Here is a 53828-nt window from a genome sequence, read left to right as displayed (position 1 = left end):
TTGCTTCCCATTTGCACGCATGGCTAACGGAGAGTCACCGCAACCGTCGCAGTCGCAGTCTGCTGATTCGGAATCGTCTTCGTTGTCTTCGTACTTCGGGAAGAAGCTGTCATCGCTGGCGGTGGCATCGCCCAGTTGTGCCGTCCCTCGTCGATGATCTCGTCGGCCTGCTCAACTCTTGGACATCCATTCTCTTTCCCATAGCTTCTTCCCAACTAACTCCTTACAAAAAGAGTGATGGAGTACCGCTACACCGGCAACGCTCACCACAGCTTAGTCGCTGCCTACGATGCCGACGAGCCTCCCTTTCCGGTCCACGAGCCACGGACCGCCCCTGAGACCTCGCACACGAGCAGCGAACTAACCCTCCTTCACCGCCTCCTATTCCCGAGCTGCTGGAACGCCTATGCAGACCACACCGACCCAAATGGCGTTCAAGAAACCCTCACTGAACTCGGTGAGCAGCTCATGCGAGGCTGTCAATTGTATGCTCCCCGCGCTCGCCCTCAGGACTGCATCAGTGCCGTCATCGACGACCTTCCCACTATCAGAGAGCGCCTCAAACGCGACGTCGAAGCCGCTTATAAGGGCGATCCTGCTGCGAAGTCCTACATCGAGGTTATCCGAGCGTATCCAGGATTCCACGCCATCGTCGCTCAGCGTGTCGCTCATGAACTGTACAAGGAGGGCAGGCAGGAGTACGCCCGTGAACTCACCGAAGCCGCAAAAAGCGACACAGGAATCGACATCCATCCTGGCGCCGAGATCGGAGACTACTTCTTCATCGACCACGGCACCGGCGTCGTCATCGGCGAGACCGCCACTATCGGTGACTGGTGCCGGCTCTACCAGAACGTCACCCTCGGCGCCCTCCACTTTGAAGAGGAGGAGGACACCGACCACGCCCTCAAAAAAGGATATAAGCGTCACCCCGACATTGGCGACCACGTCGTCATCGGTGCCGGGACGAACGTCCTCGGTGCCATCACTGTCGGCAATCACGTCAGTATCGGCGCAAATTCCTGGATTACCGAGGATATCCCTGCGAACACCACGGTGTACGTCTCTGACCATCCCGACCAGGAACGCAAACCGAATGGCCGCGAGACCGAAGACTGATCACCCTCGCTTTGCTGTGGTGGAGGGCACCCGCTTAATCGGTACTGCGCTCACGGTCGTCGTGCCGATTGACGTGTCCGCACTCTACTGACAGACGAGAGAGCGCGATACTCGCGCGCAATTTGCAGAGGAAACGACCGACGACGATATTCTGACGGCGATACGCGAGTCGGAATTTCCGGCGGTGGCCGCTCAGTGGATGGCAGATACGGTTGGGATGGGTGACTCTCCGCGCATCGACGGCATGAAAATACATCCGTTGGTGTTATCTACTGGTAACTCTGAGGGCAAGTGTGACCGCCCCGAAATCGTCTTTTGACGAGAATTCAGGATTAACAAGTAGTGGGTACCGAATTACTGTCGATAACGGCCGTGATTCGTTTTTTGCAATTTGTATCGAAGACCCTGATACTGAGACAGCGTGGATTATGTCGGATACCGTCCGTTCACTGGAAAAGATGCAGTGACTCACCGAGAAACGCCCAGATCAGTGATTACCTTGATGAAAAGTCCAGGTTTTCGGGCATCTGGTTCAGGTGGGCTGTGTTCGGCCCGTGATCGTGCAATTCATTCATGCGGCGAGTAGTCGGCGGACGAGGTGAATCGCGGAAATTCGACGGGCTAATCGGTCTCAGAGCAGGTCGCACGTTTCGATCCGGGTTTCGTCCGCGAACGCACTGCCTGCGAGTCGAAATCGCGGAACCCGAACCTCGTCATCCTGCAGAATATCGAGTCCCGGAACCGTGCTGAATACGGACTCGAACTCGCGTTTTACGCTCGGATTCGTCGCCGTGTCTGGAATCATGAGTTCGACGCGTTCGAAATGCGCCTCGTCCCACGACCCGAGATCTGCTTCGACGTCGTTACCGTCCGGATGGAGTTCGACTCGGAACCGCCACGGCGTCATGATGAACGTTCGTCGACCGTCACGGTCGCGTACCGACCAGCCCGCGTCGTCCGCGCGATCGCATATCGCGTCGAACTCGGTCGTGCAGAGGCCGAGGTGGTCGAAATGCGGTTTTCGGCCGGGCGCGAGCGTGATGTTCACGTACCCTCGCTGCGCGTTCTGCAGTCGCAGTCGAAAATTCTCTGGAACTGGGTCGTCCGCCTCGAGCACGCGAAACTCTCCATCGACGCGGCCGAATCGTCGGTACAGCGGTACGCCTTGGTCTGTGAGTCTCGTTTCTGCACCGCTCACGTCGGGCGTGTTGAAGTGCAGGTGAAAGAGTCGCGTCGGGAATTGCATACCCGAGAGGCGACTCCGGGTGAAATAACGGTTCGGTTTCGGACTATTCTTCGATTTCGTCCTCGTCGATGTCGGCGTCTTCGAGGGCAGCCTCGCCAGCACCGCCCATCATACCGCCCATGCAGCCGCCGATGACGCAATCATGCAGCCGCCGATGACGCAATTCAAGAAGACGGGTTACTACCACCCGCAGTCGTTCTAGACTGTTCCAGTGAGGATTCTGTCGCTAGAAGTCATTCGAAAGTGATCGACTCGATTTTGACGTTTGAGTTCACGATGGCGACGAGTGTCTCGTCGCCGAGGGCGAATCGGACGCGGGCACGCATCGGATCGTCGCTCGCGAGTTCGATGCTGATGTCGGTCCCGCCGGAGACATACTGCCAGCTGGGGTCGTTGACGACATCAATACCGTGGTCGGCAAAGTATTCGATTGCTTCAACCTGATATATGACCGGGAGGGAAGGATATGATTTGACGGTGTCTCCACACCGATCGCACATGTAGCGCGCCTGGACGGGCACCGAGTTCTCGGGGTTGTCGGTCAGCGCCAAGTTGCCATCGACGCGCCCCCCACAGGTCGAGCAGAAGCCGTACACGGCCTTCGAGAGCGTTGCACGCATCCAGCGATCAAATGCATACGGAAGCTCCTCGCGGGTGAAGTGCTCGAGGCTCGCCGGCGGGAACGAGAACTCGTTCGACCACATGTCGCAGTCGTCGCAGTACATTTTCGCGTGCTCGTTGGCGTACTCAGCAATCAGGTGCGGAGAACCACACATCGGGCATGAGCCGTCGAACTCGAAGGGTTCGAGCTTTGCCTCGGTCGTGTACGCCCCGGAGATGATTGTACCGTACATCTTGCGACCCGCGAGGGAGAGCCGATAGCCGTCGTCGTCGTGGACGACCAGATGCCCGACGAGTTTTTTCAGATGGTAGTTGAACTTTCCAGAGTCGCGTTCTTCGACGGCTCCGCGAAGTCGCGAGAATGGCAGGGGATTATCCGCCTCACTGAGAGCTTGGAGGATACGCACACGAAGGCTATTCGACAGGAGTTCGAATGTATCCTCTGGGGATTGGCGCTCCACGGTCACTCCATCCTTTGGTGACATGCTACCACTCGCGTGGTGCCAGACTATATTTATATCGTCTGAATCGACGGATTCTACTGCGATACGTTTGCTGTAGACATCCTCGTAGAGTAGGTCGAAGTCACTCTATTTCTCGCCCGTTACCGGCGTGTGATACCGTCGATACTACCATAGCGATATTCGTGACCATGTTGCTATGCCAGCGAATGGCCGGTAGACGGCCTAGCGACTACGTTCAACCAAAGACTTAAGTATTTGTCCGAGGTTCATTCAACCGGATGGTTGAACAACTGCCGGACGATCTCGATCTCGACGCGATCTTCCAGGCACTGGCACATCCGATCCGCCGGGACATCCTCGAACGGGTGGCCGACGGGCCGGAGAGCGTCAGCGAACTGGCCGAACCACATGACGTCTCACTCGCCGCCGTCTCGAAGCACCTGCACGTACTCGAGGACGCCGGCCTGATCGACATCGAGAAGGACGGTCGCATTCGCCGCGCTCACCTGAACGCTGCGCCGCTTTCCGCCGCGTTTGGTTGGCTTACCCGATACCGCGTCTTCTGGGAAGACCGGTTCGACGCGCTGGCCATCCACTTGGAGGAAGATCAAGAATGATTGATAATACCAACACCGTATCACCACAGCGAAACCTGATCGTCTCGGAGTTCCTGACGCTCGACGGCGTCATGGAGGCGCCGGAAGAGTGGTCGTTCGCGTTCTTCAGCGAGGAGCAGCAAGAGTACAAACACGACGAGCTGTTCGGGTCGGGAGCGCTCCTGCTGGGACGCGAGACCTACGAGTCGTTCGCGGCAGCCTGGCCTGATCGAGAGGACGAGACGGGCTTCGCCGACCGAATGAACAGCCTCTCGAAGTACGTCGTCTCGACAAGCTTAGAGGAGGCCGAGTGGAACAACTCGACGATCATCGACGGTGATATTGCCGAGGCAGTCGCCACGCTGAAGCAGGAGGACGGACAGGACATCCTCGTTAACGGCAGCGGCGAACTCGTGGACACGCTCGTGGAACACGACCTCGTCGACGAGTACCGCCTCATGATCCATCCCGTCGTCCAGGGGAGCGGCAAGCGGCTCTTCGAGGACGCGGGCGAGCCGACGACGATGAACCTCGTCGACACGGAGGCGTTCGACTCGGGCGTCGTCGTCCTCACCTACGAGCCAGCAGAGGAGGACGACGCCGAATGAGCGACTTCGATCCGACCGAGTACAATATGACGATCAAACGTACGTTCGACGCGCCACGCGACGGGGTATGGCAGGCGCTTACGGATCCCGACGAGGTACGACAATGGTGGGGACCAAAGGGCTTCACGGTTCCACGTTGTGAGATGGATCTACGACCCGGTGGCGTCCATCGCGTCGATATGCGTGCTTCCGATGGCGCCATCATCCCACACGAAGGCGTGATCGAGGAAGTCGACGAACCCGAGCGGCTCGTGATCTACAACCGCAACACCGAGAACGGCGAAGAGACCCAACAGCCCGAAGTTCGTAACACAATCACGCTCGTCGAACACGACGGTCGGACGGAACTCACGTTCGTCGCCGAGGTCACCGCAGCCACGCCCGACATAACCGACTCGCTAGAGGGGATGGAACCGGTTTGGAGTGAGAGTTTGGACTCGCTGTCCACTTACCTCGGGGAGGTCTAAACGATGCGGAAGATTGTCGCCACGGAGTCCGTGTCGCTAAACGGCGTTATGGAATCTCCGGAGGAGTGGTCTCCACCGTACTCGACCCAGGAGCTGGACGAGGCGAACACGGCGGGAATGGCGTCGTCGGACGCGTTACTGTTGGGACGAGTCACCTACGAAGAACTCGTCGCCTTCTGGCCCACACAACCTGACGACAATCCTATCGCGAAGTTCATCAACAACGTACCCAAGTACGTCGTCTCGACGACGCTAGAGGATGTCGAATGGAACAACTCGACCCTCATCGATGGGAACGTCGCCGAAGAAGTAGTCGAACTGAAGCAACAAGACGGTGAGGGAATCGGGATCGTCGGCAGCGGCACTCTCGTCCGGTCGTTACTCGATTACGAGCTGGTCGACGAACTCGTGCTCAATGTCCATCCTCTGGTACTCGGGGACGGGAAGCGTCTTTTCGAGGCAGGTAGCGAACGGACTACGCTGAATTTGGTTGATTCGGAGACGTTCGACACGGGCGTCGTCTCGTTGACCTACGAGCCGTTCGAGGAGGTGGACGACGAATGAGCGACGACGCCGAACCGACGACCCAGGAACGGAGCATCACGGTAAGTCGCGTGATCGAGGCACCGCCCGAGCGGGTGTACCAGGCGTTCCTCGATCCCGACGAACTCGCCCAGTGGCTCCCGCCGACCGGCTTCAGCGCGGAGGTTCACCACCTAGAACCCGAGGAGGGCGGGACATATCGGATCACGTTCACCGGCGAGACCGAGGCGTTCGCCGACTACGACCACTCTTTCGGCGGCACCTACCTGGAGCTGGTTCCCGGTGAACGCATCGTCTACACGGACGAATTCGAAACCGACGACCCCGAGATGGCCGGCGAGATGACGGTGACGGTCACCTTCGAGGAGGTTCCCGAGGGAACAGAGGTCACCGCCCACCAGGAGGGAATCCCCGAAGCCATCCCCCCGAGCGACGCCAACGAAGGGTGGAACGACTCGCTATCGAATCTCGCGAAGCTGGTGGAGGGGACATCGTGACGATTGGAACCGTCGACCCGGATACTGCTTTCCCGCCCGTAACTGACGCGTCACCGGCCACCAGCAGAGGATCGAAGTGATGCTGGAAGACAAGGTCGCCGTGATCTACGGCGCTGGCGGGTCGATCGGCGGCACCGTCGCCCGCGCCTTCGCTCGTGAAGGGGCTAGGGTCTTCCTCACCGGTCGCAACGAGGCTTCGCTCGAGGCGGTCGCCGAAGACATCCATTCGCACGGCGGCGAGGCGGACACCGCTATTGTCGATGCTCTTGACGAGCAGGCCGTCAACGATTTCGTTGACGCGGTGGTCGAGGAGACCGGCCGCCTCGACGTCTCGTTCAACCTCGTCACCTACGGGGACGTTCAGGAACCACTGATGGAGATCTCGGCCGATGACTTCACCCAACCGATCACGACTGCGACGCGTACACAGTTCCTGACGACGAGGGCGGCCGCACGGTACATGATCGAGCAAGGATCCGGCGTGATCCTCACGTTTGGCGGCGGGGGACCACAGACACCGCCCGGCCTCGGTGGCTTCAAAGTCTCGCTCGACGCCCTGGAGAGCCTTCGCCGGCAGTGGGCAGTCGAACTCGGCCCCTCCGGCATCCGCGTCGTCACCCTGAAGACAGGGGGCATCCCCGAGTCGATCCCAGAGGATATTCCCGGGCGCGAGGAGATCATTCGCAAGACCGAAGCGAACGCGCTGCTGGACCAAACCGCGACGCTATCTGACGTGGGCGAGGTCGCTGCCTTTGTCGCCTCGGATCGCGCTCGCACCATCACAGGCACACCGGTGAACATATCGTGTGGAGCGCTGGTGGACTAAAATGACCGGCACTACCTCCACACGAGAGCAACCGCAGCCACGAGTTGTCGTCGATCTGTCCGTGTCGCTGGACGGGTACATCGCAGGGGCGAACGACGGCCCCGAGAACCCACTGGGCGACGGAGGCGAGTTACTCCACGACTGGCTGTTCGATGGCACGAGTGCCAGCCGCCACAACGAATTCTTCACACCGGTAGCAGGAAGCGAGGACTTCGTCGACGAATGGTTCGAAACGACCGGGGCGCTCGTGACCGGACGTCGAACCTTCGACCTCGCAAACGGGTGGGGTGGTAACCACCCACTGGGTGTTCCGGTCTTCGTTCTTACGCACGACGCACCGGAACCAGGTTCGGAGGAATCCTCGATGGGTACCTTCGTCACCGATGGCATCGAGAGCGCCCTCGAGCAGGCGCGAGCCGCCGCCGGTAGCAAAAACGTGTCGGTGTGCGCAGCGAACCTCGCCCAGCAGTACCTTGAGGCCGGACTGATCGACGTGATCCAGCTACACGTCGTTCCCGTCCTGCTCGGCGACGGTGTCCGCCTGTTCGAGGACATCGGCGGTGAACACGTCGAACTGGAACGTACGAGAGTGATCGAGTCCACCGACGTCACGCACCTGCGATACGACGTCGTGAACAGATGTAGAGCAATCGCACACGAATACCACGGAAAACATTACAATGAATGACGATACCGACATCGAAACGAGCGAATCGAGCCTGACCATCCGGCGAACCTTCGACGCCTCGCGCGAACGTGTCTGGCGGGCGTTCACTGATCCCGACGAACTCGCCCAGTGGTTCGTGCCTGAAGGCATGACAGCGGAGGTTCACGCCCTCGACCCTGTGCCCGGCGGCGAGATGTCGGTGAGTTGGACAGGCGAGGAGCACCAGATGAACAACGAAGGCACGTTCGAGGAGGTCGTCGAGTACGAGCGGATCGTAACCCGTGAGGAAACCCCGCAGGGCGTGAACCGCGTGACATACGAGTTTCATGACGCGGACGGCGGGACGGAGGTCATCCTCACTCACGAACTCCCTGACGCCCAGATGGTCGACGGTGCTAGTGAGGGCTGGGCGGGCATCCTCGGCAACCTGGAGGGCGTTGTCGCCGACGCCTGATGGCCGTCGAAACCGGTGAATCGAACCGGACGGTCCGCCAGATCTTCGTCGCCGCGAGAAAGCGTTCGGGAGGTGTGGATGGATCGAGAGCAGGTCGGTGAGTGGTGAGCCCCGAAGGAGTCACCGTCACGACCCACGAGATCGATATGCGACCGGGTGGTACCTGGCGGTTCGTCACTCTGTCTCGCTGGTACCGGGCCGTGTTCGGTTGTGGGTAGCGATAAGCTGAGCATCAGCACTCACACCAACGAGAGTAGCCGAGAGAAGCGAACGCTGGTAGGGCAGGCCGAGGAAGTACAGTCCTGGTTCACCGTCCACTACTCCTCGGTAGTGGATGGGGGAGCCGTTCTCATTACGGCTCAGCCCTGAAACCTCGATCCAGCTGAAGTCCGGGCGGAACCCTGTCGCCCAGATCACGGTGTCCACGTCGAGGAGTCGCCCGTAGTCGAGATGCGGCTCGTATTCGAATCGGATGTCGAGCTTCCCGGTGAGGTCACGACCAACGACACAGACGCTAGTCCGGCCACAGACGAGGCTGCCGGAGTGTAGCGTGGCCGGGACGAAATCACCCCCGAGGGGGCAGCACCTCTCTCACGAACCCCTGCACGAACGCGGAATTGGACGCCCCGAATCGACGCAGTTCAGGGCGGACGTCGTACGGTTACTCAGTAATACGGCAGTTGTATCGGCGTTTATCGGCTAGAAGCCAGCGAGAGGGGGAGAGCGGATACCGACCACCGTGTCTGTGGTCGGATCTGCGTGGTCGAATCACTGGTCGCGAAGTCGATTGTCCAGGCCTGTATCTAATGCGCTCTGCTGCCGTAATTGGGTGGCAGTCTTTTTTACTTCGAACCGGCTACTCTGTTATGGACTCTCCATATCCCACGATCACAAGCGTCGTACACTCCTCACCATTATCGGCGCAACGCTCGCCGGTGCATCGCTGACTAGCTGCCTCTCAGCAGCAACTCCTGGTGGTGCAGATGACGAGACGACGACCGAGAGTGCCTCGAGCGAACCCAACGCTCTCGTCCGTGTCGGCCCGGAGGGCCGTTTCCTCTTCGAGCCAAATCGACTCGAAGTGCGACCCGGTGCTACCGTCCGATGGATCTGGGACTCCGACAACCACAACATCGTCGTGGCGAACCAACCGAAAGACGCCGACTGGAACGGGTCGCCCGGATCGGCTTCCGACGTGTACGATACCGGCTTCAGCTTCACGTACACCTTCGATGTCCTCGGGACGTACGAGTACTACTGTCAGGCACATCGATCCGTGGGAGTGACCGGGAAAATCGTGGTGGACGAATCACCAACAGGAACCTGATCGTCGCCCGCAAGCGATCATCGGTTTCAGGAGTCGCGCTGAATAGAGAGCGCGTATCGGTCACGTCGTTCGCTCTGATCTCTCTAATAGGAGTGCGATGGAGCGGCTCACGGGCGAGAATCGTTCGAATCCGTGCGGGCATCGGCGGGTGGTCGTAATGGAACGCTGCATACAGCGGGTGGGGGAACGGATTCGAGCGATTCGTGACCAACCCAGTGTGGAGGGATCGACCGATGTCACCGGCGGTGCTCCGGGGTCCCCCCGACCTCGAACTGACCCGGACCGTCGCTGATGAATGTGCCGTCGAGCCACTCCGGGAGCGTGCCTTCGACGTCGAGGGCCATCATGAACCTCCTCACGTTGTGTTCGAAACCCGGCGTGCCACGTGTTCTCCATACGTTTCCATTGCTGTGCATCCTTATCCGCCCACTGCCCGCTCTGCTAGCTGTCGGTTCGATACCTTCGCGTTCAGGGAGTGGTAGTAGAGGTATTACTGGTCAGCTTCCGTACACCAGGTTGGTGGAAAAACGCCCTGTAATATCGGTGCTATCGTCATCTACGTAGCGTTGGGCCTCGTGTTCGTTATTGCTGAGCTGCACCGATGAAATTTCTCCCTTGATCTAGTTGGCTTAATTTGATCGAGAACCAGCGGTATTCCTGTAGATTTCCGGATTCAGGGGTATAATCCGGTTGTAACCGAATTCATCGGCCAAAACTCCTATTCAAGTGACTTGAGATAGATCCTCTCGATGTCCGATAAAGTACTCCATGAAGAGAAAATTTCGCGAGAAGAGGTAGCTGATCGTTTGCAGGCAATCGCAGACGAACTTCGAGGAGATGGAGACGCCAATGTCGATGTTGGCAACAAGACGGTGACCCTCTCGCCACCAAACGCTGTTGGCTATGAAATCGGCACTCGCGAATCATCATCCATTCTTCGCGGGAGTCGCGAATCAGTGACGATTAAATTGGACTGGAAACCTAAATAGCAGGGCGAATGTGGATCGTCGGTAGGACCTTGAAATCTAATCGCGTTAACAGAGCATGTCCCCATCAGTTCAGGATACCATCACAGTCGCTCAATCGGTTCGAGCCGAGATACAGCAAAACGCGTAACGTTTCTCGCAGGGAGTATCGCGTCCACACATTCATCTCGCTTCTTCCGATCCTGCTCCTTGCGGTTCTACTGTTTGCAGCGATTGGTAGCAACAATCTTCTAACTCAAGTAGTCGGGTATGCAGGGTCACTTTCTCCAGCAATCGGGAATATCGCGGAGACAACTCTCGAAAGTGAATAGGGACAAGCAAGCGCTTCTGCCGTCGGGATTGTAACCCCACATGGGGTGCCCTGAAGCTATTCCGTGGATTGGACACGGCCTTCTCCGAGATTTATGCAGCCGACGACGTTCGCAGATTTCCACCACGGCACGATACTGTACCCAAATAGTCAGCCACGGTTCCGTTCCACGAACCATTCGATAGCTGTACGAAGATTCGATAGTTGGACGCGAATGGCTTAATGAGACTATCTCCACCCTCTACCTGCAATGGCACGAATTGGCGACCGACAGATCGAGGGTAGCGATTCTCAAGTGAGAGGTCGATAATCATGCGAGTACCAGTCCCCAATAACAAACTCGTCGCGTTCACGCTCGCTGGTGCCCTCCTCACGGCTATCGTGGCCGGTGCTCTCGCCACTCCGGATGGCGGACTCACCCAGTTTGGCGAACAAGCAGACCCAGCAGGAACGACCGCTTCGGACGCGTCACAGCAACTCGCTGCCGATGCTCCGACCCCCAATCAGGACTTCACGCCAGCAGTCCAGACACAGACCGGCTACGAAGATGAGGAACACGAGGACGAATACGAAGAGGAAGACGAACACGAGGAACACGAAGAGGAGGGGTGACTGAGACGATGGTATCGCTCGCATCGGTCTACGAACAGTTCGGGGACAGTTACCGCGAGTTCCGCTGCTGCGATACGACGTTTCTCGTTCGAGTAGCGGGTGTCCGGGCCGACGCTAAGGCGACTGCAGCTCGGGACACAGCAGAGTCACTCGAAGCTCAGCTGAATGCCTTCGATAGGACGAGCGCAGTCAGCCGCCTCAACCGCGAGGGAGAGATCACGAACGAACACATCGCCGTTATCGTCCGCCGTGGGATCGAATACTACGACCGGACCGATGGGGTGTTCGACATCCACCAGGGCCGTGTCGAACACAATCTTAAAGCGTTCCTGCGTGGTGACAGCGATACACTGCCGGCGGCATTCGACACAGGAACGGTCCGCGTCAACGGCCCCCATATCGCCACTGACGTCGAACTCGATCTCAACGGTCTCGCCAAGGGATACATCGTCGATCGAACCGCCGAACCGCTCGCGGGTTTCGGCCGACGCGGGTTCGTCAGCGGTGGCGGGGATATGTCCCCACCTACGGGACCGGTCGCCATCGAGAGCCCGTACGGCGACGACACGCCGTTGAAGGTGCTGGAGACGGACTGGCACGTCGCGACGTCCGGCGGGTACCGACGCTCGCGAGACGGCACGAACCACGTCTACGATCCGACCACCGAGTTGCTCGGTTCCCGGCATGAGTCCGTAACCGTCGTCGCACACCGGGATTGCATGGAAGCTGACGCCCTGGCGACGACGCTGGCTGCGCTCCCCCTCGCTGAGGCACGCGAACTGGCAGCGGAATGGGACAGTCTGGAGGCGCTCATCATTCACGATGGCGTCTTTCACACGACAGAGGGGTTCGACACACATGTCATGGACGCATAAACAGCGGATAACCGTCGTCGCGATCGTCGTTCTGGTCGTGGCCGCGCCAGTCCTCTGGCAAATCGGCGATGTCCGTGCCACCCAGGCGACCGAGCAGAAACAGAACGACCTCGTCAGTCAGACGGTTTCGACGAGACAGGCACCAGCGGATTACGACGGCGATGGCATCGACGACTCCGCCGACAGGTGTCCAACGCGACCAGAGACGACGAATGGCTTCCAGGATGCGGACGGCTGTCCCGATGTCGTGGCGAAGACGGGGGCCTCGTGATGTCAGCCATCGTCTGGTACCTCGACCGCGGTGCCGCGCTCGTCACGTACCCGTCACTGTACCTGGCGGTTCTCACGGGCGTCCTCTACAACACCGAGTCGTTCGGTGTGCTGCACGAGGCCGCCCGACGTGTCCATATCGAACTGTCCGTGTTCGCGATGATCGTCACGTTGTTACACGCGGGGCTCGGCCTACTCGATGCGTGGTTCGTCGTCACCGGTCAGGTCCCGGCACCAGCGTACTCGATGCCGTATTTCCTCGGCGGCGTTGCCGTTGGCGCGGGGGCGCTGCTCATGCTCGTCGTCGCGGTGCTGGGCTTTACCGACGCAAAACGCTTCCAGCGACCGTGGGGGCCACGAGTCGTCCACTCGTTCGCGTACGCAGGGTTCGCCTTCGGGACGATCCACGCCGCAGCGATCGGGACTGATCTGGCGGGACTCGTCCGTCCCCTGCTGGTCCCCTCGGTAGCGTTTCTCGTGTACGTGCTCCTGTTGCGCCTGCTGGTGCTTCGTGGGATACCGTCGAACGCGACGACGAGTTAGTAGCTGTCCCAGAGGCCCAGAATGCGGTCGACGACTTTATCCGTGAACGAGCGCCGGTGAATCGTGTAAAGGTACTTGACGCGGTCGGGATCACTGACATCGTAGACGACGCTCCGGCCCTCTCGCTCTTTCGTGACGAGGTCGGCCTCGGCGAGTTTCGAGAGGTGCCACGAGACGGTCGATTGAGCCTTGTCGAGGCGGTCACTCAGCTCGGTCGTTGAGAGCGGGCCGTCCGCAAGAAGGTGCGCGAGAATGCGGCGACTGTACTCTCGTCGCAACGCATTCATCACTGCCCGATCGGTTTCATCGAACTCGGCGGCTGGGTAGTACCGCGTATACTTGCCGTCGTCCGAAACCTCGACGATCCCCTCGTCGGCGAGCCACCGAAGGTGATACTGGAGCGTCCCCTGCGCGTACTCGAGTTCGCCGAGGAGCCCGCGAAAGTGAACGCCCGGGCTGTTGGCTATCCGCTGGTAGATTTCCCGCCGAGACGCCAGTTCGAGGTCCGGGTCCGACATTGCTCAGTCCCGCGTGAGAGCGAAGAAGAACGCCAGGAGTCCACCGAGGATCAGGATTGCACTCCCGTGTTCGAGCAATTCGAGCGTGGCGTACGGGATATACGGACGCAGCGGATACTCGAGAAACACGATGAGCCCGTAGACGGCGAACATCGCGTACCCGAGCGTGACGATTCGCATACGACGATCACGTTCCCTCCGCCACGCGAGGAAGCTGAGTCCACTCAGGCCTGTAGCGAGGACGAAGATACCGAGACTGACGTACTGTTCGAGGAGTTGAGCGAGTGGCATACGTTGTTATCTGTGTACACAGCCGGTGCGACGTGCTCGGCGATCGATACAACTCAATCGAAGGGGGTGTCCGGGAAAACGGTTGGCGTTCAACCGTCGAATCCAATCGAATGAATTTCTAGATTCTAAATTATTTATTTAAATTTATCCTCCATCGATCAGCTACACAGCACAGCAATGAACTCCCATACAACCACGAGCACATCGACCCAATACAGACCCACCAGCCCCCGGAACCAGGCCACCACACGGGACTGTTCGCCACGCCAAGCAACGACCTGTATCGGCTTATGTGCACTTACTATGAGGCGTACAACCACACCCAACACCGACTCGACCGCTGTAGAGCGGACCGAGCTGAGAAAGCGAAGTATTGCATGGCGACGTACTAATCGATCATATCTTCTCCATCACTATACGAGCGGACAATCTACTCCCCATAATACGCCACTATAATGAGTGGAAATTATAATCAGTCGTGTTGTGTGAGCTCACTCGTATCAAGTTCTTCCTCAAGAGACTGCTCACCACGCTCACCGAGTTGATAGAATCCATCATCAAGCCCACAGGTATCCAACACGCGATCACGATGACAAACTTCCCGACGGCTCAGCATAAACTTGAGCGAAACTCACCCCCTTCTAATCTCCGGAACTACTGCGTCCTAACACGACGAAATCGGCATCATCCCCACTCAGTCATCGGCGGCGACTGGGTCGTACCCGTCGAGACGTGCCGCGACCTCGAGGAACGGCGCAAACTCGTCGGTGCCATCGAACTCGATAGTGCCCGGATTCGACTCGTACGTGATGACGCCAGCATCGGCCAATCTCGGGAGGTGAATATGCTGGAGGGCTGTCTTCACCGTCTGGAGATTATCGTCTCCATCATCACTCGTGTCGTTCGCTTCCCAGTTGGCGATCCGTTCAGCGAGGTCGTCGGGGTCGACGCATTCGGATTCAGCCATGAGATGATAGAGGACGTATCGTCGGCGCGGATTACTTAGAAGCTCGAACGTTTCGTTCAGTTGTGGTCTGCCTTTTCTCCCCATCGATTGCTTGTTGGTCTCCACCGGAAAAACACTTTCTTTCCGTCTGTGTTCTCAGTTGAAAAAGTCAAGGGTGAGCGCGACAGTGCTTGATTTTCTCAAGACCACTCGGTAGTATTTCGGCCCTAATCGGCGACGACATTGGAGAAATTCAATTTGTGTTCCTTTCAGTGAAATGGTTATTCTTCCTCGGAATCGTCGGTCCCTGCCGACTCGTTCGCAAATCGACTGTCCTCGAGATGGAAGTGATTCCACGGCTGAACGGTTTCATGCGCCATGAGGTCGCTCCGGTGAATTGTCAGGCCGAGCTCGTCGAGGTGCTGCGCGATACGTTCGATTCTCTCGGTGGAGTCGGCGACAGCTTTGACGTGCAGATTCTGTTCACCACCCATCGTCTCCCGGATGTTAACGACACCCAGCACGTCACGAGCTTGGTCAGCGATATCTGACCGTTCGGCAAGTGGGGCTGTGCAGACGAAGAGTATGACGAGCGGATAGTCTGCCTGTTCGTAATCGATGTCGGGATGATAGCCACGAATGATACCCTGGTCTTCGAGCTTTTCGATCCGGTTCGCGACGGTTGTGCCGGTCACGTCCGTCTCGTCCCCGATTTCGGCATCGGTGGTGCCACGAGCATCGACCTGCAACAGGTGGAGGATACGCCGGTCGAGGTCATTGAGCGGTTCCCCAGCCATGCAATACTGTATCGCCGTCCAACAGTATGAATCGCTCGGCGGAGGTCAGGACACAGCCCGCTGGGTGACGGCTACTCTCGCTATCCGTCGTCGGACTCGGCAGCCGGCTGAATGGTGAGTTTGCCATCACTCTCGACCGTGACGGTGTACTCGTCGTAGGTGAATCGAACGTGACCGTTGACGTCACGGGCCACGCCGTCGAAGCGTGGCTGAAAGAGCGCGTCGAGCGCATCCGGATCTACTTAGTCGGCGAGGATGGCAAGCTCGTCGGGGTCGGCGTCGTCGAGGGTGGCGACAGCCGTGATGAGTTCCTCACTCACCGAATCCGAGACGGGGTCGAAGTCCGTCTTCGCAGACTATCTCCTCGAAACGCTGTTGCTCCGGGGCTATCTCTACGAAGTCGAAGATATCTTGCGCATCACGGAATAATTGTTTCTTGTGACGGTAACTACCCGGTTGTTGTTGTAGAGGATAGCCTGAGCGGAGAAAGAGTCTTGATAACACGAATGGAAGTACAGATGATGTTATCTAGGCGACAGGTACTCATCACCAGTACGAGCGGCTTTACCAGTGTGCTGGCTGGCTGTTCACGTCTATCCTTTGCTCCCCCACAGATTGAAGACCGACCATGCCCTCCCGGTGAGTTCGTCCACGCTCCCGTTTCGTGTTCTCACTCGGACACCGAACATGGTGTTGCGGTACACGTGTCTCCGAGTACCATCAGAAATCGATCGGAAATCGATGACTTCAGGATCGAAATCAGAAATAGGAGTCAAACGGAGCTGAGTCTCGATGCGTTTCGATGGCGAATCTGGACGAAAAGCGGCACGAACTGGGAGCGATTCGATAAGAACAGCGAGAGCAACCAACCAGAAGATAGGGTGACACTAGCACCAAATAGGCATGTGAGCTGGACGGGTCTCAAGACGGTCTTTGATGCGTTTGACGATCACTCTCCGACTGGACTCTATACCGCCGTCCTCCCCGTCCAAGTTCAAAACAAACGAGTAAACTGTGTCTGTCTATTCCGAATCTTGGGAGTAGAATAGCTGCGGAATTCTCATGCCATATTTTCCTATACAGTCGGTGGCTCTTTCGCGACCATTCCGGCCGGGGCGAGCCAACTGGATTTGAATCAGAGGAGTGGTTCTCGGGCCGCTCATCGACAGCCGTACCAGTCACTACATCAGAGGATAGTGCCTAAATTTGGCCATCGTCAGTGTGCTGTTAGTCACGATACTCAGCGTCCAACCGCTCTTGTCGGGCCTCACGACGGTCGTGAATCATTTTCATGGACGCGTTTTCTCCATCGTTCCCCAGTCTCTCACGCGAGAGTTCGTGATTGTACGTCAGTTGTACCGTAATGTAGCAGTGATCCGTCGTTTCGTGAAGCCATTCTGGAAGCTGATCGTCCGGAATACAATCGGTATACAGCGATAATTCTCCACGGGACGAGCCATGCGTGATTTCCCGCAACTCAAACACATGTGTCCGTGAATCCACGCGTCGTGTGAGCTTCAAACTCACTGGTTGACGAATCGGAGCTAATCTTTTCAGTGTTGCGACGTGACGATCTCGAGAGGGTAATCGAGACCTCGAACTTGGCCGACGGATACTGGCCATTTTCGGGCATCAACTGCTCCGAATAGGTTAGCTCTCCACCATTGATCCACTCTCCGTCACGATAGCCGACGTTCCAGTACAGCGGCAGTTGCTCTCGTATCTCGTCAGGAGACCACACTTGACCCGCTGGGATATCAGCATGGAAATCGAGTTCTGCGCCTATCATTCAGACTAGTTTATCGCGAACACTGTAACCGATAGCGGAACAGCGATAGTTCAGCAGAAATCATGGCTGGCCTTTACCACAGTGGTATCTGGCGCTGGACTTCTCTCCTGGGCCTGGAGAGATTATCTGTGTCAATTTCGACGATTCGGTACAACTTTTGTGGTTCCACTTATATTTTGTCGAATCAGACGTCTCGGAAATTGTTACAGTAGTTTCATATGGCTTTTCTTTAAATGTCCCCAAGCTACTCTCACCCTTGGATAATGGAAACGTTTCTTCGAAAATCACCTCCCCGTTTTCATCCTTGACCTCAATTTCGAGGTCATATTTGTTCTCAAACCTGCTTTCGATGATCAACAGATACGAGTCTACCTTATTATCCTGGTTACTACACCCAGCGCTCATCGCTAAGAACGTCGTCAACCCTGCTTCGACTAATCGTCGCCGTTTGATGGAGGGACACATATCATCTACGTTTGAGAGCACTGTCAAATAAATTGATACACGCTGTGCATGAACTGTTTCCTCGATGGGGAGCGGCTGATCGACGAACATGTAGCCGTCGATCAGGCCGGAATGAATCGCGGTCGTCGTAGAATCGATCATTACGATGCACAGGCAGATACATCCACAGTGTCTCGGTGACGATTCGCCGTGTTCGCACGAATCAGTTCGTGAACCGCCTTGGAGACACACCTCGAGGCACTCGCCCTGCACCCCCTGTAGATGGCGACAGCATGGAACTAACTGCATCGCGACACCGTCATCGTCCGCCGGTCAGAATTCGATTACAGGCTCGCAGACGTAAATCAAAGAGAGCAACGAGCGAGAAGTGAAAACTATTAGAGGAGCTCCAGGATCGTTCGCTGAAGATCGTCTGACGTGGTGGCAATATGATCGGTGTGGTCGGTCGCCTGCACAGTCGTTCCCTGACAAAACCGGATCACGGTACTCCCTGCTCGTGCTGCTGCTCGAACACCGTTGACAGAGTCTTCAATAACGAGGCAAGAGGAGGGAGAAACGTCGAGGTCGGCAGCTGCATGCTCATAGATGAAGGGTTCGGGCTTGCCCGGCAGGTCGATATCTTCCGCGCTCACCATGATATCGACTGGTGCTAACTCAAACCGCTCGATGACCATTTCGATCCACTCCGCTGGCGCTGATGACACGATTCCAACATCGATTCCTCGATCACGAAGTGTTTCAAAGAAGGCAGGCATTCCTGCTGTAATCGACACGTGCTCGCCATAGACTGTCTCAGCAGTCAGTTCGAACTGGCGTGCATAGCGCTCAGCTCCTCCCGGGAGACCATATGTCGTTGCAAGCTCGTCGAGACTCTCACGGAAATTGCGGCCAGTCACGTCCTCCAAACTTGGATCGCCGGTTTCTGCATGAGCGAATACGTGCTCCCGCCAGAACTGCTGCCAAAACGGTTCTGAATCAACAAGCACGCCATCCATATCGAACAGGACGGCCTGAAATTGGGCCATACACTAGCCCTTCGATTCTGAACGTATGCTTATTACGGCTGCAGAAACAACAGCCACGACTGCCCAGGACGAACGTCAGCAATGCGGCGATAACACACTCGCTGCTGGACGAATCAGTTACTTTCGATAAAATCCAGCATCGTACTCGGTCGAGTTTTTGCAAATTCCCGACATCTTCCCGTAAGTGAATTCGTCAATTGTCGATATATAGATTTATAATCGTCGAATAGACCATATTATGCGATGAAAGCTGTACAATTCGATACGCATGGAGACCGCGACGTTCTCGAATACGGCGAGTTTCCTGATCCCGAGATCGACCGTGGTGAGGTACTGGTCAACGTGAAAGCTGGCGCGCTCAATCATCTGGATATCTGGACGCGCCGGGGACTGCCGGGAATCAATCTCGATATGCCCCACATCCCGGGGAGTGACGCCGCAGGGGTCGTTGAAGAGGTTGGCGAGGGCGTGACGCGGTTCGAACCCGGCGACCGGGTCTGTGTGATCGCGGGAAAAAGCGGCGGGAACGACGAGTTCAGCCGAAAAGGCGATCCGACGCTCACACCGGACTTCCACATCATCGGTGAGCACGTTCGCGGCGTCCACAGCGAGTACGCTGCGCTGCCGGCGGCGAACCTCGCACCCGTTCCCGAGGGTATCGACTGGGAGACGGCCGCGGCCGCTCCGCTCGTGTTCCAGACCGCGTGGCGCATGCTCAGAGATCGTGGCGGACTGAAATCCGGTGAATCAGTCCTCGTCCTTGGTGCGTCGGGCGGTGTCGGCCACGCTGCCGTCCAGGTCGCAGCCCACGCTGGAGCAGAAGTGTTCGCGACGGCGAGCACCGACGAAAAATTGGCCTATGCGGAGGAAGTCGGCGCTGACCACACGATTAATTACGAGGAGGTTGACTTCGCCAGCGAGATCCGCGAGTTGACTGGTGGTCGCGGTGTCGACATGGTAGTTGACCACGTCGGCGCACAGACCTGGCAGTCTTCGCTCAAAAGCCTCGTGAAAGGTGGACGGGTCGTCACGTGCGGGGCGACCACGGGCGGGAACCCCGAAACTGACCTCAACCGCATCTTCTGGAACCAGCTTTCGGTCATCGGTTCGACGATGGCAACGCCCGGTCAGGCCGAGGAAGTGCTCGAACTCGTCTGGGACGGTACTTTCCAGCCGCGTATCCGCGAGACGCTCCCGATGAGCAAGATCAACCGTGCCCACGAGATGCTTGAGAACCGCGAGGGCTTCGGCAAGGTCGTTGTCGTCCCTGACTGCGAACTGTAGTCGCCGTCGTCCGAACAAATTTTTCGGCTCAAGTGTGTGACTGATTCTAGAATTATAACGAAATGCCACTGCCCTGTTAAGTTTCCCCCTCGACAGGCGTTCGTTCGTCGAGCGAGTGATGCGGTCTCTGATGACTATAGTAGTGGACGAACTGTTCACGCTACCGCTGGACGCTCGGCTGACTGCCTACTCATGAGTTGTGGAAGCGGTCGGTCCGTATTTTGAGCCTGTGAAACCCTTTTCGATCAGGTTTCTCACTTGAGTCAGAGGTCTTCGAGTGGAGGCGCACCCTGTCGGTGTGCGCTGACGTCAGGGACGCTGAAACTGAATGGCGAGTTCCACGCCTCCGTCGATTCGACGGTAGAAGGGGGAGTCCACTGACAAGCCCACGACTTCTGTCGTGGGTCACTGACTCATGCGGATTACTCATCTTCTCTGAACATGTCTTCGACCGTTTCCGGATCGATTCCCGCAGCGAGCTGCCGCACTTCCAGTAGGGTGACGTCCTTCGCCGTCCGCGCACCGTTGATATCGGGCGCAATAAACCGCGTCTCGTACGGCTGTTGCTCCACAATCAACGTTCCATCCTGGAAGAACGCGAGCAGACTGTCGAGCGCCGCGGTGATGTCGACACAGATGCGATACCCGTCGTCACTTTCGACTAGGAAATGCGTGATCTCGCCCGGGATGTCGGCGGCCGAGAGCAGGTCGAGTACGGGAATCCCTGACCACGTGGCGGTGTGTCTCATCCCCGATGCACAGCGGACTGTGACGGTTCGTGATTCGATAGGGAACGCCGAGAGTGCCTCGCCGGACAGCGACACACGTCGGTCGCCCGAGACGGTAATCGGCGCCGACAGCGGCGGAGTCTCTCGGGTGTGACAGTCTGGTGAATCCATCGATGTTCACTGACGGAACGTCATTCCGCGATGACGCTGTATGTAACCTCGAATAATTAATACATTTAAATGGGGGGTGACGGACACTGGTTTCGTTTCAGTCGGAGACCCGTCACGTGTCTACTTGAAGAGGCGGTGTGGCGAGCGGCGAACTCTCTCGTTTGAGCGTGTTCGCCGATGTGTCAGACTGACGTTGTTCATCACGGCACCTGCGAGCGTGTGAAACGCACGATCAGTCTCCGTCGTCTCGTCTAACACGACCGGACGCCAGCTTCGTTCATCCTTCTCTCCGGAGGTCACAGAGAGCCACCGCCGTGCCGTTGGAAGGCGCTGGACTGAGCGAGATCGTGGTCGGCTCCCAGAGATTAGTTCTGAATCTCTCTGTCATCTCATTGAGTCGGTCGAGGCTCTGTTGGTACGGGTCGGATTCGACGAACGTGGCCCAGTCGGCGAGCATTTCGAACTCGAAGCTGAGTCGAACGTCCGGACTCGTGTCCGTCACGCTCCGTTCGCTCCGGAAGCCGTCTAGATTCTCGGTCGTAATCCACTGTTCTGTTATTTTCGGAAGCCACGTCTCGTACTCCTCTCTGTACTGGTCAAGGATGTCGTATGTGACTTCGTACACGTATCGTTCGTGGGATTTCATGTCAAAAATTCTCCTGGGCTAGTGCGTTTATCCGCGACCAGCACTCCGGAGGCGGTCTACCGTAGTAGCACCTCGCGGGTCGTCCTCACCAGCGCGGCGTAGAACTTCTCGCGCGTCTCGGCCTTGACCTGCGTCAGAAACGCGTCGGTCCAGGCTCGGAGATGTTCGTCGAGGAACTGGTCGAGTTGTTCAGGTACCCCCTCATCGGCGAGGTAGGCAGCGAACTCCAGTTCGGTCGCGATGTGATCCGGCAGGTCAGAGTGGTCTGGTGCCGGGTGGACACCGAACTCCTGATACCACCGTCTGATAGCAACCGTCGCTGGCCCGTTGACCGGTCCGAACTCGTCGCCGTCCTCCCTGTCGCGGTAGACGCTCTCGTAGGGCGGACACGGTGGTCCCGCTGGCCCGATGAACAACCGGGTGTATTCGGTGCGGAGGTCGTGGACGTCCACAGTGTCGAGGGTGCCGACCACCGGTTCGAGTTCTCCCTCTTCGGCGACCTCGACCAATCGCTCGGACGGTTCTCGCCAACACGCGGCGAGGACTGCGTAGGTCGCTGCGACGTCCGACCGGGGAGCGTCAGTTTCGACGTCGATTTCGGCCGGCAGGCTGCGTTCCGTCGCAGTGTCAGTCTGGTCGCTCATGCGTTCTCCTGTTCGCCGCCGTCGGTCACGTACGATTGCTGTCCATTGAGCTGCTGAATCGGCAAGTATTTCAAGCCGAGTGTGACGATGAGGGCACCGAAGGCGACGATACCCAGCGTGACCACGATTTCGACTACCGTCGGCGCGTACGCTCCTGCCGTCGCCCAGATGTCGGTCGTGATGCCCGAGTACGTCCCACCGAGGGAGATACCCGGTGCGGCATCGATGTTGGCAACGTCGTAGCCCGTGAACACGAGCCGGATTCCCTCGAACATCGTACCGAAGACCGCCAGTGCACCGGCGGTGAAGATGACTGACACGCGCTTTCGCAACGAAGGGATCGCGAGCATGACGAGTGGGAGTGCCCCGCCGACGACCGTCCACAGCCAGAAGTACGTCGACTCACCGATGAGGAAGCTCTCCGTAATGGCCCAGAACTCGAAGTGGTCGGCCCACGCGTGTGGTAGTCGTTCAGCCGCGAGCAGGTAAACCACGTGGAACGCGAGGAAGATGCCGAGCACTTTGCCGAGGCTCACAAGCTCTTCACGATCCACCCGGAACCGAGTGAACCGGTCTGCGAGGACGGACACGACGAGCAACAAACCGAGTCCCGAGACAAGCGCTTTCGCGATGAACACAGGGGCGACGAGTGGACTGAACCAGTCGCCGCGTCCGATCTGCGTCGCGAAGATCCACCCTGTCACCGAGTGAAGCGCGACGGCAGTCGGCAGGGCGAGTGCCGCCGTCCAGAACATGAGCGTGCGGTCACGCTCACGGCCGGCTTCGGTGTCTTCAACGCCGAGCGCCAGCTTCGACCCCTTCGCGGCCAAGTCGCGTCGCGTCAAGAGCCACAGATACCAGAGGTTGAGCAGGCCATACAGCATGACGATACCGAAGTCCCACACCATCGGCGAGCGAAAGTCCGGCGTGGTGAAGAACTGGTACAGTCGCTCGGGCCGGCCGATGTCCGGCAGGATGAGCAGCCCTGCGACGGTGATACACGCGAGGCTCACCAGCACGCCGAGTCGGGCGAACCCCTCGTAGCGGTGCGAGTGGAAGAACTTCGGCGCGCTCGAAATGATGAGTCCACCCGCCGACAGCCCGACGAACAGGACGAACATCATGATGTACAGCCCCCACGAGAAGACGTTTCGCATCCCCGTGGCGATCAGTCCCGTCGTGAGTTGGTACCCCCACGCGGCCAGCCCAGCGACGATGAGCGTCCCGAGCAGGCCGAGCCAGAGTTTCCCCTTCGCGCTGAAGGTGGGGATCGCAATCCGCGATGACTCAGCTTTCGTTGTCATCAGTCGTCACCTCCCGATGTAACGGAAGGAACGTGTGGCATTGCACCGCCGTCAAGCGAGTGGCTCCCGCCGTCCGTCGTACCACCCGCATTGTTATTTGGATCAGACGGTACGTCGTCGGAGCCGTCCGAAAACGGCGAGACGTCGTCGAGTTCACTCTCCAGTTTGTCGCTGGTCTGGGGACGGCCCGGACTCATCTCACCACGGATGTAGTACGTCTTGGGCTTCGTCCCACGGTCTTCGAGCAACTGATTCGTCTGGTACTTGTTGATATACTTCGAGACGGTGCTTGTCTCCTCGTCGAGGTCGCCGAAGATACGCGCGTCGGCTGGGCAGTTCACCACGCAGGCGGGGTCGAGTCCTTCGTCGACGCGGTGGCTACAGAACGTACATTTCTCGACGACACCCTTCGGGCGGGCGGGAACGTCTCCCGTTCCCTCCGCAGGCATGTGTTCGGGCTCGTCCCAGTTGAACACGCGAGCGTTGTACGGGCAGGCGGCCATGCAGTATCGACAGCCGATACACTTGTCGTAGTCTATTTCGACGATTCCGTCGTCTCTGGTGTAGGTTGCGTTGACCGGACAGACCTTCACACAGGGTGCGTTCTCACAGTGTTGACACGCCGTCGGCTGGTACTTCATGCCCAGTGTGCCTTCTTGACCGTCCTCGGGATAGCCGCCGGCTGGGGTATCTATCTTGTCGCCACCCTCGGTGAGGACGCGGTTCCAGTACTGCCCCATGGGGACGTTGTTCTCCTGTTTACAGGAGACGGCACAGGCCTGACAGCCGATGCACCGTTCCTGATCGATTACTAAGCCGTAATTTGTCATGTTTAGCTACCTCCAGCGGGTGGAGCAGCGGCACCGAACCCCTTCGGGTTACCCTCCGTGTACTTGCTGACGTCGACGTCGTCCGGGGCGGGTTCGACCGCAACGCGCACGTCGTAGAACGCCATCGTCTGTCCGATCTCGCTGACCTCGTTGTGGGTGAGGTCGTTGTGGTGGCCTTTGACGTAGTCACGAGACCACCACCCCTGGTCGGTGTTGACCAGTCCGGGCTGGAACGCTTCGTTGTACTTCGCTTTCACGACCATCTCGCCGCGATCGTTGTACACCCGGACGTAATCGCCGTCGTCGATACCACGACGCTTTGCGTCCTTCGGGTGGATGTCCAGCTGTGGCTCGGGATTGATCTCGCGAGCCCAGTTCACCATCTCGTACTGCGAGTGGATGCGGAAGCGACTGTGCTTCTGCATGAACATCAGCGGATACTCCTCGGCCTTCTTGTGATCTTCTGCCGTCCGATCTTCCAGTGGACGCGGAACCTCGAACGAGACGCCCTTCTCGCTCGGCGCGTCGTCGTCGTACACTTCGATGCGTCCCGTCTCGGTGGGGAACTCGCCGGTGTATTTGACGACCGGGACAGTCTGTTTCCGTTGAGTTCCCTGCGTGAACAGCGTCTCAAAGTCGATGGCGTCGTCCCTGCTGGCGAGTTCTCGAAGCATCTCACGCTTCGTCTTCGGGAAGCGGTCGCCGAATCCGAGTCGCTCTGCGAGTCCGCGGATGGCGTAGTAGTCGTCTTGGGTCTCCCAGAGGGGTTCTTGGACCTTGTGTCGGTAGCCGAGGTGGGGGTGTGACCCCCATCCCGAGATGATGTCTTCCTGTTCGAACCAGTGCGGAACCGGGAAGATGATGTCGGCATGCTGGACGGTGTCCGTGTGGTGCATGTCCGCGACCACGTACATGTCGAGACTCTTGATCGCCTTCTGGAAGCGCTTCCGGTCGGGGAACTGGTTCCCCATCATGTTCGACTCGACGGAGTAGACGGCTCTGACTTCGTGCGGGTCGCCGTCGATTATCGCGTCGGGATACTCCGGGAAGTACATCGATGGACCGAGGTCGGCGTTCTCCGGAGCCGCCCAGTCGCCCGCGCTGAGCGTCGCACCGCCAGAGTGATGCGCGTGAATGTTGCCGTGGCGACCGTAGTCGCCCGTCATCGCCAGCATGATGGCGTAGGCCTGCCCGAAGATGTGGCCATGCGTGTAGCGCCCGATTGCGTAGCTGGGCGCGATGCCACCGGGTCCGCGGGTGGCGAGCCAGCGCGCTGCGGTTCGGATGTTCTCGGCCTCCACGCCGGTCTTTTTGGCCATCTTCGCTGGCGCGTACTCCGCGGCGTGTGCGCGGAGTTTCGTCAGCGCCGTCTCACACTCGATACCGTCGACGGTGACCTCGCCAAAGAGTGCGTACGCGCCCTCCGTCTCGGGTTCGAGTGCGACCGGTTCACCACTCACTTCGTCGATTGTGACGACCTGTCCCTCGCTTCCGTCTTCGAGGACTTCGGTCGCCCGGAGCAACTTGCCGGTATCTTTGCGAACCAGTGCGGGTGCGGTCGTCCGCTTCCGGAGGAAGTCGGCGTCGTACGTCTCTTCTTCGAAGACGGTGTGCATCATCGCGAGGATGAGATACACGTCTTTTCCGGGCTTGACGGGGAGCCACAGGTCGGCTTTCGACGCCGTCGTCGTGTACACCGGGTCGACGACGACGAGTTTCGCCCCGTTTTCGACCGCGTCGAGCACCTTCGAGGCGTCCATCTGGAACTGACTGGAGAAGATATCCGACCCCCAGACGATGATCGTATTGGCGTTCTCCCAGTCTTCAGCTTCGTTTGTCGTCGGAAGGAAAAAGCCATGGCCGGTGACGCGGTTGAACCCGCGGCCGACGTTGGCGTCGATTCCCCACGCCGATCTCGTCCCGCCGAACAGCGACGCCAGTCGCTTGAACGACTTGCCTGTCTGTCCGTAGTTCCCCGACCCCTCGTGAAAGAGCACGCTCTCTGCACCGTGCTTAGACTTCAGCGCCTGCATCTTGTTCGCGACGAGGTCGAGCGCCTTGTCCCACGAGACGCGCTCGAACTCAGCGTCGGAACCCCGGCCCTCGGGATTGGGGTCGTCCGGCGACCAGTCTGCGCGTTTCATCGGATACTTCAGCCGCGTCGGGTCGTAGACGCGCTGGGTGTGCGACAGTCCGAGCACGCAGGCTCGTTTGTACTGTTCGTCTTCCGGCGGATGTGGCTCAATCTTCTTTATCTGGCCGTCTCGAACGTGGACGTCGATCGGACACTTCCCACGGCAGTTCGGCGAACAGACCGTCTGAGTGACCTCGTTCTGTCCGACGAAACTCCTGAGACCTGTGTCACGCTTCGACGCCTGCTCGTCCCCGCCTTTGACGAGCGCCTCGAAGTACCCGCCGCCACCGAGACCGAGTGCGGCTGCAGCACCGCTGGCTTTCAATACGTCGCGTCGGTGGACTCCATCCGAGTCACTCATCGTCGAATCCCTCCGGTTTGGTCGGTCGGTTGTCCTCGCCGAACTCCGCCATCACGTCTTCGTGATACTTCTCGTGGAACTCTGTGTCAGTCATCTCGCCGTTCGAAACGCGAATCGCGTCACGAGCCATTCGCATTCCCAGATCAGCGTCGTACTCAACGCCATCCAGAATATCCGATGCCTCCGCTTCCCACTCGGGGAGTGGCGTCAATCTCGGCTGCTGTGGGTCGTTCATGGCTACAGTTACTAGGTGGGAACGGAACTCGGTAGTGCGTACGCTGAATAATGAAGCCATTTATAAGCGCCAGTGTGAAGATATCCTGTAAGTAACCGTTCTCGCGGATGAAGATTCAGCATAATCCTTTCACGAGCCTCGGCCAGATATCCCCAAACGATGGCCGAAAACCTCCGACAAGTGACCGACCCGACCAAGGCGATTCTCTCGGAGTCTGCGCTCAACGTTCACGACGTCTGTGACTACGTCATCAATGTGGCAACGGGATGCCGCCACGGCTGTCGTTTCTGCTACGGATCGAACACGGCCGTCGCTAACTTCGCTTCGACAGCACTCAACCGCTGTGAAAGTGCCGACTTCGAGATGCCGAGCGTCGCTGCGAGGTCGTCGAGGTTCGTCTGCCGAGGTGTCTGATAATATCCTTCGCTCACCGCGATCGTCGCTGCCTCCCGTTGTTTCGCGGTGAGATGTGAGAGGTCTACCGTGGTCGGAGTCGACTCGACGGCCGCATCTCGTCGTCTGGCAGTGAGTCGCCGTAGACTGACATGCTCGGCCACGGATTTGAGGCGGTCGATGAGCTCGCTGATGACCTCGCGGTCTGAAACGTACGTCTCGATGAGGACGGCGTCTCCGTCAGCGCTTTCGATACGTGGGACGCACCCGACTTCACTAAACGCGAGACAGAGACAGGACCGCTCGGTGTGGTTCGTCGTGTGAACCACGTGCGCGGCATCGTTGTCGTCACAGACCGTCACCTCTGCGTGACAAACTCCGTCATCGATTTGATTGTGAACATTTTCGACCTGCGACTCCGGATTCGAGAGTGGACAGGAACAGTCATCAGAAAGTTTGACCTCGAATAGTACCTGAAGGGTTCGCTCTTTGGAGGTACTCTCCGCCGAACCCTTGAGCCCGCTCTCAGACTGTTCCATGTTAACCAACCGTTTCGCGCACTCGTGTATATAAATTTCGTCGGATATATTGAAATCTACGGCAGGTTACAAATTCACCAATTAGTGTGACCGAATGGAGGACCTCCCAAAATCGCAGCTACTGCGGTTCGTCGAGCAGGCGTTTCACTGACTGCCTTGGTAGCTTACTACCTAGTCATATTAGAAGAATCGACTGTCTCTTGGACAACTGGTGGAGTGGCTACGTTATTCTGAAGGCTGTTCTTCGGGGGTCTGATTTGGTCGTACCTTCTCGATGATGAGACGTGCAATTCGAGCATTCTCGACGTCGTCTACCGCCAGGACGTACCCCTCTCGTTCGATCCGATCACCAACTTCGGGTACCCGCCCTAACTGGCTGAATACGTAGCCACCGATCGTCTCGACGTCCTCGCTCTCGAAATCGGTGTCCAATCTATCGTTCACCTCTTGGACGGGAACACCACCGTCGACAGCATACATCCCATCTGCGCGCTTCTCGATGGACTGCTCCTGCGATCGTGTGTCGAATTCGTCTCGAATATCGCCGACGATCTCCTCGAGGATGTCCTCGATCGTTACGATTCCCTCGAAGACGCCCCACTCGTCGACGACTACGGCCATGTGTCCCTCTTGTGTCTGGAATTCTGCCAGAATCTTGTCGATGCGTCGTGTTTCGGGGACGATGAGGACGTCACGTGCGAGGTCGCGCGCCGTGAGCGAGTCGTCATGATCGGTGTCCGATTCGCTTACCCTGAGCAAGTCTTTGACGTGGATGAATCCGACCGGCTGCTCGCCGTTCTCGTCGAGGACGAGATAGCGTGTGTAACTCCCGTCGGCGGCAAGCGTTCGGATTTCAGGGAGGGACATCGAGACAGGAACCGTTTTCACGTCCGGTCGTGGAACCATCACTTCACGAGCGTTCGTATCGCCGAGATCGAAGACGCTTTCGATCATCTCGACCTCGTCGATATCGACGTGTCCTTTCTCCTGTGACCGTGTAAGGATCATTCGAATCTCTTTTTCGGAGTGCGTTTCCTCACTCTCTGAGGCTGGTGGGACGCCGACCAGTCGGGCGATGTAGTTGGCTGTGCCGTTGAAGACGATGATACCTGGGATAAACAGGTAATAGAAGAATTTCATCGGCGGAGAGACGATGAGCGAGATACGTTCTGCTTCCTGGATGCCGAAGGTCTTGGGCACGAGTTCGCCGAACACCACGTGAAGGAAGGTGATGAACCCGAACCCGAGTGCGAACGAGATGAGATGAAGCGTTCCAGCGGGAATAACCGGTTCGAGAACGGGCTCTATGAGGTTCGCCACGGCGGGTTCGCCGATCCACCCGAGACCGAGCGAGGAAAGAGTGATCCCGAGTTGGCACACCGCAAGATAGTCATCCAGATTCTGAATTGCTTCCTGAACCAATTTTGCTCCTGACTTACCCTGTTCGACAAGCCCCTCGACCTGAGTCGGCCGAATTCTGACGTACGCGAACTCCGCGGCCACGAAGAGCCCGTTCATGAACACGAGGAAAAACGCGAGGATCAGGCCACCAACGGAGATGAGATTTACCATCGGTTCCCTTGGCGCTGCGTATGAGCGTTTAGTAGTCTATTCGCACTCCATCTGAAGCTATCGTTGGTCTCCCCGACGCCTTGCGATATCGGTTCGTTTCCCGGGTCGTGGATACCCGACACGTCTCCATGTGGAGTCGATCGGGAGCGACGGAAAGCCCATTCAGAACAGCGAAGCGGAATTCTGTTCTGAATGAGAAACTCGATCATACGTTTTGCTTATAGACCGTCTCACAAAACCGTGTCGAGTACGGACGAAGCGACGTTGCCGAATATCGACAGGCGGAGCAGGCCGAGTGCCTCGGAGTTTGACTCCGAGGCGGTTCACTGACGAGCGACCGTAATCACTGGAACGGGTGCAGTTCGCACGGTTTGTTCAGCAACGCTGCCGAGTAGGATTCGATCAACCCCACGGCGACCGGTCGTGCCCATGACGATAGCATGAGTCTCGTTTGGGGCGATGCTGGCGAGGATCTCCTCCGCAGGCTTACCGTGTTCGATGTGACTGATGACATCCGTAACCCCTCGTGATTTGGCGGCCGTCAGCACGTCATCGATGGAATCCGTTGCTACCTGTTCGAGTTTGTCTTTTGAGAGCGTCGAGCGGATGTCGGGGCCAAATGAAGTGTCGTCCACGACCGATAGAACGTGGACGGTTGCGTCGAGTGACGCCGCAAGTTCGAGCCCATGGTGTGCAGCGCGTGTCGCTGCTTCGCTCCCGTCTGTTGGAATCAGAATGTTCTCGTATGGAAAGACCAGTTGCTCGTCAGGTTCCATCCTGGCAGTAAGGACGGGAACTGACGAGAGCCGGACGACCTTCTCGCTGACACTGCCGCGAAGATATCGTGCCAACCCTTCACGACCCTTGGTGGGCATCACGATCAGGTCATGGCCGTATCGCTCGGCATACTCGACGATCGTCGGGGCTGGGTTCCCTTGGACAACATCGGTCTCGTACTCGACACCAAGTGTGTCTAGTGTTTTGCGCGCGTCCGCAACGATGTCCGCTCCTTCTTGCACAAGCGCATCGACGACGGTGTTTTCGACGACGGTGACGCTATCACGCGACGTATCAGCGACAAACAGGAGATGGATGGTCGCGTCGGTCACGGTAGCAATCTCACCGGTATGATGGAGAATATCGCCAGCGGCCTCGCTCCCATCAACCGGGAGTAAGATGTTTTCGTACATGTTCACGCCCCAGTACGAACGGCAGTTGCTAAGGCGTTTCCACTCTTTGATTTCTAGATACCATCATCCGACAACCACTCGTAATGCCGGATCAAAGTGATCTCGATCGGCCGATTGACTCATTCCTGTCAATAGACGGAGAGCGTGACCCCCATCATCGTGCTCAGCGCTTCTGTTACGACGGTCTTCCGAGTGGTGGTATCTGCATCCGTACGCGACCATCGCGGTCATCGATCGTCCCGAAATCAGTTTCGTCTGAACTCGTACTTTGAAGACCCCTCGTTCACGACAAAGAGGTAACATGCCGACGCTCCTCCACTACTCCGACATCGAGAACGCCTTCGACCGCCCCGAGCACGTCGCACGGCTCGCGGCGGCCCTCCAGACGCCTGCCGACGCCGTCGTCGTCGGGTCCGGCGACGTTCTCGCCCCCGGCGCAATCGCGAACGAACTTGAGGGCCGCCACGCACTCCCGTTCTTCGAAGCCGCCAGACCTGCTGCAGAGACGTTCGGCAACCACGACTTCGACTTCGGCACCGACACCCTCCAAACCATCGTCGAAAAATCGCCCCAGCCTTGGGTATCAGCGAACGTCACGCTCCCCGACGTTGACGTCCCGCGGTCTATCGTCGTCGAACGCAACGACGAGCGCATCGGCATCACCGGCGTCACCGCGCCGGACGCGATCGGCGACTGGCTGGACGGCGTTGGATCCACCGACCCCGTGGATGCGGCACAACAGGTGACCGACCGCCTCCGACGGGACTGCGACTACGTAGTTCTCCTCGCGCACGTCGGTGACGAGACGACGACCACCCTTGCCCGGAAGACCGCGGCAGACGTAGCGTGTGCCGGCCACGTCCACTCTGAGCGCGTCGACCACGTGGACGGCACTCGTATTGTCCGGCCAGGAGCCAATGGTCAGGTCGTCAACGCCGTCGACCTCGACACCATGGAAGTGGCCCCCCGCCACGTCCCGGACTGGGCACCCGACACGGCGGTCGGCGACCGGGTTCGCGATCTCCGCGAAGGCACCGGACTCGACGAGGTCGTCACCCAAGTCGAGACCCCCGTCCCGCGGAAGCAACAGAACCTCTACGACGGTATCTCGCAGGTCGCCAGATTCGTCGCCGCGGCGACACGGTGGGTTGTCGACGCCGATGTCGGTGTTATCGACTCTGGTGGCGTCCGTGCCGGCCCACCGCTGGCTGGCGACGTCACCGTTGGTGAAGTACGCGGCCTCTATCCCTTCGAGGCCCCCGTCACAGTTCTCGAACTCGACGGCTCTCGACTCTGGACGCTGGTAGACTCCGCTATTCGCCCCGACGAATACCCCGACAATCCCGTCTGGGCTTACTTCGACGGTCTGACCGTCGATTGGGCTACGGACGGCCTCCAGGAAGTCACGATGCAAGATGGCCCACTTGTCGCCGACGAGCGGTACACCGTCGCCACATCGGCCTACGTTGCTGGAAGCGGAACATTCGATGGCGTCACCGATGCTTCGACAGAGGACGACGGCCCTCTCCACCCGGATGCCCTCATCGCCTACGCTCGCGAGGAAGGTATTGTTGGCTCAGCCTGATTCGTCTACCTCGATAACGTTGAGCTCTTCATCAAGCGTCAACTGCAACTGGGCACCCTCGTGCTGAATCGTGACTCTAACTCGGGGGGGATTCTCTGCGATAAGTTCCTGGTCATGCTGCGCCTGGAGATTTAACTCTATTCGCGGTTGGAAACTCACCCCATCCTCGTACTGGAGGGGCACACCGCGGTCGTAGTAGAAGGCGATCACTGCGGGATGGTTGATGACGAGCCGCCATGGCACCATCTGATGGTGCTGTTTGCAGACGGAACAACGAAAGCGGGCCATCGCGGCGTCTCGCCGCCCGCAGGTTGGGCACACCCCCTCGGACGCATGGTCGTCACACACGTGCAGCCAGCCGTCCATCGGACCCCAGCACGCGTCACAGACCCCTCCAAGCGCGAACTGCAACAACCCTCCGGTCCAGGCCGCATTGAGCACTTCTGCAGGACGCCGATCGGTAAAGCCGGCCGGGTCGAATTCCCCCGCCGCGAGCGTCCCCTCCGGGACATCGCCCTGTTTCTTCCCGTCGCACTCGGTGCAGACCCAGAATAGCCACTGGTCGTAGTAGGTAACCATCGTGGGAGCGCCACACAGATAACAGTCTAAGTCTATCTCGACCGGGGCGAGTGATGACTCTTCGATGCCCGTGCCCGCGATGACTGACCGCACGATCCGGTGGCCAGCGCGCCGGAGCTCGTACCCCTCGTCCGTCTTATGGGCGAAGTGCCCAACCAACTGATCGAGATGGTAGGTGAACTGACTGCCTTGAGGAATGTCGACCCGGTTGCGCAGCTCCGTGAACGAGACGGTGTTCTCCGTTGCGAACGGTTCGTACGCTTCCCAGAGCGCGACCAGGATCGCCAGCCGGGTTTCGTGCCCCAAGATGGCGAACGTTTCGGTCGCGCGCGGGCCAACAGCCGCTTCCAGCAGTGATTCGCCCCGGTCATCTCGCTTCCTCGTGTGTGTCATGAGTTGGCGTACCACATGTAATCATGTATACTCTCTGAATCCTCGAATTTCTAGCTAAAGAGTGGTTGAGACACGCATCTGGCTGAATCGAAATCCAGACACGCACCCGTCTAAAATGTTCTTCAGAAAACACTTATCGCGGCGAGTAACGACGTCCAACCTGGAGAGAATCACGATGCACACACCAGCGATGCTCCTTGGCTTCACGTTCGAGACCATCACATCCTTGCTCAGTCATGCACCGTTCTGAGCGCACAGACACCAGACTCGTTCACCACGACCAGGAGAACCAGTATGCCAGTCGAACTCTTGCTCCTCTTGCTCGCGTGGGTCGCAACCGTGAGCCTCCTCGTCGTCCTTCCATGGGCGGTCATCAGACTCTCCGTGGTAGTTCTCGAGGCCGATGTGAGCACGCCAGGAGATGACCACGAACACGGACAGCCACACCAGCCACCGGACGCACCGGCAGGACTACCCCGAAAGGTAGACGAGCCCGTCGAACCCGACGATGCAGTGTCCCCACTGACCACTCCCGATGCAGATGCCGACAGGTAGCATCGGATCGAAGCGTGGCCTCACCGACCCCACCGTCACCCGGGTCGTGAATTGCTATTTCGGGCTGGTGAGTCGATTGCATCCGGGCCTGAGAGCCACGAAAAGGCGATAACGAACGTATTCTTTGACCATCTGGTCGGCAGGGTCGTCTAACATTTTGAAGAACGTTGGCTCGTTTCGCATACGCATGACTGCAGAATTCGCGACCGGTATTCAGCAATCACTGAACGTACTACGGAACCGCTGTCAAGAGCACCGTGCTGAAGACAGGGATTGAATTTGCCAGATTGATAGTAGTGAGTACAGTGGACGTAGTCGCGAGTACAACGGACGAACCGCCGGGACAACAGATGTATGGTAACGCGGCACATGATGTAGTCACATGAGCGTTGACTCGACCGTCTCAACGCCGAATTACCGGCAACTCTCGGACGACGCCTTCGAGCAGCGGGTCGTCGGCCTCCGAGAGCGATACGCTGACTGCGATCTGTGTGCCTACGAGTGCCACGTAGATCGGACCGCTGGCCGGAAGGGAACTTGCCAGGTCGACGATACCGCATACGTCTCGACGTACTTCCCTCACTTCGGCGAAGAGGACTGTCTGAAAGGTCACAACGGAAGCGGGACGATCTTTCTGGCCAACTGTAACATGAAATGCGTTTTCTGCCAGAACTTCGAGACCAGCCACGAAGCCAACGGCGACCCCGCTACAGCCGAAGACATCGCCGAGATGGCGCTCGAACTGGAGTCACGGGGATGTCACAATATCAATTTCGTGTCGCCGACCCATCATTCGCCGCATCTCGTGGAGGCGATCAAGCTCGCCGGAGATCGGGGGCTTGATCTCCCGATCGTGTGGAACTGTGGCGGGTACGAGCGTGCGGAAATCCTCGAACAACTCGAGGGGATCGTCGACGTATACATGCCCGACGTGAAGTGGTCCGACGACCAGGCGGCAGCGAAGTACTCGAAGGCGCCAAACTACTGGTCGAACATCACGGAATCGCTTCAGGAGATGCACCGGCAGGTGGGAGACCTCCGGATGGACGACATCGGGTTGGCGACAGGGGGCCTCCTCGTGCGCCACTTGGTCATGCCGAACCACGTCGAGAATGCCAAACGGATCATGGAGTACATCGCAGAAGAACTCTCGGAGCAGACGTTCGTCGACATCATGGCCCAGTATCAGCCGTACTACAAGGCTAAAACCGAGGACTTCTACGAGGAGATCAGTCGCCCGATCTCCTGCGATGAGTACGAAGAGGTAGTGTCCCACGCCCGGGACGTCGGTCTCGTACGGCTCTATCTCGACCAGTCGATGCTCTCCGAGCGCCCCGAACTCACGGATCTCTTCTAGAACCTATCGTGGCACATGCCGTTGGTGATGTGACAGCATGTTATCGAACGATTGGGGGCGTGATCCGGGCAGTGTCGAGTCGTTCTGTTGATCGTGCCGTCGAGGGATAGTTGCGCGAACACGTCTCGAATGCCTGCTGGACATCCGCGAAGTGAGCGAGCAAGAAGCTGTATTGAGCCGGGTGTGTTTCGGAGAGGGCTGTGAGTTGGTGGTTTTGCGGTGGTGACACGACTGGAGCAAATTCACTTCACAGCTTGAATTCAATGATAAAAATATAAATTTTATATGAGATAGAAGATCCACTCCGACAGTGAGGCATCTGGCTGCATCACGAGTACTCATGCACTGGTCAGCCGCTTCCTCGTCGATGTAGTTCTCTTACCCCTGAACGATTATTTTGTTCCGATGAGTGATTCCTTATATGGCTTCCGAGGCAGTCACGGTAGACATCGAAGGACATATCTCGACGATCACGCTTAACCGCCCGAAGGCGATGAATACATTCAGCACGGGATTAGCCCAAGAGCTCGATGATGCTCTTCGGGAACTCGACGAGAATGATGACGTTCGAGCCATCATCATCGACGGTGCTGGGAACGCGTTTTCAGCGGGAATCGACCTGACCGAGCACGGCGATTTCGACACCCAACGGGAGTATAAAAAATGGGTCGGACAGATGGAGAAGCCATTCCAAACGCTCGTACACATGCGGACACCTGTCATCGCGGCAGCTCATGGTCACGCCGCCGCGAACGGAATCGGCCTCGTTGCCGCCTGCGATCTTGCAGTACTCGCGGAAGGAACCAAACTCGGCGCTACCGCCCCCAAAGTGGGATTATTCTGTATGGGGCCTGCCGTGCCGCTGATGCGCTCGCTTACGCAGAAACAGTGTCTCGAGCTCCTGCTGACAGGCGAGCTCATCGATGCCGAGACCGCACTTGACTGGGGACTCGTTAACCGCGTCGTCCCCGAGGAGGACCTCCAAGAGGAGGCAATCGCGCTTGCGGAGTCAATCGCGGAGAAGAGTCCGGTCGCCGTTCAGATGGGCAAGCAGGCCTATTACGTGATGAACGATCTAGACTATGACACCGCCCTCGAATACTCGAACGAGCAGTTCGCCTCGCTGTGTACCACGGACGACGCGAACGAGGGTATCGATGCGTTCCTCGATAAGCGAGAGCCCGAGTGGCCAGGCACGTAGTACAGTTACTCGGCGATACCGCAGTCACCATCGACGCTGTTGTGGCACTTGAGTGGAGGCGTCCACGTAGTCAGCGAGATACCCGCGAAGTATCCATCACCTGGTTTCACGGCGATCACCTCGTCTCAGTCGGTCTCGGTATCAGCCAAGAATTAATTGAACGACAGTGCGAGTTCAATCTTATTTCGTGGCGAGAATCCCACGCTTAAGGGCGGGCGTGAAGCCGACGATCAAAGATTCTTTCTCATACAAGTTGCTGAATCCGGGCATAAGTCCGTGAACTCGGTCGTCTGTTTGATACTCGACGGAACGTTTTCCCGAACCACCTCTTCGTATCCACGCTGTCGGAAAAACGCTGCTGCCGTCACAGTCAGTAAGTATAACTGCACGACCCCGTTGGTTCGCGCATAGTCTTCCAGCGCATCACACAGTGCAGTTCCGAAGCCCCGTCCGCGATTCGAGGCGGTGATCACGACGGATCGAAGGAGCCCATTGGATCCGTATATTTCGACACCACCGCTACCGATACACTTCGTATCAGAGTAGGCGATAAAGAACTTCTCCGGCTTCGTTCGTACGTCCTGATACGGAAGATCGTTCGCTTCCAACATGGCTTCGACACGGTCTATGTTCTCTCCGTCTGCCTTCTGGATGGTTACCGAAGGAACGGTCATACTGTCTCAGTGGTCTCCTGGAGCGGAGCATGGTTTCGGCGGTTGTGCTGACTCCAAAGCAACGCAAACGACTTCGATTGCCAGTCAACTCGCTTCATCGGTGGGAATCTGTGAGACTGTAATCTGCGCCTTTCCCCCCACGCTGAACGTGAATCCCTGGCAGTCGTAGAAGCAGCGGGTCAGCCGGTAGGCACGTCGTCCGCCGGTGAGCAGACCGGCGATGCTCGCAAGGGCTACGATGCCGGTTAGCGGTTGGCTTACGACCCACAACAGTATGGGAATCGCAGCCACGAGGGTATAGCTCACAAGGACGCTTCGCCACGTGGGGTGTTCGATGAGTGGACGATCCCGCGGGTCGAGTGGTGGCCTAAACATCGTTATGGTGTCAAATTTTCGGGTATCTAGTCGTGTCTCCGCCGATTGAGACGGTTGGCGGCATGTTCTGATCCGCATGACCGTGACTGTCGGGACTGGATTTCATGCTATGATTGGGACGCCGTTGCTGGTTTCTCGCCCTCTATCGTCGCTGCGACGATGTAGTCGCTTAAATCACGTTCCTCGTCCCACTTACGGATGAACTCGTCGCTGTCCGCTTTCGGCTCGATGGAAATGTCCGTGAATCCAGCTTCGGTCAACATCGTTTCGAGCGCTGGGATCGATGCGGCTCCACCGACACATGCAGCCACTGACGCTGGATCCGCCTGTATGTCGGTCGGTAACTTGGTAGTCAGGACGACATCCGAGATGGCGAGGCGGCCGCCCGGTCGGAGGACGCGGTATGCCTCGCGGAACACCTGGGACTTGGCTGGCGAGAGATTGATGACGCAATTCGAGAGGATCACGTCCACGGACGCATCAGCGACCGGCAGGTGTTCGATTTCTCCGAGTCGGAACTCGACGTTCGTTGCAGCATTCGTCTCGATGTTGCTGCGGGCCTGTTCGATCATCTCGGGCGTCATGTCGACGCCGATGACGTGGCCGGCTGTCCCGACTTCACGGGCCGCGAGGAAGCAATCGAACCCACCACCAGAGCCGAGGTCAAGAACGGTGTCACCCTCGTCCAGGCTGGCAATCGCGGTCGGATTGCCGCAGCCGAGATCCAGATTTGCGTTCCCATCGACGGCGTCGAGATCGTCGTCTGAATAGCCGAGTTTCTTCGACGTGTCTCTTGGTGAGTCACTACAAGAACTCGTGTCGTCACAACACGATGCTGACTCCGTTGCTATGCTCGAGTATCGTTCGCGCACGGCAGTGCGCTGTTCTTCGGCGTCGGGACGCTCGCAGTCCGTATCGGTGGATGGTGTGGTATCAGTCATTATCGTACGATCTCGTGTCGTCGAGGACTGTCAGAAGTCGTTCTGCGCGAGGTGTTGCGGTGTAATATCGCCATCGCCCTTCTTTTCGTCGTTCAACCAATCCGGCACTGAAGAGTCGGGAGAGGGCTTGACTGACCGCCCCCTGGCTTACTCCGAGTGCCGGTTCGATTTCACAGACGCAGACGTCATCATCGGCCTCGGCGATGAGTCGAAGCGCTTCGTATCGGGTATCGTTGCCGAGGGTTGCAAGGATATCGACGTCAGCAGCAACCTCCTGCTCTGTCAGTGAGTGTGAATGGCTGACCGAACAACAATCGGCCTTCAGCCGGCTCTGTGTCTCGGCTGACTGTTCGTCTGTCTTCTGCCCGGTCATTTTAGCACATCCTAATATTAGGCCCCGCTAATATAAGTATTCGGGTCGGATTTAGTACGCAGTGGAGATGTACCGGAGAGGGTGCTACGACTCCGACGATCCCATGTGGCGGTCAGTGACGCCCCCGAATCCTCGAGGGGCGCGATCACTCAGTCTCCGTCGACTGATCCATACTCGATTCCTCTCAAATTCACCGTTATGAACGTCCTCCCTCACGATGGCTTCTGGTACCTTCCACAGTAACTCGGCCACCCAGTCCTCGTCTCCAACTGAAGTCGTGAAATTCCTCCTCCGGCAGATCATATAACTCCTCAAAACCGACGTGAACCCGGTCGAACCCGTTGGGCAAAATTCTTTTTTACCAACCAGTGGTGTCCCTCGTGGGGGAAATGAAGATGACACAGACACGACGACGAGTCCTACGAACCATCGGGGTGAGTGGACTCACCATTTTCGGTGGGGTTTCGAGCGCACAAGAAACGACTACGACGAGTAGCGGGGAGGTCGCCCGTGTTCGGATCGTCCACGCCGTTCCCGACGCGCCGGCTGTCGACGTGTTCGTCGACGGAGAACGTGTTCTGGAGGGAGTGGAGTTCAAAGGTGTAAGCGACTACCTCGAACTCGAACCGGGAGATTACACCGTTCAGGTCGCTCCCGCAGGGCAAGGACAGGGAAGTGCGCTTATCGAAGAACAGGTAACGCTCGAAGCGAACACTGATTCCACGATTGCGGCAGCAGGCACGGTCGATAGCCCCGAGGCGTTCTTGTTCGACGACGACAACGAGACGCCATCGGGGGATCAGGTTCGCCTGCGAGCGGTTCATCTCTCACCCGATGCACCCGCAGTCGATATCGCGGCAGACGGTGACGTCCTGGTCGAGGGACTCGAATTCGGCAACGCCAGTGACTACGTCGAAGTGCCTGCTGGGTCGTACACCCTCGAAGTTCGACCTGCCGGAGGGAACGAGGCCGTCGCGACGTTCGATGTAACGCTCGAGGGGGGCATGGTCGTGTCAGCGTTCGCGGTCGGTTTGTTGGAAGCCGACGACGAAGCACAAGCGTTCGACCTCGTGACTACGATGGATGCCGGGAGCGAAGAGGCATCGACCATGACCACCACAACAACCAACTAGCGGTTGGCGGTATCGGTTACGACGACACACACGTCTTTTCGCTTCGTCCCGGTCGACTCTCTAGTAGTTCACTTGGCAGTCTGTTCGGTCCGTCGCGTCTTTTCTACCTGCAACGGATCAGCGTTCGATGCCGCAGTGACCAGTCGCAAGAACTGTCCTGCGTTCGTGAGGAGTTTGTTTTCCGCCTTCCGAAGGTGCTCTTCGTACGTCGAGCGAGCGACCGCCGTCTGGTCAGCCAACTCCCGTAGTGATGTTTTGCGAGGCTGTTCGTAGTATCCGCTCTCTAACGCCAGTCGAAGCGCCGCCATCTGCCGTTCGGTCACGTCCTCGAACAACTGATCGACCGGGGCGAGCATACTGTGAGGAATCTGTTGTTCTGTAATCGTCGTCTTCGAGAGTACCTCGATATCACGATCGGCCTCAAGATCACGAAGGAGCGCTCGGATATCGCTCTCGTCGAATGTGATGACTGTGTAGTGCTCCCAGCCCTGGCGATGAATGGTCGGCGGCTGATACAAGCAGTTGTACTCTTCGAATCGTTCGATGATGGAATCTTCCAGTGAACAGAGACAGGATTGGGTGACGACGTGGAGACCGGATTCGTCGACTGACTTGTGGAGAATCGTCCCTAAGTGGTCGATCTCTTCGAGTAGTTCGTCTGTTGGCGATCCCGGAGCTGTGATTTCGATCACCTGGCAGTCTCTCAGATACCACTCACGGATCGTGAGATCCGGGTGGCGTTCAGATATTTTTCGATACGGACACTCGTGTTTGACCCGGAACGAGGCCTCGTAGAGACTCATATTGGTGTATTCGAGCCGAAGTCGATTAACGGTGCCGGTCATGTCCGGCAGTGCCTATATTCTAGTACTTCTCGTATCGATGAACACTGATGTCGGAGATCACTCCCGAGGAAAGCGGTGAACGACCACAGGCCGACGAAGACGACCTACTCGTACTTGATATTCGTCACAGAGAGGATTTCGACGAATGGTACATCCTGGACAGCACCAATATCGATGTCTACGGAGAACTGACCAACGACCCCAATGCGGAGTAATCCATGAGCAAGGAAACTGATCTCACACAGGGAATCCGCGAGCACCTCGGGCAGTTCTCGCTGCACGTCCTGTTAGTGTTCGCTACCGGGTTGACCATCGGATCCGAGCGCGCTGTCGTGCCCGTGCTGGGCCGCGACGTACTTGGCGTCGAATCGCTGTTCGTCATCAGCTCGTTCGTCGTCTCGTTCGGATTCGTCAAGTCGCTGCTCAACCTCTACGCCGGGAAGTGGGGTGAGGAATACGGTCGGAAGCCAGTGCTCATTCTTGGATGGGTAACCGCATTGCCTCTTCCCCTCATCCTTATCTTCGCGCCGAGCTGGGGCTGGATCACGGTCGGGAACGTCTTGCTGGGTATCAACCAGGCACTGACGTGGAGTATGGCGATCAACGCAAAGATTGACCTCGCAGGCCCTGACCAGCGCGGGCTCGCGGTCGGCATCGACGAAGCGTTCGGCTACACTGGTGTCGCTGTCGGCGCATGGATTACGGGCGTCATCGCTGGCCAGACGAATCTCAGGCCCGAACCATTCTACTTCCTTGCAGTGGTCGTCGTGCTGGCGTTCCTGATCGCGGTCTTCCTGATCGAGGAGACCGTCCAGTACGCCAAGGCTGAAGGCGATGACGACCACCACGACGCGAACCTGCCGTTCAATGAGGTGCTAAAGCGGGCGACCTACGGTGACAAGACGCTGTTCGCCGCTGCACAGGCTGGCCATATCGAGAACTTCGTCGATACATTGTTCTGGATTGCAGTGCCGCTCTATCTCACGAGCCAGGGGCTCGGTATCGCAGCAGTCGGTGTCGTTGTGGGAGTGCACAGCGCGATGTACTTCCTTCAGATCGCGACTGGCGGGCTTGCAGACCGCATCGGTCGCCGCCCGCCGGTGATCTGGGGAATGTTCCTCGCAGGAGTCGGCGTTCTCGGGATGGTATTCGTCGAAGGATATCTTCCGTGGGCTGTGCTGGCTGCTGTTTCTGGACTCGGTATGGCGCTTCTCTACCCAAATCTGATGACCGTGCCTGGCGATGCGGCACACCCGACGTGGCGGTCGGCAGGGATGGGTGTGTACCGGATGTGGCGTGATTCCGGCTACGGCGTCGGTGCAATCCTCATCGGACTCTCGATGGAGTTCGTGAACGCCGAAGCTGCCTTCTACATGACTGCACTCTTGATGTTCATCTCCGGAGCAGTCGTATACATCTGGATGGAAGAGACGCACCCTGATTTTGGCTCACACGAGCCACCCGCCCCTGCTCCGGAACCACCCACTCGGGCAGCGTCTGAAAACTAACTTCATAATGGACGCAAGGCGAGGACGTGAGCTGCGGTATAGCACTCCATGTTGGACCGTATCATCTCGACTGGACGAGGGCGATCGCTGACTCATTTCAGTGTTTATTTTCCGCAAACCACACATTTCATCTCACACTTGATGTAGTGAATATACCAAGGGGATGAGCGTGCGAGTGTACCACTCTGGCACAAAGGATATACTATTGGTGATACAACGGCTTGCTACGGTGATCACACATGAACCTTAAGCCTCTCTGGAAACCGTTTCTGCTCTATACATGTCTCCTCGGTCTTCTCACGGTTGGAACAACATATCTCGCCACACATGCGGGAATCTTCATGCTCATTTTAGCAGGGGGCGGACTTCTGCTCGTTGTTCTCGGCGGAGGAACCACGGGGCCGATGAATGCCAGCGGAGCCGAAAACGCGGAAGAGGCCTTAATGGGGGTTGAAGACACGGGTCTGTGGCCTCACACGTATACAGATACCTCACTCCGTCTCATCCTCCTGTTCTATGGATTCGGCGTATTTCTGTGGAGCCTCATCGTGTTGGTCACGTTGCGCGACACGCTCGTTTGAGCGGTACATCGTTCCTTTGTGTCTATCACTCCCGGTTCCCCGGTAGATGACGGATGGCCAGTGACCGAAATGCGCCTTCTATTCAGCACGGTAACTGAAACCTATCACCGCTTGGGGGTTTCAATAGAGCCGAATTGGTCGTGCGTGGCGCTAGAAAGAGCGGCTAAATATTGATCTCGGAAGTGATACAGAAGAGTTGTTGTGCCAATCAGTCTATCCGCCTGCCATCTACCCAGTGTTCGCTCGACACCGACCAACCACTCGACACCCCCTCGCGGGGTGAAGTACCCGACCTACCGTGACCCCCGTCAGTGCTGTCTAGGATTCGACAACCACAGGAGGCAAATCGACGAAGAAAAGGCACCAGACCGATGACGAGCGACCGCTCTACCGGGGCATGGTCCCGAGGCATCGTATTCATCGGCGGGAATTCCCTTCGACGGAGACCCATCAGTATACCACACGATAATCCTGAGATTCGACGTGTCCGAAAAGAACAGCATATTGATCCCCATAATCGATCGTCTCAGGCCGGTATTAGCTAGTGGTCTGCATTGTTGTGTCACGGTACCATCAGAACTATATACGGTGTCATCCACACTTTGCATGAAGCGTTCTATGACCTGCCGGTTTGCGTGTCGTCCGGTGTTCGATCCGCTCGCGCCCCCCGCTGCGAGACGGGCCCGATAGCCGCAGCACTCGGGTTCGTTTTGCTACGTCCTGTAGCCGCAATTCTCCGATCGAACACACACGCAAATGTCGATATCAGATGAGTCGCTGGCACATAGCCAGAACTCACCCGACCACGCATCGTCCTTCGAACAGCAGACCGACCACCCAATCCCTCTCGAACAGCGGCTGTATCGCTCGCGGTCGAAACGACCGCTCGAACCACGATCGACGACCACAGGGGGTGGTCGTCGATGACCACAGCCGACGCCGCCGGGGAAGAGCCATTGCTGTGGCGGAACCGCGATTTCCGGCGCTTCTTCACCGGGCAATTCGTGACGAACGCTGGGGACAGCCTCTACACCGTCGCCGTCCTGTGGCTCGTCTTCGAACTTAGCGGTTCGACCGTCCTCACCGGAATCGCGAACGCGCTGCTGTTGCTCCCGTGGCTCTTACAGATACTCGCCGGGCCGATCGTCGACCGCCTTCCTCTCAAGCCCGTCCTCGTAGGCTCACAAGTTCTGCAAGGTATCGTCGTCCTCGCGCTCCCACTCGCCGCAGCGATAGGACGGCTGAACGTCGGCGTCTTGCTCGCGGTAGTCCCACTGCTGACGCTGGCGACGCTGTTGATGGCACCGATGCAGACGACGCTCGTCCCCCGCATCGTGGCAGACACCCGACTGTCGCGGGCTAATTCCGCACTTGCGACCGTCACGCTCGGACTGGACATGGTGTTCGACGCGCTGGGCGGCGCGTTCATCGCCGTCTTTGGCGCAACGACGCTGTTCCTGTTCGACTCGGCCACATTCGCCGTCGCTGGCCTGCTGTTCGCCGGTATCGCCGTACCGACCTCCGACGCCACGGACAGAGAACCGGAGGGGTCTGCCGAGTCAGTGTTTGGCTCGTACATCAGCGATCTACGGGCAGGGATCGACGTACTCCGTGGGACCGTCTTCGTCGAACTGGTGTTCATGACGGCGGTGTCCAACTTGGCGATCGGTGTGACCCTCGCCATTCTCCCGGCGTTCGGTGACTCGCTCGGCGGCCCCGCCGTCTACGGCCTGTTGCTCGGTGCGCTCGGCATTGGCCGACTCGTCGGGTCGCTCGTCGCACCCTATCTCGAACGTGTTGCGTATGGATGGCTGGGAGTCGTCGGTTTTTCGCTGGCCGCGTGCTGCTGGCTCGCCGCAGTGTACTCGTCGTCGACGGCGTTCACTGTCATCTTGTTCGGGATCGCGTGGGTACCTGCAGGCATCAACGGTGTGCTCACGTCGACACTGAATCAGACGGTGTTTCCGGACGACCTCCTCGGTCGCGTCTCGTCGATCAAGGGGACTGCCTCGGGGGCCACACTGCCATTCGGCTCGCTGGTCGGCGGCATCGTCGCCGAGGTACTGGGAACGACGACGATGGGGCTTGCCGCGTTCGGCTTCGGATTCACGGGTCTGTACTTCCTCGTGCGTCCCCGGCTCCGACAACTTCCTGCGGTCGCTGACGCCGACCCGGCGGCGTTCGACGTAACGGTGACATCCGGCCACACCAGGGAGTAGCACGACTCAGCTCCACAAGGTCTTCTCTCGGTATCGGTCGTACGAAGGGTTTATTACTCAGATTTGAACTATCACGTGTATGAATCGTCGCTCATTTCTTGCGCTGTCTAGTGCTGCAGCTGCTGGCTCACTAGCAGGGTGTTCGGGCTCACAACTTCCAATCGTCGGACGAAACAGCGCGCAATCAGCAGCCGGTGCACCAGCGGCGTTGCCTGCTCGCCAGTCGACACCCTACAACACGATGTACCCAGATACACGTCTCGACTACACACACGATGCGAGCACACGCGCACTCACGATCTCGAATACGGGTGGCACAGCCATCACACCGGAAAATACCGGCTGGGTAGCACTCTACACCACGACCATCCCGCAAACGACCGATGAAGAAGGACGTGCACCAGATTTCGTGACGGCATGGAACGTTGCTGGCGGCGACGCCGATTTCCCGACGACCGCCGGGCAAGAAACGGTCGTCGAAGGGATAGACATCGATCAGCGCGTGATTCTGGAATGGTGTGAACCGGACGGAAAGCTCAGGAACTGGGAACGCTGGGATTTCTGGCGTGACTACTACCAAATCGGCTATTTCAGCATGGAGCTCGATACCAGTACTGACGAAGTCGTGTTCGGGCGTCCGGCCGACGAATTGACGCTGAAGGGGACCGGCGGGTATTCGGTTACAGTGACGGTCAATCGGGACTACAGCAGCGAATACGTTCTCGCCAGCCCTGATGGCGGTGCGTGGGGATTCCCGATCGAAAACGGGTCGTCAGTCAGGGTTCCAGTGGATGAACTATCTGGAACGGGTCGGGTAGAGCCGTGGTGGGTCGGCCCTAACGGGTACCGGGCGATTCAAGGCACGACGACAGGTGCCATCACCCTCGAATAGATACTTTTCGAAGTATAACTCGAATATATTCCTTTTCCGGTGATAGAGGCTCTTAATCGAGAGGATTGAGCGTTTTCCCTTTTTGATTTGACGCTCTCTTCTGTCCTTCCTGACCTTTTTCTGACCCACTATCAGACTTTCTACAAGGTTACATAGTCACTCACTATTTAGTTAATTACTTCAAATTCTGGAAAATACGGCCGAATGCATATGGCACGACAACAACTCACAGACTGGCTCGCAGAGAACCGCCGAATGATCGGCGTCCTGTTCACGATGACGGTTTTACTGATGCAAGCAGGAAATGTCGTCGCAAATGCTGCAGTGGCCAAAAATGGTCCGTAATTATTATTTCCCCAGTGACAGCTCATCGCTCCAGAGGAGTTTTCCTTCGAATTCAACTGGTGTGATCTCTAAGTCAAGATATTGACGTAATTCCTCACTAATCATTGATTGTGTGTAGATGGCGATGTGTCAGTGATGGCTTTGTACGATATCACACGGTACTCACGACGAACGTTCCTTGGAACGCTTGGGGCGACAATACTCGGATCCGGGCTCACGGCGGGGATAGAAAATGAAGGTCGCCTCTCCGGTCGAAAGCCGCAACCCGAACTCGTGACCCTCGATCATATCGACCGACTTCACGACACGGTGGAGACGCCCGAGTGTGAGACGCTTCACTATGGTCGAGGAGGTCACATCGAACCGTTTTCGCACCAGATACATCACAGGAGAAGACGATACAGTCTGCGACACCGTCCACTTCACCGCCGTCCCGACCAGACCGTCACTACCGCGACCGCGAGTGAGCCACCGAGCCAGAGTACCAGCCCGAGAAGGCTTGCGACGAGTGAGGCAGCCGGTGCGCCCGAATCGACGCCGCCGACAACGGTCTCTAGCACGAGGCCGCGGAAGGCGCTGTTCGGGCTTAGGCCGAGGAGTAGACTGAGCCCGCCCTCGGAGACAACGCCTCCGGCAAGCCCGGCGACGATTGCTGCATCGAAGCCGACTACGAACGCCACGCCGAGCGCCACGCCGAATGCGAGGGCCGCCCAGGTCGATTCCGTGGTCGTGGAAACGGCTATCGCCGCGGCCGTCATTACCAGCACGAACGCGGCCGTAAGGACGACGAACCGCAGATAGAGGACCGGCGAGTCCGACGCAGCGTGGGAGGCGATGACCGTAGTCCCGACTCCGCCGAACAGGGGCACGAGCACGGCGACTGCGAGCAGTGGCGTGACGACAGCGACCAGCAACGCCGCCGCCCGTCCGAGGTACGCCCCGACGACGAACGTCTCCCGCGAGACTGGATACGTCCGGATCACATCGAGTTCGCCGCGCTCCTCGTCGGCGAGCACCGTCCGGTAACCGAACGCCAGCGCGAGCGCAGGCACCAGCACCTCGACCGGCGTGAGCAGGTCGAGCACCAGCGGAACGTAGCCGACCGTGCCGGTGGTCCACGCCAGCGCCGCGACGACGAGGGCGAACGCGAACGCGAGCAGAAGGAACGCCCGTGTTCGGACGACTGTGGTCAACTCCCGGCCAGCGACCGCGAACAGCCGGTCTAGCGACTGGCGGTTCATCGTTCATCATCTCCCGTCCGGACGCTGACGGTCGGCGTACCCTGCTCGCCGTTTTGATGTGCGGTAGTCGCACTTGCCGCGCCACTCTCACAACCCGCACTGCCCTCTCCGCTTACACCGTCCTCGACGCTCGTACCGCCAGTGAGCGCGAGGAACGCCTCGCGGAAGGTGTCCGTATCAGCCCGGTTGACGAAGTCGGCGGGCGACCCCTCAGCGACCACATCACCGTGGTCGAGCAGAAGGACTGTGTCGGCTTCCTCGGCTCCGGTGAGGTTGTGAGTCGCCAGCAGAACCGCCATCCCAGCGTCGGCGAGGTCGCCTACGAGTTTGAAAATATACTCGGTCATCCGGGGGTCGAGATCACCCGTCGGTTCGTCGAGGACGACCAACGGCGGGTCACCCAGTATCGCCTGTCCGACACCGAGCAGGCGTGTCATCCCACCCGAAAGGGCGTCCACCCGTCGGTCGGTCGCCTGCGACAGGCCGACCCGCTCGAGGACCGCCGACACGTCCACCTCGCGGTTCAGCAGGTCGGCGTAGAATTGCAGAGTTTCCGACACGGTGAACGCCGGTCGGAAGGCGGGGTTCTGGGGCAGGTAGCCCACCCGTCGCCCGTCGTCGGACGAGTTGGCCAGCGTGACCCTGCCTTTGTCCGGTCGCATGAGACCCAGAATCCCCCGCAGGAGCGTCGTCTTCCCCGAGCCGTTCGGGCCGACCAGCGCCGTGACGGTTCCGGCTTCGACCGAAAACGACAGCTCCGAGAACACGTCCACCTCGCCAAACGAGTGGCCGAGGTTCTCGACGGTCAGAACCTCGGATCGAGTTTCTTCGAAATCTTTCTCTCGCTCTTCGGCCTCCCGTTCGCGTTCGGAGTCGGTTCGGTCGATCACTTCGTTCTCCTCGTCGATGTCGGATTTGGGTCGGTCGTTCATCGCTCACCTCCTGTTCCATTCGCAGTCACGTTCGCCACGACGGCTGGACGGACAGGCTCGGCCAGTGGTGCCTCGTCCACGATCCCCGTGGGTCTGAGACCGGGGACGGTTCCCTGAAGCGCACGAATCGCTGCCAGCGCGGGCGAGTCGGCCAGGGTTCGCGCGCCGGTCACGTCGTTCACCCGGCTATCGACCGGGCCGGTCGGCTGGTAGGCTCGCTCCAGTACGCCGTCGGCGTCGGCGTCAACGTCCGGTGCGTCATCCCAGTAGTTCCCGCGACCGTCGGCGGTCCAGACCCTGAGGGGCCCGAGGTACGCCGAGGCGGAGTGGTCATTTGCCACGAAGTCATTGGAGACGACCCGATTGGTCGGGATGAGTGACGACGCCCGGAACCCCACGTCGTTGTGGGCGACGACGTTGCGCTCGTAGATGGAGGTCTTCGATGGTGATTCGAGGCCGTAGTGATTGTTCACGACCACGTTCTCGGCGATGTAAGAGGCTCGACCGCCGACCTTGATTCCGGAGTAGCTGCCCCGGATGTCGTTGCCGACGAGGAGGTTTCCGGTGGGTCGAGTCATCACGACCACGCCGATACCGGTTCCCGTGACCGTGTTGTTCGCCACGAGCGCATTCGAGGTGTACATCTCGTGGACGCCGAATCGCATTCCGTCTTCGCCGACCATCCGATTGTCCCGGACGACGATTCCGTCCGCGAGATGGGTGTAGACGCCATCCCGCCCACCGATGAACGTCGAGTCCTCGACGACCAGCCGCGAGCGCATCACCATGACGCCCATGAAGCCGTCCTGCCACTCCTCGCTCCCGTTGACGGTCACGTCGTCGACCACCGTGTTCTGGCTCCATCGAACCACCACGCCGTTCGCTGGCGTCTCCACCGAGACGTTCCGAACCAGCGAACCGTTTGCCGAGTCGAGCGTGACGCCTGCGTCGCCGTAGCCATAACCGAGCTGAACTCGGTAGTCCCACTCTTCGCTCCGGTTCGTGGGGACGTTCTCCGGCGAGAAGGTGTCACCCACACCGGAGACACGGAGGTCTGCGACCGCCGCGTTCGGGGCGGTCACGGTTACGACGCTCCCGTTTCCGTCGCCCTGGAGGTGGGTCGAATTTCCGGCACCCCGGAGCGTTATCGGCTTGTCGATGGTCAGGTTCGCTTCGTAGGTTCCCGGCGGAACGAGAACTGTGGTGTTCGCAGGCGCAGCCTCGACTGCACCGGCTATCGTCTCGGCGTCTTTGCCGACCACAACCGAGACCGGGCGGTCGAGCAAGCGGTTAGCGTCGGTGACTCGCTCGTCGGCCCACGAGTGGTGCTGGCGAACCTTCCGTTGGAACGCCTCGCGGGTCGCGGTTCCCGTCCCGAACGTCATCGCTCGAACCGCGTCCCAGCGCCGAACCTCACCGCCGTATTCGTCGGCGAACTGCTCGGCGGCGGATCGTGAGGAGAAGGGGACGACTGCCTCGCCTGCCGGGGTTCGCGCTCGACTACCGACGACGAAGTAGGCTTCATCGGCTGCGACCCAGTCTACGTACGACGAGGTGGGATTCGCCAACCGGAGGAAACCATCGTTGCCGACCTCCAGTTGGGCGGCGTCGTAGTCGCTCACGTACACTGTGAGCGGAAGCCCGAATTGCCGTCCGTGGCCCTCACGACCGAGTTCGTCCACGAGTGAGGTGACGCCGTGATAGCCGACGACGTAGCGATACTGGGAGTAGAACACCTCTGCTCGCGGAATCACGATCCCCTGGGCGCGGGCCTCGACCGTCGTGGCGGCTGTCATCCCCATACTGATAGTATCGTCGAAGGGTACTGGGTCGGATCGGTCTGCGCCCACGTCCACTACGAATGCAGTGCTACTCAACAGCAGGAATGAAAATACGACGGCGAGGACGGGTTTCGGGTTCATTCGTAGCTATCGGGATGGGGTGCTTCTGGAACGGTAGGTGCGGCACACATTTACCTCTCCCCTCGATTTTTAGTTTCCGAGAATCAGACCAGGGACTACGATGAACCACGACCGAGAACAGGTATCATGTGTTCTCGGGAGCACGGCAGCGAACGCCACCACTGCGCATCTCACGCACACGAAAATAGAGCCGACGAGCGACGACGCAACGTCCTCCGGGTCGGCGCCCTCGGAATCGCGACGTCGCTCGCGGGGTGTATCGGTAACGTCCTCCAGGGGAACGGCGACGTTCCCGAACCAGTCGCAGTCGGTGGTGGGCTCGACTGCGACGCTTGCGGGATGATGATCAAGAAGCATCCCGGTCCTAACGGTCAGATATTCTACGAGAGCAACAGCCCCAAAGGCCACGACAACCCTGCGCGCTTCGATTCGCTGAAGCAGTGTTTCTTCCCCTTCAAGTTCGAGCACGAACAGCAGGGATGGAATCTCGTCGCTGGCTACGTCACCGACTACTCCTCGGTCGACTACGACGTTTCGACGCAAGGCGGGACGACGACCATCTCCTCACACACCGAACCAGAATCGTTCGCTCGCGCCAAGGAACTCCAGTACGTCGTCGACAGCAAGGTCGAGGGTGCGATGGGGCCGGACTTCATCCCATTCTCGAAACAGAGCGACGCCAAGTCGTTCGCCGACGAGCACGGCGGCGAGGTCATCGCGTTCGGTGACATCGACGAAGGCGTCGTCGGGAAGTGAGCAGTATCGACGATGACGTACCGTGACGCGCTACCGCCCGCTGACCTCGTTCTCCCTCCGATCGTAGCTCGTCGATGACCCCGATTCGGATGCTGGATTTGATTCAGTCGAATGTCGGTACCCCATCGAACTCCTGAAGGGTCTCACGGAGGCCTTCAGCGAAAAATGCAGCGCCCTCCGCCCGTGAAGAGCGAGCATTCCACCTGATGGGCCCGTCTCCGGGTGGGAGTTCCACGTCGAACGTGGCCCACGCACAGCACTGGGATTCCTTCCAGGCCACCTCAGCGACCGCTGCATACGCTTCCGGATTTCGGTCGAACACTATCGATAACCCATCGTCGTGTTTCTCGATGGCGTTCAGATGAGGCAAGAGATTCTCTTCGACCCACTCCTTTCGCTGCTCCATCTGCGCTGACGTGAGGGTACAGGCGATCTCCGGAAAGTCGCCGTCGGCCGGGTCGTTGCTCCGCGTATTTTCGCCTCGTTCGTTGGGCTGTTCGTCGAGCGTTTCGTCGAGGTGTTTTGTCATACGACGCCTTTACTTTGAATACCAAAGCTATTAAGCTGTCAAGTCCGAAGTACTGGAGTAGGTGCGGTGAACGAAAGCTATGGCAAACGATATAGAAACCCCGGATGAGACGGGCGATTCGAAGGATGACTCCCCTACGTGCTACTGCCCCCTCGGGGGCGTGATGGATCTTCTCAGTCGCCGGTATGCGATGCAGTTGATCTGTGTCGTCGGTGCTATCGGACCAGCAAGGTACGGGGAGGTCGAGAAGACGTTCGGTGACGTGAGTAGTTCGACGTTGTCGACGCGTCTCGACGAACTCGTCGAAGCAGGCTACCTGTCGCGGGAACAGTATGCGGAGATACCGCCTCGCGTAGAGTACGACCTCACGTCTACTGGTGAACAACTGTGTCCCCATCTGGAACCCCTCCTCGAATGGGCCGAAGAACACGAAAATCGACCGTAGTATCCGTATCCTAGCGATAAAACCCGGTCTGGAAGGCTAGATCACGACGAAGAGGTCGGTGACGTACATCACGACCAGCCCGACCAGGAACGTGACGAGGTTCAACGCCGACGATACCCGTCCGTTGCGGCTGATCATCCCTCGCAACTCCCAGATGACCTGGATGATCGCACCAACACCGATAGCGAGGAAGAACGCGCCGAGTGTTGGCGAGAAGGCGAGGCTTCCGAGCCACCCACCGAGGATGACTGGTGCGCCCGCGAGCAGTCCAAGACCGAGGAAATGCATGATGCTCGGTCGCTCGCCGCGTGCGACTGGTGCGACGACAGCCGGGCCTTCGGTCACGTTGTGGAGCATGAACCCGATGACGAGGAACGCCCCGAGCGATACCCGACCGAGCGCGAACGAACTACCGATAGCCAACCCCTCGGCGAGGTTGTGCAGGCCGATACCGAGTGCGACGAGATACGCGACCCATAGACCGCTCTGTGCGCGAGCGTCACCGGCCTCCGCTCGACCTTTTCGCCACGCGCTGACGGACTGAACTGCAAGAATCGACCCGATGATACCGAGTGCAACGAGTGCAGTGCCTTCGTACGCGCCCGGCACCTGCTCGCTGAATTCGAACGCCTCGAATCCCGCATCGATGGCGAGGAAGGCGAGGATACCTGCCGAGAACGCGAGTATCGCGTGGAGCCATCGGTTGCTCATCGACTGCATGAACGGGAACCACAGCATCCCGAGTGCGACGGGAATGACGCCGACGAATACGCCGATTACGGCCATCGTCACCAGCAGCTCACCCGTCAGACCGGGGGATTCGTTCGGTGCGACGATCGTATGGTGAACCGTGCTGCCATCCGAGAGCAGCAGCGCGACTTCGAGATCCCATCCTGGATTCCAGTGGTAGGGGATGACGACCCGTGCGCTCTCGCGGGGCACGAGGCTGTTGTCGCCGCCCGCCCCCTCGACGTCGAAGTTCCAGTAAGCCTCGTCGACGAGAATCTGTGAGATGGTGACGTCGTTCGGACCGTTGTTCGTGACGTGGACGACGACCGTCTCGTCGTTCGGCAAGGTCGTGTGCGTCACCGTTACGTCGGGAAGTGGTTCACCCCCCGCGTCGAGTGACGCGAACGGTGTCGCCGCGAAGAAGCCCCCTGCGATGAGACCCAGCAGGAGGATGGGGAGGAGGGCAGCGACCCACCTGGGAAGACCGAATGGGCGCTTGGATCGGTTCACGGTCGTACCGCCGTCGGTGTTCGGGTTGCTCATTCAAACCACCTCGAAGAAGCTCATCCAGCCAAGTTCTGCGAATTCGGACTGATGCGCGTGGAACATGTACAGTCCGGGGTCGTGGGTCGAGTAATCCAGTTCGATGATTCCGCGCTGTGCCTGACACTGCATGACCGTATCGACCGTCCTTAGCGTCGGTGTGAGCATCGTACCATGGTCGTAGTAGTCGAAGAACTGCGAGTGGGTGTGGAACGAGTTGATCGGGTCGAACTCGATGACGTTGACGAGAAACACTCGATGGCGCTTCGTCTTGTCCAACTG

Annotated in this window: 63 protein-coding genes and 3 pseudogenes (1 of these 66 only partly in view); 31 read left to right on the top strand and 35 right to left on the bottom strand. The window is 58.6% G+C overall.

Features of this window, described 5'->3' with window-relative positions; translation table 11 throughout:
• The first annotated feature begins 237 nt into the window (after positions 1-237).
• Positions 238-1119 (top strand): serine O-acetyltransferase EpsC, encoded by an 882-nt coding sequence (gene epsC / locus ACR3FE_RS15315; protein ID WP_458208063.1) that lies wholly within the window; start codon positions 238-240, stop codon positions 1117-1119.
• A gap of 631 nt (positions 1120-1750) precedes the next feature.
• Here epsC and ACR3FE_RS15310 read toward each other — a convergent pair.
• The 3 genes from ACR3FE_RS15310 to ACR3FE_RS15300 are packed head-to-tail and all read right to left on the bottom strand — an operon-like array spanning position 1751 to position 3471.
• Positions 1751-2365 carry a VOC family protein gene (locus ACR3FE_RS15310; protein WP_458208061.1) on the bottom strand — a complete coding sequence of 205 codons (615 nt, stop codon included), beginning with the start codon at positions 2363-2365 and terminating at the stop codon, positions 1751-1753.
• A 43-nt stretch (positions 2366-2408) separates the two neighbouring features.
• Positions 2409-2552, bottom strand: a complete 144-nt coding sequence (locus tag ACR3FE_RS15305) for a hypothetical protein (protein WP_458208060.1) — start codon at positions 2550-2552, stop codon at positions 2409-2411.
• 46 nt (positions 2553-2598) lie between these two features.
• The gene (locus tag ACR3FE_RS15300) at positions 2599-3471 is read right to left on the bottom strand and encodes a winged helix-turn-helix domain-containing protein (protein ID WP_458208059.1); all 873 of its coding nucleotides are present in this window, start codon (positions 3469-3471) and stop codon (positions 2599-2601) included.
• A gap of 257 nt (positions 3472-3728) precedes the next feature.
• Between ACR3FE_RS15300 and ACR3FE_RS15295 the strand changes: the two genes are divergently transcribed.
• The 8 genes from ACR3FE_RS15295 (at position 3729) to ACR3FE_RS15260 (ending at position 8108) form a co-directional block, all read left to right on the top strand.
• The gene (locus ACR3FE_RS15295) at positions 3729-4067 is read left to right on the top strand and encodes an ArsR/SmtB family transcription factor (protein WP_458208057.1); all 339 of its coding nucleotides are present in this window, start codon (positions 3729-3731) and stop codon (positions 4065-4067) included.
• Positions 4064-4654: a dihydrofolate reductase family protein gene (locus ACR3FE_RS15290; RefSeq protein WP_458208055.1), complete on the top strand. Its 591-nt coding sequence runs from the start codon at positions 4064-4066 to the stop codon at positions 4652-4654. The genes ACR3FE_RS15295 and ACR3FE_RS15290 overlap by 4 nt, the downstream gene beginning before the upstream one ends.
• Entirely contained in the window at positions 4651-5121 is a 471-nt protein-coding gene (locus ACR3FE_RS15285; protein ID WP_458208054.1) for an SRPBCC family protein, read from the top strand. The genes ACR3FE_RS15290 and ACR3FE_RS15285 overlap by 4 nt, the downstream gene beginning before the upstream one ends.
• Before the next feature lie 3 nt (positions 5122-5124).
• Positions 5125-5685 (top strand): dihydrofolate reductase family protein, encoded by a 561-nt coding sequence (locus ACR3FE_RS15280; protein WP_458208053.1) that lies wholly within the window; start codon positions 5125-5127, stop codon positions 5683-5685.
• A complete protein-coding gene (locus ACR3FE_RS15275) occupies positions 5682-6161 on the top strand; it encodes an SRPBCC family protein (RefSeq protein ID WP_458208052.1) in 480 nt (159 codons plus the stop codon). The genes ACR3FE_RS15280 and ACR3FE_RS15275 overlap by 4 nt, the downstream gene beginning before the upstream one ends.
• Positions 6162-6261: 100 nt before the next feature.
• The gene (locus ACR3FE_RS15270; RefSeq protein ID WP_458208050.1) at positions 6262-6987 is read left to right on the top strand and encodes an SDR family NAD(P)-dependent oxidoreductase; all 726 of its coding nucleotides are present in this window, start codon (positions 6262-6264) and stop codon (positions 6985-6987) included.
• A gap of 1 nt (position 6988) precedes the next feature.
• Positions 6989-7675: a dihydrofolate reductase family protein gene (locus tag ACR3FE_RS15265; protein WP_458208048.1), complete on the top strand. Its 687-nt coding sequence runs from the start codon at positions 6989-6991 to the stop codon at positions 7673-7675.
• Positions 7668-8108 carry an SRPBCC family protein gene (locus ACR3FE_RS15260; protein ID WP_458208046.1) on the top strand — a complete coding sequence of 147 codons (441 nt, stop codon included), beginning with the start codon at positions 7668-7670 and terminating at the stop codon, positions 8106-8108. The genes ACR3FE_RS15265 and ACR3FE_RS15260 overlap by 8 nt, the downstream gene beginning before the upstream one ends.
• A gap of 174 nt (positions 8109-8282) precedes the next feature.
• On the opposite strand, the gene ACR3FE_RS15255 is transcribed toward ACR3FE_RS15260, so the two are convergent.
• Positions 8283-8534: a hypothetical protein gene (locus ACR3FE_RS15255; RefSeq protein ID WP_458208045.1), complete on the bottom strand. Its 252-nt coding sequence runs from the start codon at positions 8532-8534 to the stop codon at positions 8283-8285.
• A gap of 403 nt (positions 8535-8937) precedes the next feature.
• Here ACR3FE_RS15255 and ACR3FE_RS15250 point away from each other — a divergent pair, with 403 nt between their 5' ends.
• From ACR3FE_RS15250 to ACR3FE_RS15225, 6 genes are all read left to right on the top strand, one after another.
• Complete coding sequence (locus ACR3FE_RS15250) at positions 8938-9435, top strand: plastocyanin/azurin family copper-binding protein (RefSeq protein ID WP_458208044.1); 498 nt, start codon at positions 8938-8940, stop codon at positions 9433-9435.
• Between the two features lie 749 nt (positions 9436-10184).
• Complete coding sequence (locus tag ACR3FE_RS15245; protein WP_458208043.1) at positions 10185-10424, top strand: amphi-Trp domain-containing protein; 240 nt, start codon at positions 10185-10187, stop codon at positions 10422-10424.
• Between the two features lie 619 nt (positions 10425-11043).
• Positions 11044-11343, top strand: a complete 300-nt coding sequence (locus ACR3FE_RS15240; protein ID WP_458208042.1) for a hypothetical protein — start codon at positions 11044-11046, stop codon at positions 11341-11343.
• A gap of 8 nt (positions 11344-11351) precedes the next feature.
• Positions 11352-12218, top strand: coding sequence for an FAD:protein FMN transferase (locus ACR3FE_RS15235; RefSeq protein ID WP_458208040.1), 867 nt, complete (start codon positions 11352-11354; stop codon positions 12216-12218).
• A complete protein-coding gene (locus ACR3FE_RS15230; RefSeq protein WP_458208038.1) occupies positions 12202-12489 on the top strand; it encodes a hypothetical protein in 288 nt (95 codons plus the stop codon). The genes ACR3FE_RS15235 and ACR3FE_RS15230 overlap by 17 nt, the downstream gene beginning before the upstream one ends.
• Positions 12489-13031, top strand: a complete 543-nt coding sequence (locus ACR3FE_RS15225; RefSeq protein WP_458208036.1) for a ferric reductase-like transmembrane domain-containing protein — start codon at positions 12489-12491, stop codon at positions 13029-13031. The genes ACR3FE_RS15230 and ACR3FE_RS15225 overlap by 1 nt, the downstream gene beginning before the upstream one ends.
• On the opposite strand, the gene ACR3FE_RS15220 is transcribed toward ACR3FE_RS15225, so the two are convergent.
• From ACR3FE_RS15220 to ACR3FE_RS15200, 5 genes and pseudogenes are all read right to left on the bottom strand, one after another.
• Positions 13028-13549, bottom strand: a complete 522-nt coding sequence (locus tag ACR3FE_RS15220) for a winged helix-turn-helix transcriptional regulator (RefSeq protein ID WP_458208035.1) — start codon at positions 13547-13549, stop codon at positions 13028-13030. The two genes, ACR3FE_RS15225 and ACR3FE_RS15220, sit on opposite strands and share 4 nt — an antisense overlap.
• Positions 13550-13552: 3 nt before the next feature.
• Entirely contained in the window at positions 13553-13840 is a 288-nt protein-coding gene (locus tag ACR3FE_RS15215; protein WP_458208034.1) for a hypothetical protein, read from the bottom strand.
• 694 nt (positions 13841-14534) lie between these two features.
• The gene (locus ACR3FE_RS15210) at positions 14535-14891 is read right to left on the bottom strand and encodes a DUF7344 domain-containing protein (RefSeq protein ID WP_458208032.1); all 357 of its coding nucleotides are present in this window, start codon (positions 14889-14891) and stop codon (positions 14535-14537) included.
• A gap of 176 nt (positions 14892-15067) precedes the next feature.
• Complete coding sequence (locus tag ACR3FE_RS15205; RefSeq protein ID WP_458208031.1) at positions 15068-15583, bottom strand: Lrp/AsnC family transcriptional regulator; 516 nt, start codon at positions 15581-15583, stop codon at positions 15068-15070.
• Between the two features lie 80 nt (positions 15584-15663).
• A pseudogene (locus ACR3FE_RS15200) lies at positions 15664-15813 on the bottom strand (HalOD1 output domain-containing protein); the annotation flags it as partial.
• 73 nt (positions 15814-15886) lie between these two features.
• On the opposite strand from ACR3FE_RS15200, the gene ACR3FE_RS15195 reads away from it, so the two are divergent.
• Complete coding sequence (locus ACR3FE_RS15195; RefSeq protein ID WP_458208029.1) at positions 15887-16012, top strand: hypothetical protein; 126 nt, start codon at positions 15887-15889, stop codon at positions 16010-16012.
• 1420 nt (positions 16013-17432) lie between these two features.
• Here the strand turns inward: ACR3FE_RS15195 and ACR3FE_RS15190 are convergent.
• The gene (locus tag ACR3FE_RS15190; protein WP_458208027.1) at positions 17433-17978 is read right to left on the bottom strand and encodes a hypothetical protein; all 546 of its coding nucleotides are present in this window, start codon (positions 17976-17978) and stop codon (positions 17433-17435) included.
• Positions 17979-18214: 236 nt separating this feature from the next.
• Positions 18215-18862, bottom strand: a complete 648-nt coding sequence (locus tag ACR3FE_RS15185) for an HAD family hydrolase (protein ID WP_458208025.1) — start codon at positions 18860-18862, stop codon at positions 18215-18217.
• Between the two features lie 243 nt (positions 18863-19105).
• On the opposite strand from ACR3FE_RS15185, the gene ACR3FE_RS15180 reads away from it, so the two are divergent.
• On the top strand, positions 19106-20146 hold the full coding sequence (locus tag ACR3FE_RS15180) for a zinc-binding dehydrogenase (protein WP_458208023.1): 1041 nt from the start codon (positions 19106-19108) through the stop codon (positions 20144-20146).
• Positions 20147-20222: 76 nt separating this feature from the next.
• Here the strand turns inward: ACR3FE_RS15180 and ACR3FE_RS15175 are convergent.
• Positions 20223-20401 (bottom strand): annotated as a pseudogene (locus ACR3FE_RS15175) (integrase core domain-containing protein); the annotation flags it as partial.
• On the opposite strand from ACR3FE_RS15175, the pseudogene ACR3FE_RS15170 reads away from it, so the two are divergent.
• Positions 20402-20558 (top strand): annotated as a pseudogene (locus ACR3FE_RS15170) (transposase); the annotation flags it as partial.
• Positions 20559-20568: 10 nt separating this feature from the next.
• Here the strand turns inward: ACR3FE_RS15170 and ACR3FE_RS15165 are convergent.
• The 10 genes from ACR3FE_RS15165 to ACR3FE_RS15120 form a co-directional block, all read right to left on the bottom strand.
• Positions 20569-21045 (bottom strand): molybdopterin-dependent oxidoreductase, encoded by a 477-nt coding sequence (locus ACR3FE_RS15165; protein ID WP_458208022.1) that lies wholly within the window; start codon positions 21043-21045, stop codon positions 20569-20571.
• A gap of 277 nt (positions 21046-21322) precedes the next feature.
• On the bottom strand, positions 21323-21691 hold the full coding sequence (locus tag ACR3FE_RS15160) for a hypothetical protein (protein WP_458208021.1): 369 nt from the start codon (positions 21689-21691) through the stop codon (positions 21323-21325).
• A gap of 56 nt (positions 21692-21747) precedes the next feature.
• Positions 21748-22335 carry a TorD/DmsD family molecular chaperone gene (locus ACR3FE_RS15155; protein ID WP_458208019.1) on the bottom strand — a complete coding sequence of 196 codons (588 nt, stop codon included), beginning with the start codon at positions 22333-22335 and terminating at the stop codon, positions 21748-21750.
• Positions 22332-23639 (bottom strand): NrfD/PsrC family molybdoenzyme membrane anchor subunit, encoded by a 1308-nt coding sequence (gene nrfD, locus ACR3FE_RS15150; protein ID WP_458208018.1) that lies wholly within the window; start codon positions 23637-23639, stop codon positions 22332-22334. The genes ACR3FE_RS15155 and nrfD overlap by 4 nt, the downstream gene beginning before the upstream one ends.
• A complete protein-coding gene (gene dsrO, locus ACR3FE_RS15145) occupies positions 23639-24469 on the bottom strand; it encodes a sulfate reduction electron transfer complex DsrMKJOP subunit DsrO (RefSeq protein ID WP_458208017.1) in 831 nt (276 codons plus the stop codon). Before dsrO ends, nrfD begins: the two co-directional genes overlap by 1 nt.
• Positions 24470-24471: 2 nt before the next feature.
• Complete coding sequence (locus ACR3FE_RS15140) at positions 24472-26964, bottom strand: molybdopterin-dependent oxidoreductase (protein ID WP_458208016.1); 2493 nt, start codon at positions 26962-26964, stop codon at positions 24472-24474.
• Entirely contained in the window at positions 26957-27199 is a 243-nt protein-coding gene (locus ACR3FE_RS15135) for a 4Fe-4S ferredoxin N-terminal domain-containing protein (RefSeq protein ID WP_458208015.1), read from the bottom strand. Before ACR3FE_RS15135 ends, ACR3FE_RS15140 begins: the two co-directional genes overlap by 8 nt.
• A gap of 290 nt (positions 27200-27489) precedes the next feature.
• Positions 27490-28131: a helix-turn-helix domain-containing protein gene (locus ACR3FE_RS15130; RefSeq protein ID WP_458208013.1), complete on the bottom strand. Its 642-nt coding sequence runs from the start codon at positions 28129-28131 to the stop codon at positions 27490-27492.
• 225 nt (positions 28132-28356) lie between these two features.
• Entirely contained in the window at positions 28357-29703 is a 1347-nt protein-coding gene (locus tag ACR3FE_RS15125) for a hemolysin family protein (RefSeq protein ID WP_458208012.1), read from the bottom strand.
• Positions 29704-30026: 323 nt separating this feature from the next.
• Positions 30027-30893 (bottom strand): universal stress protein, encoded by an 867-nt coding sequence (locus ACR3FE_RS15120; RefSeq protein WP_458208011.1) that lies wholly within the window; start codon positions 30891-30893, stop codon positions 30027-30029.
• A gap of 301 nt (positions 30894-31194) precedes the next feature.
• Here ACR3FE_RS15120 and ACR3FE_RS15115 point away from each other — a divergent pair, with 301 nt between their 5' ends.
• Entirely contained in the window at positions 31195-32478 is a 1284-nt protein-coding gene (locus ACR3FE_RS15115) for a bifunctional metallophosphatase/5'-nucleotidase (RefSeq protein ID WP_458208010.1), read from the top strand.
• Here ACR3FE_RS15115 and ACR3FE_RS15110 read toward each other — a convergent pair.
• Positions 32470-33450: a winged helix-turn-helix domain-containing protein gene (locus tag ACR3FE_RS15110; protein WP_458208009.1), complete on the bottom strand. Its 981-nt coding sequence runs from the start codon at positions 33448-33450 to the stop codon at positions 32470-32472. The genes ACR3FE_RS15115 and ACR3FE_RS15110 overlap by 9 nt on opposite strands.
• Before the next feature lie 294 nt (positions 33451-33744).
• Between ACR3FE_RS15110 and ACR3FE_RS15105 the strand changes: the two genes are divergently transcribed.
• Together ACR3FE_RS15105 and ACR3FE_RS15100 are read left to right on the top strand one after the other, a co-directional pair.
• Positions 33745-34005, top strand: a complete 261-nt coding sequence (locus tag ACR3FE_RS15105; RefSeq protein WP_458208007.1) for a hypothetical protein — start codon at positions 33745-33747, stop codon at positions 34003-34005.
• Between the two features lie 382 nt (positions 34006-34387).
• Positions 34388-35362, top strand: coding sequence for a radical SAM protein (locus tag ACR3FE_RS15100; RefSeq protein WP_458208006.1), 975 nt, complete (start codon positions 34388-34390; stop codon positions 35360-35362).
• A 40-nt stretch (positions 35363-35402) separates the two neighbouring features.
• On the opposite strand, the gene ACR3FE_RS15095 is transcribed toward ACR3FE_RS15100, so the two are convergent.
• Positions 35403-35591, bottom strand: coding sequence for a hypothetical protein (locus ACR3FE_RS15095; protein WP_458208004.1), 189 nt, complete (start codon positions 35589-35591; stop codon positions 35403-35405).
• 192 nt (positions 35592-35783) lie between these two features.
• On the opposite strand from ACR3FE_RS15095, the gene ACR3FE_RS15090 reads away from it, so the two are divergent.
• Positions 35784-36563 carry an enoyl-CoA hydratase/isomerase family protein gene (locus tag ACR3FE_RS15090; protein WP_458208003.1) on the top strand — a complete coding sequence of 260 codons (780 nt, stop codon included), beginning with the start codon at positions 35784-35786 and terminating at the stop codon, positions 36561-36563.
• A gap of 230 nt (positions 36564-36793) precedes the next feature.
• Here the strand turns inward: ACR3FE_RS15090 and arsN2 are convergent, their stop codons facing one another.
• The 4 genes from arsN2 to ACR3FE_RS15070 all read right to left on the bottom strand — a co-directional run bounded on the left by arsN2 (position 36794) and on the right by ACR3FE_RS15070 (position 38926).
• Positions 36794-37237, bottom strand: coding sequence for an arsenic resistance N-acetyltransferase ArsN2 (arsN2, locus tag ACR3FE_RS15085; RefSeq protein ID WP_458208001.1), 444 nt, complete (start codon positions 37235-37237; stop codon positions 36794-36796).
• Between the two features lie 84 nt (positions 37238-37321).
• Positions 37322-37612, bottom strand: coding sequence for a hypothetical protein (locus ACR3FE_RS15080; RefSeq protein WP_458208000.1), 291 nt, complete (start codon positions 37610-37612; stop codon positions 37322-37324).
• A gap of 107 nt (positions 37613-37719) precedes the next feature.
• Entirely contained in the window at positions 37720-38553 is an 834-nt protein-coding gene (locus ACR3FE_RS15075) for an arsenite methyltransferase (RefSeq protein WP_458207998.1), read from the bottom strand.
• Positions 38546-38926 (bottom strand): ArsR/SmtB family transcription factor, encoded by a 381-nt coding sequence (locus ACR3FE_RS15070; protein ID WP_458207995.1) that lies wholly within the window; start codon positions 38924-38926, stop codon positions 38546-38548. Before ACR3FE_RS15070 ends, ACR3FE_RS15075 begins: the two co-directional genes overlap by 8 nt.
• 395 nt (positions 38927-39321) lie before the next feature.
• On the opposite strand from ACR3FE_RS15070, the gene ACR3FE_RS15065 reads away from it, so the two are divergent.
• Positions 39322-40059, top strand: coding sequence for a DUF4397 domain-containing protein (locus ACR3FE_RS15065; protein ID WP_458207994.1), 738 nt, complete (start codon positions 39322-39324; stop codon positions 40057-40059).
• 68 nt (positions 40060-40127) lie between these two features.
• Here the strand turns inward: ACR3FE_RS15065 and ACR3FE_RS15060 are convergent, their stop codons facing one another.
• Positions 40128-40862: a helix-turn-helix domain-containing protein gene (locus ACR3FE_RS15060; RefSeq protein WP_458207992.1), complete on the bottom strand. Its 735-nt coding sequence runs from the start codon at positions 40860-40862 to the stop codon at positions 40128-40130.
• Between the two features lie 89 nt (positions 40863-40951).
• Here ACR3FE_RS15060 and ACR3FE_RS15055 point away from each other — a divergent pair, with 89 nt between their 5' ends.
• The 6 genes from ACR3FE_RS15055 to ACR3FE_RS15030 all read left to right on the top strand — a co-directional run bounded on the left by ACR3FE_RS15055 (position 40952) and on the right by ACR3FE_RS15030 (position 46449).
• Positions 40952-41119 carry a hypothetical protein gene (locus ACR3FE_RS15055; RefSeq protein WP_458207991.1) on the top strand — a complete coding sequence of 56 codons (168 nt, stop codon included), beginning with the start codon at positions 40952-40954 and terminating at the stop codon, positions 41117-41119.
• A 3-nt stretch (positions 41120-41122) separates the two neighbouring features.
• Positions 41123-42412, top strand: a complete 1290-nt coding sequence (locus tag ACR3FE_RS15050; protein ID WP_458207990.1) for an MFS transporter — start codon at positions 41123-41125, stop codon at positions 42410-42412.
• 239 nt (positions 42413-42651) lie between these two features.
• Positions 42652-42993 carry a DUF8070 family membrane protein gene (locus ACR3FE_RS15045; RefSeq protein WP_458207989.1) on the top strand — a complete coding sequence of 114 codons (342 nt, stop codon included), beginning with the start codon at positions 42652-42654 and terminating at the stop codon, positions 42991-42993.
• A 923-nt stretch (positions 42994-43916) separates the two neighbouring features.
• The gene (locus ACR3FE_RS15040; protein ID WP_458207988.1) at positions 43917-45212 is read left to right on the top strand and encodes an MFS transporter; all 1296 of its coding nucleotides are present in this window, start codon (positions 43917-43919) and stop codon (positions 45210-45212) included.
• Between the two features lie 79 nt (positions 45213-45291).
• Positions 45292-46104, top strand: coding sequence for a hypothetical protein (locus tag ACR3FE_RS15035; protein ID WP_458207986.1), 813 nt, complete (start codon positions 45292-45294; stop codon positions 46102-46104).
• Between the two features lie 210 nt (positions 46105-46314).
• Positions 46315-46449 (top strand): DUF7503 family protein, encoded by a 135-nt coding sequence (locus tag ACR3FE_RS15030; RefSeq protein WP_458207985.1) that lies wholly within the window; start codon positions 46315-46317, stop codon positions 46447-46449.
• A gap of 422 nt (positions 46450-46871) precedes the next feature.
• Here ACR3FE_RS15030 and ACR3FE_RS15025 read toward each other — a convergent pair whose 3' ends face one another.
• The 3 genes from ACR3FE_RS15025 to ACR3FE_RS15015 are packed head-to-tail and all read right to left on the bottom strand — an operon-like array spanning position 46872 to position 50544.
• Positions 46872-47690: an ABC transporter permease gene (locus ACR3FE_RS15025; protein WP_458207984.1), complete on the bottom strand. Its 819-nt coding sequence runs from the start codon at positions 47688-47690 to the stop codon at positions 46872-46874.
• Positions 47687-48622 (bottom strand): ABC transporter ATP-binding protein, encoded by a 936-nt coding sequence (locus tag ACR3FE_RS15020; RefSeq protein ID WP_458207982.1) that lies wholly within the window; start codon positions 48620-48622, stop codon positions 47687-47689. The genes ACR3FE_RS15025 and ACR3FE_RS15020 overlap by 4 nt, the downstream gene beginning before the upstream one ends.
• A complete protein-coding gene (locus ACR3FE_RS15015; protein WP_458207981.1) occupies positions 48619-50544 on the bottom strand; it encodes a NosD domain-containing protein in 1926 nt (641 codons plus the stop codon). The genes ACR3FE_RS15020 and ACR3FE_RS15015 overlap by 4 nt, the downstream gene beginning before the upstream one ends.
• A gap of 126 nt (positions 50545-50670) precedes the next feature.
• On the opposite strand from ACR3FE_RS15015, the gene ACR3FE_RS15010 reads away from it, so the two are divergent.
• Positions 50671-51300: a nitrous oxide reductase accessory protein NosL gene (locus tag ACR3FE_RS15010; RefSeq protein WP_458207980.1), complete on the top strand. Its 630-nt coding sequence runs from the start codon at positions 50671-50673 to the stop codon at positions 51298-51300.
• 103 nt (positions 51301-51403) lie between these two features.
• Here ACR3FE_RS15010 and ACR3FE_RS15005 read toward each other — a convergent pair whose 3' ends face one another.
• Positions 51404-51829 carry a hypothetical protein gene (locus ACR3FE_RS15005; protein ID WP_458207979.1) on the bottom strand — a complete coding sequence of 142 codons (426 nt, stop codon included), beginning with the start codon at positions 51827-51829 and terminating at the stop codon, positions 51404-51406.
• A gap of 79 nt (positions 51830-51908) precedes the next feature.
• Here ACR3FE_RS15005 and ACR3FE_RS15000 point away from each other — a divergent pair, with 79 nt between their 5' ends.
• On the top strand, positions 51909-52274 hold the full coding sequence (locus ACR3FE_RS15000; protein ID WP_458207977.1) for a winged helix-turn-helix transcriptional regulator: 366 nt from the start codon (positions 51909-51911) through the stop codon (positions 52272-52274).
• A gap of 36 nt (positions 52275-52310) precedes the next feature.
• On the opposite strand, the gene ACR3FE_RS14995 is transcribed toward ACR3FE_RS15000, so the two are convergent.
• Positions 52311-53546 carry a ZIP family metal transporter gene (locus ACR3FE_RS14995; RefSeq protein WP_458207976.1) on the bottom strand — a complete coding sequence of 412 codons (1236 nt, stop codon included), beginning with the start codon at positions 53544-53546 and terminating at the stop codon, positions 52311-52313.
• Positions 53547-53828, bottom strand: partial view of a multicopper oxidase domain-containing protein gene (locus ACR3FE_RS14990; protein WP_458207975.1) — the 3' portion only. The gene runs 987 nt beyond the window's last position; 282 of the gene's 1269 nt are visible here — the last part of the coding sequence; its start codon lies beyond the right edge, outside the window — the gene reads right to left on this strand; the stop codon is at positions 53547-53549.

This window comes from Haladaptatus rarus, from assembly GCF_054177585.1.
Note: the sequence above shows the minus strand (reverse complement) of the source record. Positions and strands in the feature narration are given on the sequence as shown.

Coding starts and splice junctions, on each gene's coding strand:
- ACR3FE_RS15235 (WP_458208040.1), top strand. CDS start 11,352: ATGGTATCGCTCGCATCGGTCTACGAACAGTTCGGGGACAGTTACCGC.
- ACR3FE_RS15050 (WP_458207990.1), top strand. CDS start 41,123: ATGAGCAAGGAAACTGATCTCACACAGGGAATCCGCGAGCACCTCGGG.
- ACR3FE_RS15000 (WP_458207977.1), top strand. CDS start 51,909: ATGGCAAACGATATAGAAACCCCGGATGAGACGGGCGATTCGAAGGAT.
- ACR3FE_RS15205 (WP_458208031.1), bottom strand. CDS start 15,583: ATGGCTGGGGAACCGCTCAATGACCTCGACCGGCGTATCCTCCACCTG.
- ACR3FE_RS15020 (WP_458207982.1), bottom strand. CDS start 48,622: ATGAACGACCGACCCAAATCCGACATCGACGAGGAGAACGAAGTGATC.
- ACR3FE_RS15055 (WP_458207991.1), top strand. CDS start 40,952: ATGTCGGAGATCACTCCCGAGGAAAGCGGTGAACGACCACAGGCCGAC.
- ACR3FE_RS15190 (WP_458208027.1), bottom strand. CDS start 17,978: ATGATCGATTCTACGACGACCGCGATTCATTCCGGCCTGATCGACGGC.
- ACR3FE_RS15025 (WP_458207984.1), bottom strand. CDS start 47,690: ATGAACCGCCAGTCGCTAGACCGGCTGTTCGCGGTCGCTGGCCGGGAG.
- ACR3FE_RS15165 (WP_458208022.1), bottom strand. CDS start 21,045: ATGGATTCACCAGACTGTCACACCCGAGAGACTCCGCCGCTGTCGGCG.
- ACR3FE_RS15310 (WP_458208061.1), bottom strand. CDS start 2,365: ATGCAATTCCCGACGCGACTCTTTCACCTGCACTTCAACACGCCCGAC.
- ACR3FE_RS15280 (WP_458208053.1), top strand. CDS start 5,125: ATGCGGAAGATTGTCGCCACGGAGTCCGTGTCGCTAAACGGCGTTATG.
- ACR3FE_RS15195 (WP_458208029.1), top strand. CDS start 15,887: ATGAGTTCCTCACTCACCGAATCCGAGACGGGGTCGAAGTCCGTCTTC.
- ACR3FE_RS15140 (WP_458208016.1), bottom strand. CDS start 26,964: ATGAGTGACTCGGATGGAGTCCACCGACGCGACGTATTGAAAGCCAGC.
- ACR3FE_RS15135 (WP_458208015.1), bottom strand. CDS start 27,199: ATGAACGACCCACAGCAGCCGAGATTGACGCCACTCCCCGAGTGGGAA.
- ACR3FE_RS15010 (WP_458207980.1), top strand. CDS start 50,671: ATGTGTTCTCGGGAGCACGGCAGCGAACGCCACCACTGCGCATCTCAC.
- nrfD (WP_458208018.1), bottom strand. CDS start 23,639: ATGACAACGAAAGCTGAGTCATCGCGGATTGCGATCCCCACCTTCAGC.
- ACR3FE_RS15265 (WP_458208048.1), top strand. CDS start 6,989: ATGACCGGCACTACCTCCACACGAGAGCAACCGCAGCCACGAGTTGTC.
- ACR3FE_RS15015 (WP_458207981.1), bottom strand. CDS start 50,544: ATGAACCCGAAACCCGTCCTCGCCGTCGTATTTTCATTCCTGCTGTTG.
- ACR3FE_RS15035 (WP_458207986.1), top strand. CDS start 45,292: ATGAATCGTCGCTCATTTCTTGCGCTGTCTAGTGCTGCAGCTGCTGGC.
- ACR3FE_RS15245 (WP_458208043.1), top strand. CDS start 10,185: ATGTCCGATAAAGTACTCCATGAAGAGAAAATTTCGCGAGAAGAGGTA.
- ACR3FE_RS15090 (WP_458208003.1), top strand. CDS start 35,784: ATGGCTTCCGAGGCAGTCACGGTAGACATCGAAGGACATATCTCGACG.
- ACR3FE_RS15060 (WP_458207992.1), bottom strand. CDS start 40,862: ATGAGTCTCTACGAGGCCTCGTTCCGGGTCAAACACGAGTGTCCGTAT.
- ACR3FE_RS15005 (WP_458207979.1), bottom strand. CDS start 51,829: ATGACAAAACACCTCGACGAAACGCTCGACGAACAGCCCAACGAACGA.
- epsC (WP_458208063.1), top strand. CDS start 238: ATGGAGTACCGCTACACCGGCAACGCTCACCACAGCTTAGTCGCTGCC.
- ACR3FE_RS15185 (WP_458208025.1), bottom strand. CDS start 18,862: ATGGCCCAATTTCAGGCCGTCCTGTTCGATATGGATGGCGTGCTTGTT.
- ACR3FE_RS15130 (WP_458208013.1), bottom strand. CDS start 28,131: ATGGAACAGTCTGAGAGCGGGCTCAAGGGTTCGGCGGAGAGTACCTCC.
- ACR3FE_RS15070 (WP_458207995.1), bottom strand. CDS start 38,926: ATGACCGGGCAGAAGACAGACGAACAGTCAGCCGAGACACAGAGCCGG.
- ACR3FE_RS15115 (WP_458208010.1), top strand. CDS start 31,195: ATGCCGACGCTCCTCCACTACTCCGACATCGAGAACGCCTTCGACCGC.
- ACR3FE_RS15125 (WP_458208012.1), bottom strand. CDS start 29,703: ATGGTAAATCTCATCTCCGTTGGTGGCCTGATCCTCGCGTTTTTCCTC.
- ACR3FE_RS15080 (WP_458208000.1), bottom strand. CDS start 37,612: ATGTTTAGGCCACCACTCGACCCGCGGGATCGTCCACTCATCGAACAC.
- ACR3FE_RS15275 (WP_458208052.1), top strand. CDS start 5,682: ATGAGCGACGACGCCGAACCGACGACCCAGGAACGGAGCATCACGGTA.
- ACR3FE_RS15300 (WP_458208059.1), bottom strand. CDS start 3,471: ATGTCACCAAAGGATGGAGTGACCGTGGAGCGCCAATCCCCAGAGGAT.
- ACR3FE_RS15290 (WP_458208055.1), top strand. CDS start 4,064: ATGATTGATAATACCAACACCGTATCACCACAGCGAAACCTGATCGTC.
- ACR3FE_RS15110 (WP_458208009.1), bottom strand. CDS start 33,450: ATGACACACACGAGGAAGCGAGATGACCGGGGCGAATCACTGCTGGAA.
- ACR3FE_RS15230 (WP_458208038.1), top strand. CDS start 12,202: ATGTCATGGACGCATAAACAGCGGATAACCGTCGTCGCGATCGTCGTT.
- ACR3FE_RS15220 (WP_458208035.1), bottom strand. CDS start 13,549: ATGTCGGACCCGGACCTCGAACTGGCGTCTCGGCGGGAAATCTACCAG.
- ACR3FE_RS15160 (WP_458208021.1), bottom strand. CDS start 21,691: ATGAAATCCCACGAACGATACGTGTACGAAGTCACATACGACATCCTT.
- ACR3FE_RS15105 (WP_458208007.1), top strand. CDS start 33,745: ATGCCAGTCGAACTCTTGCTCCTCTTGCTCGCGTGGGTCGCAACCGTG.
- ACR3FE_RS15120 (WP_458208011.1), bottom strand. CDS start 30,893: ATGTACGAAAACATCTTACTCCCGGTTGATGGGAGCGAGGCCGCTGGC.
- ACR3FE_RS15210 (WP_458208032.1), bottom strand. CDS start 14,891: ATGGGGAGAAAAGGCAGACCACAACTGAACGAAACGTTCGAGCTTCTA.
- ACR3FE_RS15155 (WP_458208019.1), bottom strand. CDS start 22,335: ATGAGCGACCAGACTGACACTGCGACGGAACGCAGCCTGCCGGCCGAA.
- ACR3FE_RS15295 (WP_458208057.1), top strand. CDS start 3,729: ATGGTTGAACAACTGCCGGACGATCTCGATCTCGACGCGATCTTCCAG.
- ACR3FE_RS15075 (WP_458207998.1), bottom strand. CDS start 38,553: ATGACTGATACCACACCATCCACCGATACGGACTGCGAGCGTCCCGAC.
- ACR3FE_RS15240 (WP_458208042.1), top strand. CDS start 11,044: ATGCGAGTACCAGTCCCCAATAACAAACTCGTCGCGTTCACGCTCGCT.
- ACR3FE_RS15040 (WP_458207988.1), top strand. CDS start 43,917: ATGACCACAGCCGACGCCGCCGGGGAAGAGCCATTGCTGTGGCGGAAC.
- arsN2 (WP_458208001.1), bottom strand. CDS start 37,237: ATGACCGTTCCTTCGGTAACCATCCAGAAGGCAGACGGAGAGAACATA.
- ACR3FE_RS15225 (WP_458208036.1), top strand. CDS start 12,489: ATGTCAGCCATCGTCTGGTACCTCGACCGCGGTGCCGCGCTCGTCACG.
- ACR3FE_RS15100 (WP_458208006.1), top strand. CDS start 34,388: ATGAGCGTTGACTCGACCGTCTCAACGCCGAATTACCGGCAACTCTCG.
- ACR3FE_RS15260 (WP_458208046.1), top strand. CDS start 7,668: ATGAATGACGATACCGACATCGAAACGAGCGAATCGAGCCTGACCATC.
- ACR3FE_RS14995 (WP_458207976.1), bottom strand. CDS start 53,546: ATGAGCAACCCGAACACCGACGGCGGTACGACCGTGAACCGATCCAAG.
- ACR3FE_RS15285 (WP_458208054.1), top strand. CDS start 4,651: ATGAGCGACTTCGATCCGACCGAGTACAATATGACGATCAAACGTACG.
- dsrO (WP_458208017.1), bottom strand. CDS start 24,469: ATGACAAATTACGGCTTAGTAATCGATCAGGAACGGTGCATCGGCTGT.
- ACR3FE_RS15030 (WP_458207985.1), top strand. CDS start 46,315: ATGGCACGACAACAACTCACAGACTGGCTCGCAGAGAACCGCCGAATG.
- ACR3FE_RS15215 (WP_458208034.1), bottom strand. CDS start 13,840: ATGCCACTCGCTCAACTCCTCGAACAGTACGTCAGTCTCGGTATCTTC.
- ACR3FE_RS15045 (WP_458207989.1), top strand. CDS start 42,652: ATGAACCTTAAGCCTCTCTGGAAACCGTTTCTGCTCTATACATGTCTC.
- ACR3FE_RS15065 (WP_458207994.1), top strand. CDS start 39,322: ATGACACAGACACGACGACGAGTCCTACGAACCATCGGGGTGAGTGGA.
- ACR3FE_RS15180 (WP_458208023.1), top strand. CDS start 19,106: ATGAAAGCTGTACAATTCGATACGCATGGAGACCGCGACGTTCTCGAA.